This is a genomic window from Flavobacterium sp. NLM (genome assembly GCF_002210235.1).
GTDB classification, from domain to species: Bacteria; Bacteroidota; Bacteroidia; order Flavobacteriales; family Flavobacteriaceae; genus Flavobacterium; species Flavobacterium panici.
Genome location: NZ_LIAC01000005.1, coordinates 288358 through 346028, shown reverse-complemented (window position 1 = coordinate 346028; position 57671 = coordinate 288358). Strand labels below are relative to the sequence as shown.

The window sequence follows — 57671 nt, the reverse complement described above, 5'->3', positions numbered from 1 at the left end:
CGGAGTCGAGAAGCTCGAATTCGTTTTTGCGCATAGCAATTTCTTTGGCCAAAGCCAAAACCATTTCGTCTTTCTTTTTCATCGAAGTCGAAAAATGAAAGTCGCAATAATGGCAAGCTTGTTTGCAAAAAGGAATATGGATGTAGATGCCGCTCATTTTTTAGTGTTCAGTGTTCAGGTTTTCAGTGTTCAGATTTTAGTATTTAGTGATTAGTTTTTTAGTGATCAGCTTTTTTTAGAGACTGACCACTAAAAAACTGACCACTGATTACTCTTTCCTGACTCCAAACTTTTCCGGGTTTAAAAGCATATAATTTAATAATTTACCTATTTCAATACTTTCGGATAAAAGTTCATTATAGGATTCGTTTGAAATATATTTACAAGCTAAAGCAAATTCCAGCCAAACTTGTGTTTCAGAATTTTCACCATCAGAGTCAGTTAATTTACTATAAAAATGTTTTGGGTAAATGCGTTTCCTGTAAGCTTCGGCAATAGTAACCGGAACACTTCTAGATGAACGCCTAATTTGATCGGTTAATGAATAAGTTTCCTCTTTTGGAAATTGCTTTGTAATATTAAATATCTTCATCGCTAAAGAAAAAGACTTTTTGTAAGCTAATAAATCTTGAAATCTCATTATGTTTTTTACTCAAAACGAAATATTTGTAAGAAAATTACAAAAAAATATTTTTTAGACTTAACAACTGAATACTAAAATCCTGTACACTGAATACCAAATCTGATCACTAAAAATCTGACCACTGACCACTATTTTCTAATCTTATCCTCGTTCTGTTTCACAAAAGCATCCCAGCCCGTATAACTTTTTCCAGCCACAATTTTTCCTGAATTAAAGAAATGACAAACCGCAGCCGCCAAACCATCTGTCGAATCAAGGTTTTTAGGTAATTCTTTTAAACCTAAAAGTTGTTGCAGCATTTTGGCAACTTGTTCTTTACTGGCATTTCCGTTTCCGGTAATCGCCATTTTTATCTTTTTTGGTTCGTACTCCGTAATCGGAATATCTCTTGAAAGTCCCGCGGCCATTGCAACGCCTTGTGCACGGCCCAACTTCAACATCGACTGCACGTTTTTACCAAAGAAAGGTGCTTCAATCGCGATTTCATCTGGATGGTGCGTTTCAATTAATTCAATGGTTCTTTCAAAAATGATTTTTAGTTTTTGGTAATGATTGTCGTATTTGGACAATTGCAATTCGTTTAACTGCAAAAATTCCATTTTTTTGTTGATGACCCTAATTAATCCAAAACCCATAATTGTGGTTCCGGGGTCAATTCCTAATATGATGCGTTCTTTTGTCATTTATTGTTGGGTTACACAAAGTCTCGCTAAGTTACCGCAGAGATTCACAAAGTTTTTATATCTATGTGTGTCTTTGTGAATTCTTTGTGAATCTTTGTGAAATAGCATTTTCGCAATACTTTTGCTTACTTTTGCGGCATGATTTCAATTCCTCACAAAGCTAAGCAATTCCTAGTTCTTCTGGTCAAACTTTTGATTGTAGGCGGTGCATTTTATTTTATTTACGATCAGCTGGCAAATAACGACAAACTCGACTGGCAGAAGTTCATTGTTTTGTTTCAAAAAAATCAATCGGTTTTAGGGATTTCGTTTATATTGCTTTTGAGTGTTTTGAATCGTTATTTTGAGATTTTGAAATGGCAGAATCTTGCCAAAGTAATCCATGAGATTTCGGGTTATGAAGCCACAAAGCAGGTTTTAGCTGCCTTAACTGCTGGAATTTTCACGCCAAACGGAGTAGGAGAGTACGCCGGAAAAGCATTGTATTACCCAAAAAGTGAAGTAAAAAAAGTAGTTTTCCTAAACTTAATCTGCAACGGAATCCAGATGATTTTGACGGTTATTTTCGGAATATTTGGATTGATGTATTTCAATGCACAATACAATGTTATTACATCAAAAACGGTTGCTATTTTGTTTGGAGGATTTATTGTGATTTTGATTGTTTTGTTTTCTCTGAAAAAAATCAAAATTAAAGGCTATTCCATTGAAAAACTGATTCATAAAATCAATGAAATTCCGAAATCTGTTCACCAAAAAAATATTCTTTTAGGAGTTTTACGATATTTAGTTTTCTCACATCAATATTACTTTTTATTTCTGGCTTTTGATGTTGATTTGCCTTATCTAACTTTAATGGCAGCAGTTACATCAGTCTATTTTTTAGCTTCCTCTTTACCAACCTTTCAATTTTTAGATTTTGCGGTAAAAGGAAGCGTTGCTATTTATTTCTTCGGAATTCTGGGCGTAAACGAATGGATCGTAGTTTTTATAAGCACCTTAATGTGGTTTTTAAACGTCGTTTTACCAGTAGTTTTGGGAAGTTATTTTGTGCTGAATTTTAAAACCAAAAACGCAGCATGATTTTCGGTTTATTCGAAATATTGACCATTTATATAATAAGTATCGGTTCACTTATTCAGGGCTTTTTTAAAGTGAAAAACTATCAAAATAAAGGTTTAACTCCAATGACGAGTTTTACAATTATAGTTCCATTTCGAAACGAAGCCGAAAATCTTCCCATTCTTTTAAATAGCTTTTCAAACTTAAATTATCCAACAGATTTATTTGAAGTAATTTTAGTTGATGATTCTTCAAATGAGAAATTCCAAATTTTAAATTCCAAATTCCAAATTTCGATAGTTGATAATATTAGGAATTCAAATTCTCCTAAAAAAGATGCCATTACAACTGCAATGCAGCACGTAAAAACCAATTGGGTAATTACAACAGATGCCGATTGTATTGTTCCTAAAAACTGGCTTTTGACTTTCGATAATTATATTCAGGAAAATAAAGTTTCAATGCTTGCCGGTGCGGTTTCGTATGAATGTGAAAATTCATTTCTGCATCATTTTCAGCAGTTAGATTTAACAAGTCTGCAAGGCGCAACAATTGGCAGTTTTGGTTTGGGCAAAGGTTTTATGTGCAACGGAGCAAATTTTGCCTACACAAAATCATTATTTGAAAACTTAAATGGTTTTGATGGAAATGATAAAATTGCCAGCGGAGATGATGTTTTTTTGCTACAAAAAGCAATCGAAAAATTCCCAAATGAAGTTCATTATTTAAAAGCCCAAGAAGCAATCGTAATTACAAAACCAACCGAAAACTGGAAATCTTTATTTTACCAAAGAGTTCGCTGGGCAGCAAAAACAAGTTCTTATAAAAGTACGTTTGGAAAGTTTTTAGGAATAATTGTTTTCTTCGGAAATCTAAGTTTTGTAATCGCATTTTTCTTATTTCTTTTAAGAATTTGGCATTATCCATTCTTCGTTTTATTTGCTTTTTTAAAGTTCACAACGGACTTTATTCTGCTCTATAAAACCAATCAGTTTTTGACCAAAACCAGAATTAAAAGCCTTTTATTAAGTAGTTTATTGTATCCTTTTTTCAGCTCAACAGTAGCTTTGTATAGTTTATTTGGTTCGTACGAATGGAAAGACCGACGCTTTGTAAAATAGGTTAAAAACCATATAAGTTATATAAGAGATTTAAGTAAAACTTCACATCAAGTTTAAATGACCTTAAATCACTTATATGGTGAAAAAAAACTATTCTTTAGCTTTAATAATTACAGGTAAAGTAAATTGTGTTTTTACAGGAAGACCGCGTTTTATAGCCGGATTTACTTTAGGAAAATCAACTAAACGCGCATGCAGAATGCTGTCAATTCTAATAGTGTCATAAGCAACAGAATCTTTTTGAAATTCAGGCTCGAATTTCATTTTTGAATTAGGAAAAACAGTCACTTTTACCTGTATAGTATCAAGATCAGGATATAAAATAGATAAACTGTCAACGTTTAGTTTTTCCTGAATAAGCTGAGACATTACATCAAAAAAGCACTTTTGACGCAGTTTTTTATCATTAATTGTCTCGCATTCAGCAACAGTAGGATATTCGTCGACCTCTTTCCAGTTTATAGATTTTAATTCCTTTTGAAGTAATTCTTTTTCAGAAGGAACCTTCTTCTCAAAATATTGACAAGAATTAAAAAATAGTAAAAAAATAAAAAATGAAAACTGCTTCAAGGCTTTGATGTTGAATTGGATAAATTAAACTGAAGTATAAAAATACAATTATTTTTTTTGAGATTCTTTGTATTCTAAATAATCTTCATACCTTTCTGAAAGCCAATGTTCTTTATTTTGTGCAGCAACTTCCTTTTGATCGGGATATAATTTTGCAAGGCGGTCAGAAAAGGTCGCAATTTGAACCGTATAATTGTAAAATTCGGTTTTTGTTAAAAGAACATCGGGATCATTTTTACGAGTAAAAAATTCAAAGAAAAGAGTATCAAATTCTTTCATAGAAAAGTTTAGTATCTTCTTCTTGTTGCTTTTATAAATACTGTCCTGTAGTAATTGATCGTCGATGGAAAGTTTTTTAGTTTGCGCACATGTAGTATTGATTGAAAAAATCAATGACAACAAAAGGATAAATTGCAAATAAAGGCGCATTTTTAATTTTTATAAAAGTTTGTAAGGGCAAAATTACAAAAATATATGGATTTACTATTATTTACGTTAGGTTTTATATGTATGATTGTGGGTATTTTAGGCAGTTTTTTACCTGTTTTGCCTGGTCTTACAAGCTGCTGGGTAGGCTTACTGCTGTTGAATTTAACAAAAGCAGTCGAAAATAATTACTGGCTTTTAGGAATCACACTTGTACTCACTATAATCATAACCGTTTTAGATTATATAATTCCGGCAAAAGGCACCAAAAAATTTGGGGGAAGTTCTTACGGCGTGTGGGGAACAAACATTGGATTAATTGTTGGAATCCTGGCTCCAATACCTTTTGGAGTTATAATTGGGCCATTTGTAGGAGCATTAGTTGGCGAATTAATTTACGATTCAACAAATCATAAACGTGCCTTTAAAGCCGCCACAGGATCACTTTTGGGTTTCCTTGCGTCGAGTTTTATAAACTTTTTATTCTGTATCATATACTTCGGAATTTTTTTACACACCACATGGGAATATCGAAACATATTGTTTTAATTATGTAACAAATAATTAGCTTTTTTCTTATTTTTCGTTTTTTTTAAGAAAAATTGGAATTTTTTTAAGAAGATATTTCAGTTTGTTTTGATTACGAAAGGGTTATATTTACTGGTATACAGCGTTTTTTCTGTTAAAGGCCTAACAATCTAACGTGTAAATTCTTCACTTATTTTTTGGATATGTTAAAATATTTTATATTTTTATCCTGATAAACGATAAAAAGCCCCACTTTATCGATTATTTTGAATGAGTATAAATTATTATCTAATAAGTTATGAGTATGACCCCAAACCTACAAATTGAGCTTAGACGTTTTATTTCTTCTAACGTTGTTTCAAAACTAAATAAATTTTATTTTGAAAATGATGCACTCCTGATAAAGGGAATTGATGTTTCGATTGGTACAGTTTTAATGGGTCTCTACAATAAGGCTGAAGAATCAGGATTTTATAAAGAAGTTGTCTCACTAATTGAAGATAATTCCGGATTTTACCAGGAAGTCGATTTTACCTCAGGAAGAATTTTATCAGTTGACGACTGTTATCGTTTAGAAGGAAATTCACTGCTAAAAGAAATCTTCGCCAACAAAAAAGGCAGAATTTCTGAAATGATTTCAAACGAAGTCGGCATCAAAAGCGAAACGGCCCGCGAAATACTTAACTTCTCTGCACTACTAGTAGTCTCTTATCTTAAAAATAATATCCAATTACTTGACAGTTTAAAATTACTGTTAGAAGAACAAAAAAGAGACATTTTAAACAGCATTCAGCCAGGAATCAAAATCATCTTAGGATTTTCATGTTACGAATCTGTTGAAGACAAAAATCAAAACATCGGAAGATCAATCTTTACACTTTTCGGACATAACTTTTTTAGTTTCTGAATAAAAAAAATCCCATTTTACAAAGTAAAACAGGATTCAAATGTATTTGATGTTTAATTTGAAAGTTTAGTTTCTTACGAATTTTTCAAATTAATAACTTCTTGATCTGTCAAAAAGCGCCAGTTTCCTCTAGGAAGATTCTTCTTAGTTAAGCCAGCAAAAGCAACGCGGTCAATACGCAAAACATCATAATCAAAGTGTTCGAAAATAGCACGAACCACTTTTACATTAGATGATTTTAGTTTAAGGCCAACTTCACTTTTTGCCTCTTTTTCAATATAGCTAACCTCTTCAACAAACACACGATGTCCGTCAAGAACTAAGCCTTTACTGATTTTTTCTAAATCCTCAAATTTCAAGTTTTTATCTAAAGAAACCTGATAAATTTTAGAAGATTTCTGATTCGGTAAAGTAAACTTACGAATCATGTCAGTATCGTTAGTAAACAATAACAATCCAGTTGTATTTTTGTCCATTCTTCCCACTGCAGCAATTTTTGCATTGGTAGAACCACGTACTAGTTCCAGAACGTTACGATATTCCTGACCTTCATCAAGAGCAGTTGTAAAGTTTTTAGGCTTGTTTAGTAAGATATATTCTTTCTTTTCAGGAGTTAAAACAACGCCGTCAAAATTTACAACATCATTTAATTTTACTAAATACCCCATTTCAGTAACCGGAACACCATTTACTTTCACGTTTCCAGACTGAATATATATATCAGCATCACGACGAGAACAAACCCCAGAATTTGAGATATATTTGTTCAAACGAATTTCGTCAGAAGCCTTTTGTCTCTTAGCCGGCTGATTTTGTTTTCTAATTTTTTCAGCTGCTGCTTCCTGCGCTGCCTTAACTTCAGGTTTCACTTTTTTAGGCCCTTGCGCGCGCTTAGCCATAGGAGGTTTTGGCTTGCTTGAGTTTGATCTTGAGCTATTTGGTCTCGATCCGCCTCTTTTATTATTGCCTTCCTTATTGTTCATAAATTCTGTAATTTGTGCAAAGATAGTTTTTTCCTGCTAATAAATCTTAAGTTCAATGTTCTTAGATTGATAGCATTCAATTTTAAGATGATTTGAAGCATCACAATTGGCTTTTTTTAGACATTAGTTCCCGCTTTCCGTTTCAATCTTTTATGGCGAACCCCGCCATAAAAGGATTTCCACTTCAATCGGGGCTAGAATTCAAACAATAGGCTTCTTTTAAATATTTGGTTATTGCGCAAAGCAACACAAAGAAAAATCGGCAAGAAATAAAATAACCAGCGAAAACCCGTTCAACCCGTAAAATCAGCGGGCCAATCTAAAATGTAGAAATCAATTGACGTCCGTGCCACAAAACGCTCGGATTAATCAAAACAATGCAGAAAACTCCCGAAACAATCAAAAATTTCAATACGTTATGCAGTAATAAAAATTGCTCTTTAGAATTCGATCTCCATAAATAAAGCAGAAAAAAAAGTAAAACTAGAAAGCATACATAAAAGTAAATATCCATATAACCAACATCATAAATATTCACCAAGATATAAACCGGAATTACCGTTAAAAATGTCAAAACCGTAATAATTTGTTTTGAAACCTTTTCGTTATACGTAATTGGAATAGTGTGATAATCATTGGCCAAATCCCCTTTCAAGTTCTCTAAATCCTTTATCATTTCCCGAATCAAAAGCAATAAAAACAAAAACATGGCGTGTGCCGAAATTACTGCAAAATGACTTCTGTGATTCTCAATTTCTTCAAAAGAAATAGAATTATAGAAATACAATAAAATCGCAAAAAATGGAATTACAGCCATAAATGCAGCAGTCAAATTCCCAACTATTGGATATTTCTTTATTTTATGAGAGTAAAACCAAATCAGGAAAATATAAGCCGAAAAGAATAAAAAAGCGCGCCAGGAAACAATTGAAGCCATTAAAACCGCCAGAAAATTCAGGCTGAAATAAACCGTCAGTTTTGTTTTCTGACTCACCAATCGATCCAGCATAGATTTGTTAGGTCGATTGATTAAATCTTTTTGACTGTCGTAAAAATTATTGATAATATAACCCGAAGCAATCGTAACTGCCGAAGCAAATACAATTAAAAATAAATAAAAATCCAGCAGTATATCCAACGCTCTTTTTTCTGGAGCCAAAATAAAAATCGCTGATAAATATTGCGCTAAAACAATAATGGGAATATTGTAGCCGCGTACCACAGAAAACAAACTAACAATTTTCATTACTAAAAGTTTGTGCTGTCTGCTTAACATAAATTATTGTGGTGTTGGATTAGATTAAGGGAAGTTAAAGGATATTTTTGAAACCCGAAATTTAGAGTTTGTTTTTTAACAATTCTTTAGAGCCAAAACCTAGTTTTCGAATGCAGGCCAAGGCTTCTTTTTGTGTCATATCAATTTCTTTAATGTCTTTCTTTTCTACAAAACAAACAGAACCGCTCCAAGGATTTGGTGCATCCGGAATAAAAACAGTAAAGTTGTTTTCATTTATTTGTTCTATCAAAAAGGCAAATTGCCAGCCGGCATCTGTAGGAACTAAAACAACTTTTAAATCCTGTTTCGATTCAAGTCCCATAATATTTTCATTCATGCTTTTCATAAATGAATATCCGGGAACAAAACTTAAAACGCCATTTTCTAATTTATGAATCAGGTTTTTGGCACCGGCAGTTCTGGCCAGTAAACCCGCTGAAAAACAAATAAGAATTAAGATTATGGTTCCAACAAGTTCCTGAAGTGCAATTCCTAAAACGTGTACTCTTGGCAGAAAATTTACAAGCGGAAGTGTGACTTTTTGAATGATGCCATATCCTTTTTCAAGAATAATGAGCAGTACAACTAAAGGTGCTAAAAACAGAATTCCTCCTAAAAAAGTTGCTTTAATTATTTTTAAAATGCTTTTCATAATAAATAACTTTTTAGGATGAATACTTATGAAAATCGACTCAAATAATTTCGGCTTTTAAGAGTTAAAACTGATAAACTACTTCTAGCTTATAATCTTTTAATGAGGCTTTTGCGCGTTCAAGATCTTCAGTGAAGCCAAGAATATAGCCGCCGCCTCCAGAACCGCAAAGTTTTAAGTAATAATCGTTTGTGTCAATTCCATTCTGCCAGATTCCGTGAAATTGTTCCGGAATCATTGGTTTGAAATTGTTTAAAACAACTTTTGAAAGCTTTTTAGTATTGGTAAACAGAGACTTCATGTCGCCATGTAAAAAGTTTTCTACACAAGCGTCAGTGTATTTTACGAATTGGTTTTTAAGCATAGTACGGAAACCTTTATCTTTTAGGTTTTCCATAAAAATATTAACCATTGGAGCTGTTTCTCCAACAATTCCAGAGTCTAATAAAAATACAGCACCTTTTCCGTCAAAACTTTGAGTCGGAATTCCGGTTGCTTCAATATTATCTTTAGAATTAATTAAAATCGGGATACTCAAATAGCTGTTTAACGGATCTAAACCAGAACTTTTTCCGTGGAAAAAACTCTCCATTTGAGAAAATATATTTTTTAACTGTAATAGTTTTTCACGAGTTAAATTCTCTAAAACCGTGATTTTGTTTGTAGCATATTTATCATAAATAGCCGCTACAAGTGCACCGCTGCTTCCAACGCCGTATCCTTGCGGAATACTTGAATCAAAATACATTCCGGTTTCGACATCATTTTTAAGAGCTGCTAAATCGAAAGTAACCAATTCTGGTTGCTGTGTCTGTAAAACTTCAAGATAAGCTGCAAAACTTTGTAAACTTTTATTTGATGCAATTGCTTCTGCCGAAGGTTCTTCAGACTTCTTCAACGCACCATTGTAAAAATTATAAGGAATAGAAAGTCCTTTAGAGTCGCGGATAATTCCGTATTCTCCAAAGAGTAATATTTTTGAGTAAAATAAAGGTCCTTTCATGATTTATTTTATATCTTTTTTTATTTTATTTGGGTCTTGTCTGGTGTCGAAAACAGTATGAATTCTAACTTCATTTGAACCAAAACTATACAAGAGACTTGATTGCTTTGTTATAACACATTTTCGATATTTTTTATTTATTGATGATTTAGGAAAAACTTCAGGATTCATACTAATTATTGAAATTGCTTTTTCAAATTTCACTAAATATATTTCTTTCGATTTTTTCGACCATCTGGCTTCAATAAAATTTAAAACAGCATCTAAATTCTTTTCAGCTGTTTTTGAAAAATGTACTTTAATATCCACTATTTGTACTTTTTCATCACATCTTCAAAGCTTGTAAATTCTCCTCTTTCAAATTCTAATTCACTTTGAGCAACATCTTCTTTTTGCTCCTTGCTTAAATCATCCCACCAATCTTTTTTCATTTCCGTCAGCATTTTTCCAACCGCTTTAATGATTAATGGATCATTTGTTTCTTCCAGTATTTTTATCACTTTAAGCTTTTCTAATTGAATGTCCATATCAAAAAATTTAACTAAAGATACGGAAAATTATAATGCAATTGATCCGCTCCCAATTTTGTCGCAAATATACTGACGATTCTGACAAAACACAACTAATTTGTCCTGAATAAATTGTAATACTTTTTCGCTAACGTTTTCGGGATAAAGAACATGCACATTTGCACCGGCATCAAGCGTAAAACAAACCGGAATCTGGGTTTCTTGTCTAAATTTCCAGATGGCATTTATGATTTCCAGTGTGTTTGGTTTCATTAAAATAAAATACGGCATCGATGTCATCATCATGGCGTGTAAAGTCAATGCTTCACTTTCTACAACTTTAATAAATTCGTCTAAATTTCCGTTTTCAAAAATGGTAATTAATTTATCCAGATTTTCGTGTGCCTGAGCAAAACGTCTTTCAGCATAAGGATGATTGTGCATTAAATCGTGTCCCACGGTACTTGAAACTTGTTTTTCACCTTTATCAACTAATAAAATAGTATCTTGATAATTCTTAAAATTCTCATGAATCGTGTACGGAAATTCAACACCAAATAAATCAGTGCTTTCTTCAATATTTGCCTGATTTCCCCAAACAACAACATTTCCTTTTACACTTCGACAGGCGCTTCCTGAACCTAAACGAGCTAAAAACGAAGCTTTTTGATAAAAGTATTCATCTGTCATTTCCGGATTCAGCAATTTCTCCAAACTCATAAAATTCATTGCCAAAGCAGCCATTCCCGAAGCCGAAGACGCAATTCCTGAACTATGCGGAAATGTATTTTGTGTATCAATTGTAAAATGATAGTCTTTTAAAAAGGGCAGATAAACTTCAACTCGTTCTAAAAACTTCTTAATTTTAGGCTTGAAATCTTCTTTTGGTTTTCCTTCAAAAAGTAAATCAAAAGAAAAACCATCTGTCACGCTGAGCGAAGTCGAAGTATCTCGTTTTTCAAACCCTAATTTCGTAATCGTTTTACAATTATTTAAAGTAAAACTCACCGAAGGATTAGCTGGAATTTGATTGTCTTTTTTTCCCCAATATTTAACTAACGCAATATTGCTGGGAGCGCTCCATTCAAAGTTTCCGTTTTCGATTGTTGAAGTATATAGATTTGGAATAAAATCAGCTGCTGTAAACATGAAATATAAATTTTGGCAAAGATAGTTTTTAAAATATTTCACCATATAAGTTATATAAGAAATTATAAGCAAGCTTTGCTAAATGAACTTATATAACTTATATGGTTTCCAAATATCTTTTGATTATTTTTGGATACAAAATTTGATAAAATGAATAAGACCGTAAAAATTATTATAGCTTTAATTATTTGTTTAGCAGTAGGATATTCTGCAAGTGTAGTAACAAGACCGAGTGTAGAAAGCTGGTATCCAACAATTGCGAAACCAGTTTTTAATCCGCCAAATTGGATTTTTATGCCAGTTTGGACTACACTTTATATTTTTATGGCGATTGCCGCGGCACTTGTTTGGGATAAAATAAAAGAGCAAACCGAAAAAGTGAAAACGGCACTTCTGTTCTTTTTGATTCAATTAACGCTCAATGCGATTTGGTCTTATTTATTCTTCGGATTAAAAAATCCGCTTTTGGCTTTAATTGAAATTGTTCTTTTATGGCTGATGATTTATGAAACGTATTTAAAATTCACCAAAATCAATAAAATCTCAGGTTATTTGTTAATTCCGTATTTAGCGTGGGTTGCATTTGCGACGATTTTGAATGCTAGTATTTGGTGGTTGAATAAGTAAAATTTTGTTTTAGGTTCAAGGTTTCAATTTCTTAAATTCTTCATTTTTGGCATACAAAAAATCCATTGTAGCCAAAACATTAGGATGTTCTAAAAGGGTTTTCGATTTTGGATCGGCATCACAAAACTCAAGAAAAAGTTCTTTTTGATCAGCATTAATTTTTAAATTTTTAGTAAAGAAATCTGGAGGACAATATGCAGTGGCATGTTTTTTAAAACGATCGTCCACTTCATGTTTTTCTTTTGAATATGAACCTCTTAAAGGTATATTCATTTTTGCAGCATATCTTATTCTGCCATCATTTACTCCAGTGTAACGAGTAAGATCGTTTGCAGTTTTGTTATTGTTTATCTCATTTACTTTATCGGTATCAAACTCTACTTTTTGGAATTTTATTGATGTAACTACAACTTCATCAAGCTCTTCGGCTTTAATAATCATATTTACTACAAGATTATTATTCTTTAAATTTTCCGATGTAAGTTTCAATCGTGTAAAGAAATAATCTTTAAAGAAAAAGAGTAAACTGTCTTGTTCCTTTGCCAGAATAGAAAATTCTCCCAGCTCATTTGTTCTTGTACTGGTTTTAGCTGTTTTATTTATAACTTCAACTTTATTAAGAGGAGTTTTATTAGCAAGAACTTTTCCGTGAAGTAATTTTTCTGTTTGAGAAATTGAGAGCTGGTAAGTGAAAAAAGAAATCGTGGTAAGTAATTTTACTTTCATCTAGTGGTATTTAGTGAAAGTAAAATTATTAGAATTGTCTTAATGAAAACTTGTGAAATCTGTAAATTCTTGTTAATAATATCGTTCGATCTTTTTAGTGAAAACTTCAAATTCGCCGTTATTAAATAAAACGGGACCATGTCCAAAACAAAGTATTTTTGGTTTTAATGAAGCCAGTTTTAAAATTGATTTTCTATTAGTTTCTTGATCTGTTGTAAATAAAACTGGTGGTTCATTAAGCCCAATTTTTGTAGTCAATAAATTCATATTGGTTATAACATCACCAACAATTAAAACGCCGTCTTTTTCCCTAAAAAAAGACAAATGTCCGCTGGAATGACCTGGAGTTTCAATAACAATAAATCCGCCAATTTGATCGCCTTCTTTTAATGTTCCAGAAACAGGATGTCCTTTTCCTGCCCAAAATCGTTTTTGAAATCTCGAAATAATATGATTAGGATTTGGATATTCGAAAATCACATTGCCGTTTTCCGCAGCTGTTTTTTCAGGTTCACTGCACAAAAGTGGAATATTCAAAGTTTCACAGATTATTTTGCTGCTTCCCTGATGATCGGCGTGCGCGTGGGTCAGTGCGTGTTTTGTTATTGATTTGTTCTTTAAAGCTTTTAGAATTGTTCTACTTGAACTGCGAATTCCGGCATCGATTAAAACATCTTCAATTACATAACAATTAATAGCGTTTCTTGGAAACAAAGGAATTTGATAAACGTCTTTGGCAATAGATTTCATTTTCTTGAATTTTATATTGACAAAGATTTGAATTCAGTTACTAAATTCACTTGATAAATGTTAAGAAATGCTTTGACGAATTCGGCTTAAAGATTCAGGCGTTATTCCAAGAAATGAAGCAATATAAATTAAAGGTGTTCGCTGAATTATTTTGGCTGGAGCCGATTCCAGAAAAGTGAGGTATTTTTCTTTTGCCGGAATCATCTGCAGTTTCAAAACACGATCTGCCATGCAAAGGTAATTTTGTTCAGCAAGAATTCTTCCAACACGCTCCCAATTTGGAATTTCCGAATATAAATACTGCATCTTTTCAAAACTAATAGAAAGGATTTCGCAGTCTTCTATACACTGAATATTTTCAAAAGAAACCGATTGATTTATAAAACTGGAATAAGAAGCAATAAAACCTTCATCAGAGCTTAAATAAGTGGTGATTTCTTTTCCGTCTTTTAAATAATAAACACGTGCCAAACCTTTAACAATGAAAAAGATTTTATTGCTGATTTTTCCCATTTCGGAAAGAAATTCTTTGGCATTAAATTTTTCATATTCAAAACAAGAATCGATCTTTTCGATTTCATTTTCAGAAAACGAAGCGATTGATTGTATTTGTTTTTGTAATGAAGGATTCATGTTTTTATAAAATCTCGATTAATTCCGAAGCATTGTTAATAACCAGTTTTGCACCGCTGGTTTTCAATTCTTCTTCGGTTCTGTAGCCCCAAGTTACACCAACCGGAAACATATTTGCATTTATTGCTGTCTGCATGTCAATATCAGAATCACCTACAAAAAGAATTTCTTCTGGTTTTAAATTCCAGTTTTTGCTTATTTCTACAGCTTCAAACGGGTTTGGCTTTTTAAGTGTTTCGGTGCTTAAGCCAACTGCAGTATCAAAATAATCAGGAAAAATTTCTGATGCTATTTTTTTAGTCAGTTCATCGGCTTTGTTGGAGAAAACAGCCAGTTTGATATTCTGTGAAGTCAAATTATCTAATAACTCCAGAATTCCTTCGTATGGTTTTGTTTTTAGCGTGCAGATTTTTCGGTATTCATTTACCATGCATTCAAAACATATTTCAATTTGATCGTCTGAATTGTTTGTTATAGGAAGAGCTTTGCTGACCAAATTTCGCAAACCGCTGCCGATAAAATATTGATACGTATCATAAGTATGAGTTGGGTAATTTAGACCTTTAAGAACAATATTCATCGCATCTGAAATGTCTTCTAATGAGTTTACTAACGTTCCGTCTAAATCAAAAATAATTCCTTTAAATTTCATTCTATGTTATATATTATTCGCTAAAATAAATCCACTTGTCCAGGCATTTTGAAAATTAAAACCTCCTGTAATAGCGTCGATATTTACAATTTCGCCGGCAAAATATAGGTTTTCATGAATTTTACTTTCCATGGTTTTAAAGTTGATTTCTTTTAAATCGATTCCTCCTGCTGTAACAAATTCTTCTTTAAAAGTACTTTTTCCGTTGACTTTAAATTCTGCTTTTGTGAGTTGAGAAGCTAAATTCTTCAATTGATTTTTAGATAAATCTGCCCATTTGGTTTCAGTTTCAATTCCTGAAGCAAAAACCAAACTTTCCCATAAACGGTTCGGAAAGTCGAAAGGAGATTTTTTAGAAACGGCTTTTTTTGCGTGTTCTTGTTTTAGGTCTTTTAGAATTTTTTCGGCATCTTCATAATCAACATCATTTAACCAATTGACAAAAATGGTAAACTGATAATTTTTATCGTGTAAAATACGCGCGCCCCAAGCCGAAAGTTTCAATATGGCCGGACCGCTCATTCCCCAATGTGTAATTAACAAAGGTCCTGTCGATTCTAGTTTGGTGTCTTTTACGATTACGGTAACTTGTGCTGCAATGCCGGGTAATTCTTTAATTCTGGAATCTTTGATGTTGAAGGTAAACAGGGAAGGAACGGGGCTTACAATTGCGTGTCCGTGTTGTTGAAGCATTTCCCAGATTTTTGGATTGCTTCCGGTTGCCATTACTAATTTTTCGGCAGCGAAATTGTCACTTTGGGTATCAATTTTCCAGTGATTTTCTTTTTTAAAAATCGATTGTACGCTTTGCCCTGTAAGTACTTTTATGCCTAATTTTTCGGTTGTTTTTAAAAAACAGTCAATTATAGTTTGGGATGAATTCGAAACAGGAAACATTCTTCCGTCTTCTTCAATTTTTAATTCCACGCCATGTTTTTCGAACCATTCAATTGTATCTCCCGAACAAAACTGATGAAACGGACCACGAAGTTCTTTTTCGCCTCGTGGATAAAATTTAACCAATTCGTTGGGTTCAAAACAAGCGTGTGTAACGTTACAGCGTCCGCCACCGGAAACGCGGACTTTAGAAAGGACTTCTTTTCCTCTTTCTAAAATGGCGATTTTTAGTTTCGGATTTTTCTCTACAATATTAATAGCGGTGAAAAAACCTGCAGCGCCTCCGCCAACGATGATTATGTCGAAATTTTTGATCATATTTTTATCTTTTTGCCACGACCCGAGCGATAGCGAACTGGCGTAGCAATTTCACGAATTGGCACTAATTTTTTTATTTGCCACAGATTAAAATGATTTACACAGATTTTTTGCTCGGAATTCACAACTTTAAGCATAAATTAATTCGTGAAAATTCGTGAAATTCGTGGCGAAAGAAAAAATCCTTTTAATCTTAATAATCTGTGGCTAAAAAATTTATACTTTATATTTTGTCTGGATTATCAGAGATAATTCCATCGACTTTATAACTTTTTACTTTTTGAATATCTTCTTTACTATTTACTGTCCATGGGAAAACTAAGAATCCTTTTTCCTGTATTTTGCTTACGTTTTCTGGATTTAATAAATGAAAATCAGGATTAATGGCTTTTGCTTTGATCTTTTCGGCGAAAGCCAAAGCGGTATCAAGATTTTCTTCTGTTAAAACACCAATTGCAATTTTTGGATTTAACTTTGATGTTTCCTCCAGCATATTCCAATCGAAACTTGAAACTATAAAATGATTGTAATTCCAGTCTTTTTCTGAGATATATTCTTTTATAAGAGATACAACTTTACTCGGAGTTCCTAAACCTTTTAATTCGATATTGATCAGACATTTTTTGTCAACCAAATCAAATACCTCGTTTAAAGTTGGGATTTGGTATTTTCCATCAATCAGAACCGATTTTAATTCTGCTAAAGTAAAATTATTTACCAAGCCTTTTCCGTTAGTTGTTCTGTCTATCGTTTCGTCGTGAATTACTATTATATGTCCGTCAGAGCTAAGGTGAACGTCGAGTTCAATTCCGTCTGAATTTAGGTCTAAGGCTTTTTGGAAAGCTTGTAAAGTATTTTCAGGTTCGTAGGCTTTGGCGCCTCGATGTGCAATTTTGAGCATTTTGCAGTGTTTTTTTCTAACCGCAAAGGTCGTAAAGTTTTACGCAAAGGTCGCAGGATTATAAAAAAAGTTAGCCACAGATTATGAGGATTAAAAAGGATTTTTTCTTTTGCCACGAATTTCACGAATTTGCACAAATTTAAAATGATAAATTAATTCGTGAAAATTCGTGAAATTCGTGGCAAACCAATCTGTGTTAATCTTAATAATCTTTGGCTAAAAAAAACTTTGCGGTTAAATTAGTTCCAGTAAAACAATATCAAATTCACTGTCAACAATTACTTTACCGTCAATTACTTCAACATTTTGATTAGAGTAAGTATCTTTTAATTTGGTTCCGTTTGGGAAAATATCGCCAACAGGAAGCTCTTTTCTGCCTTTTGGTAAATCTACTCCCATAACTACTTTGTCTGTAAAGACACCTTTTGTATAGATTCTAGAAAATGTATAAGGATACGGATTAATCAGTTTGTGAACGCCCGCTCCAACGGCTGGATGATTTTTTCTAAACTGTCCTAATTTCTGCCAATGTAAAAGTGTTTTCTGCGTTTCAGAATTGTTCTGAATATCATCCCAATTCATATTCGAACGTAAAGTTGCATCGCCATTTGTACCTTCAACAACTAAAGAACGATTCGATTCATCACCATAATAAACCTGTGACATTCCGGGAGAAAGCAATAGTTTAGTTCCGGCTTCAATACCTTTTATTCGATTGGCATCAAAAGGCTGACCGTCATCATGCGAAGACATATAGTTTAAAACCGAATATCCTTTTAAATCATTGTTCAAAGCATTCGAATATTTCGAAAATAAACCTTCGTAATCGCTTTGAGCAGCATTCCATTTAAATTCAAAATTGATCATGCTATTGAAACCATTTTGAAAATAATTTACTTTTCGATCTCCAAAATCATAATCCTGTCCGCCGCTTATTCCGTAACCGTAAACCTCCGCAATAGTGTAAAAAGGATTCTGATCTAAAACTTCCAGCGGATGATGTTTTTTCCAGGTTTCGAATGCATAATCGCATTGTGTTTTAAAATCGGCCCAAACGCCTTCTTCGGTGTGTTTTACGGTATCGGCACGATAACCGTCAATTCCGAATTCTGTGATATAATCGGTAAGCCATTTTATGATATAATATTTTGGACTTCTTGGATATCCTGTTCTTTTGAAGAATTCATCCAATGAAGCAATTTCTTTTTCGTAACGACCTTCTTTTTTCCATTTTTCGATTAAAAAAGGAGGAAGCTCTACATTTTGAGTACTTTCTGTTTTTACGTCTGGAAGATTTTCTACCAAAGTACACATCGTTGTATTTTCAAATGATTTGTAATCGCAGACAACACCTGTTCTTACCCAGTCAGAAGGCCAAACGGGATCTTCTGGAGTTACCGGTCCGGTATGATTAATTACGCCATCAAGAATAATTCTGATACCTTTTTCGTGAGCTTTTTTTACGAGTTTTGCTAAATCTTCTTTTGTTCCGAAGTTTGGATCGAGAGCCGTCCAGTCTTTTGCCCAATAACCGTGAAAGCCATAACTAAGTCCGGTTCCTTCGTCAACACCGTCGTGAATTTGTTCTACAATCGGCGTAAGCCAAATGGCATTTATTCCTAGTTTTTCAAAATAGCCTGATTCGATTTTTTGGGTAATTCCGATGATGTCACCGCCTTCAAATCCGCGTAATTTTGCGGGAGTTTTGGTTCGGTTGAAGTTGACATCGTTCGAAGTATCTCCATTGTAAAAACGATCTGTAAGTAAAAAATAAACATTTGCCCCTTCCCAAACGAAAGGTATTTTCGAAGTATTTTCTTTATTCATTGAAACTGATTTTGAGCCAGAACAACTCATTATTAAGTATACTAAAGATAGAGAAAGGAAAGTGTATTTTTTCATTATTTTAGAATATTTTAGGATGCATTGTGTTGAAAAAAAATAGCCACAGATTAAAGGATTTAAAAGGATTTTTTTTCGTTTGCCACGAATTGCACAAATTTCCACGAATTATTATATACAAAATAAATTAGTGAAAATTCGGAAAATTCGTGGCGAATAAAATCTGTGTTAATCGTATTAATCTGTGGCTAAAATCCTTTGCGTAGACGCACTGCTGTGCGCCTCTACGTTATATGCTTTGTGTGTAATATTATTCCAATTCTAAAACCAAAGCTGATTTTGGTTCTAAAGTGATTTCAGAAGCTAAATCAAATGTTTTTCCTGTAATTACATCTTTTCCAGATTTAAAGTTTTTGATGCTTTCTTTAAAACGGTTTGTTTTTATAATTTGCTCTTTTGCATTGTTATTGAAAGCAACCATTACAGTTTTACTATCCGTATATCTGAAATATACATAAGTATTGTTTTCAGGAATATAATGTGTCATTTTTCCGAAATGAACCGCTTCGTTTGTTTTTCTCCAGTTGTACAATTTCGAAGAGAAATCAAAGTAAGCTGCTTGTTCTGCTGTTCTTCCTTCTTTTGTAAAAGCATTGTTTTTGTCGCCAGCCCATCCGCCAGGGAAATCCTGACGAATATCGGCATCGCCGCCTTTACCTTTATCACCGCCCATTCCGATTTCTGAACCGTAATACACTTGTGGAATTCCGCGAATTGTAGCCAATAAGGTCATCGCCAGTTTGTATTTTGGTAAATCATATTTGAACTTATCGTTCATACGGTCTGTATCATGATTTTCGGCAAAAACTAGAATGTTATTTGTATTTGGATATAAATAATCCATTGCAAAATTGTTGTAGAATTTGATCAATCCATTGTCCCAGCTTGGTTCATTTTCGTTGAAAGCAGAAGTAATCTGACTTTGAAGCGTAAAATCCATTACACTTGGAAGGTTAGAATTGTAATTTTCGATAGCACCAATTTTACTGTCTTTTTGCCAATACGCTAAATTTGCCTGATTGTGCATCCAGATTTCTCCCACGATATTAAAGTTTGGATATTCATTTGTGATTGATTTTGCCCAATTTGCCATTGCAGTTTGGTCAGAGTAATTATAAGTATCAACTCTAAAGCCATCAAGATTAGCAAATTCGATCCACCAGATTGCGTTTTGAGTTAAGTATTTTGCTACTAGAGGATTTCTTAAATTTAAATCAGGCATTGAAGGTACAAACCAGCCGTCAACACAAACTTCCTGATCTATTTTTGAAGCGTGAATATCTGTAATTACTTCACGACGGTGATGTGTCTGTGTGAAAGTTTCGAATTGATTGAACCATGTTTTGGTTGGAATATCTTTCATCATCCAGTGTGTAATTCCCCAGTGATTTGTTACATAATCCATAACCAGTTTTAGGTTCTTTTTGTGCATTTCTGCAGATAAACGAGCGTAGTCATCATTTGTTCCATAACGCGGATCTATTTTGTAAACGTCCGATTGTCCGTAAGTATGATACGAATGTTGTTTGTCGTTGTCTTCGCATAAAGGTGTACTCCAGATTGTAGTCGCGCCAAGAGACGAAATATAATCTAAGTTTTTGATGATTCCTTCAATATCGCCGCCGTGACGTCCGCTTGGATCCTGACGATTTCCTTTTTCAGTTAAAGAAGCATTACTATCGTTTTTTGGATTTCCATTTGCAAAACGATCTGGCATGATTAAATAAATCAAATCCGATGCATCGTAACTTTTTCGGTCTGCTGAATTTGCTCTTCTTTCTTTAAGCGAATATTTCTGCGTAAACGCCACTTTATTTTTGGTTTTGAAAGAAAAAACCAATTCAGAAGCTTTTAGGTTTTGAGTATCAATTGTAACGAAAAGGTAGTTTGGATTTTCTGTTTTTTCTACATTTTTAATCGTCACATTATTTGAAACTGAAGCTTCATATTGTGCAATGTCTTTTCCGTAGAACATAATCTGGAGTTCCGGATTTTTCATTCCGGCATACCAAAATGGTGGTTCTACTTTTTGAATTTGCGCTTTCGCGGAAGCGGAAAATAGTAGAACAAACAGAATTATTTTATAAATCGAATGGTTGTTTTTTAGGTTATTCATAGTTTTTCTTTTTAGTTCGATTTCCTGCAAGGTTTTGAAAACCTTGTAGGTATGAATGGAGTAAAGTAAAGCTTTTAGAAGACCTACAAGGTTTTCAAAACCTTGCAGGACAACTATAAAAGATTAAAAAAAAGACAAGCAATTTTGGGGAGAATTACTTGTCTTTTTAGGGTGTTATTTGGTTTCAATAACGCTTATTGCATATCCTCCGCCTGGAGCAGAAAGCTGCGATAATTTTGATTTGCTTGTTACAGCAATTTTCTTAATTGTATAAGCTTGCGGATTAGTTTTGTAATGCGCATCTTTTGCATCAGCATAAATGGTTGCTGTGTATTTTTTTCCTTTTTCAAGGAAGCTGAAATCGATGTTTGATGTACGCGGCGTTTCTCCGTTTACGTTTCCAATAAACCAGTTGTTTGTTCCTTTTGCTTTACGTGCAACAGTAATAAAATCTCCCGGCTCAGCTTCAATATATTTACTTTCTGACCAATCTACAGCCACATCTTTAATGAACTGGAATGCATCTGGAAAACGGTTGTAGTTTTCCGGTGTATCTGCCGCCATTTGTAATGGGCTGTACATCGTAACGTATAAAGCCAATTGATTTGCTAATGTACTGTTTACATGTGATTTGTTGTCAGGATTCATTTTGCTGATATCCATTTCGAAGATTCCCGGAGTGTAATCCATTGGACCACCAATTAAACGTGTAAAAGGCAATACTGTAACGTGATTTGGTTTTGAACCTCCAAAAGCTTGGTATTCTGTTCCTCTTGCTGCTTCATTTCCAATTAAGTTAGGATACGTTCTGCAAATTCCTGTTGGGCGAACTGCTTCGTGAGCGTTTACCATAATTTTATAATCTGCAGCTTTTTCGATTGCATATTGATAATGGTTTACAATCCATTGATCGTAATGGTTTTCACCGCGAGGTAAAATATCTCCAACGTAACCGCTTTTTACAGCGTCGTACCCGTTGTCTTTCATGAATTGATATGCTTTGTCTATATGACGCTCGTAATTACGAACTGAACCTGAAGTTTCATGGTGCATAATAATTTTGATTCCTTTAGATTTTGCGTATTCGTGCAAACCTTTTACATCAAAATCAGGATAAGGGGTTACGAAATCAAAAACATAATCTTTTGAATGTCCAAACCAGTCTTCCCAGCCTTCGTTCCAACCTTCAACTAAAACAGCGTCAAAACCATTTGCAGCAGCAAAATCAATGTATTTTTTTACGTTAGCATTGTTTGCTCCGTGCGTTCCGCTTGGTTTTGCTTTTGAGAAATCAGAAACTCCTAATTGAACTGTTGGAAAATCATTCGTGTATGACCAAGAGCTTTTTCCTGTAATCATTTCCCACCAAACACCAACATATTTTACTGGTTTAATCCAAGAAGTATCATCAATTTTTGATGGATCGTTTAAGTTTAAAGTCATTTTTGATGCTAAGATTTCTCTAGCATCATCACTTACCATAATCGTTCTCCAAGGCGAGTGACTTGGCGCTTGCATGTAGCCTTTATCTCCTTTTGCATCTGGCGTTAACCAAGATTCGAAAACTAAGTTTTTATCATCTAAATTCAAGTGCATACAAGAATAGTTGATCAAAGCCGCTTCGTGTAAGTTGATATAGATTCCGTCGTTTGTTTTTAACATCAAAGAAGTCTGAACTCCTGTTGGTGAAAAAGATTTTTGAGAAACGTTTGCTGTATATGCTTTTTCAGATAAACCTCTAATTTCAGATAATTTCGATTTTGTATAATCATATTCCTGAGTATCATAATCTCCCGGAATCCAGAAAGCAGTATGATCTCCAGTCATGGCAAATTGTGATCTTTCTTCTTTAATTACGAAATAAGTAAGATTCTTTTGTGCCGGAAATTCATATCTAAATCCTAAACCGTCATCAAATAAACGGAAACGAATTACGATTTGTCTGTCTGTTCCTTTTTGGTTTAAAGTTACAGCCAATTCATTATAATGATTTCTGATGTTATCTACTTCTCCCCAAACCGGTTTCCAGGTCTCATCAAAAGTTGAAGTTTTGGTATCAACAACTGTAAAGTCATTTAGTAAAGATTTTTTGTCATCTTTAAGTTCTAGACCTAATTTACTGGTTTTTACAACTTCTTTGTTTTTGTATTTTAAATTGTACGTTGGAGTTCCGTCGTTTTGAAGAGAAAATTCCATTACGAACTTGCCTTCGGGTGATTTTAATTGCTGCGCTTTTGCAACGGTGCTAAACGCAAACAAAATTAAACTTGCGAAAAATAAGTTTTTCATGTTTTTTAGTTTTTAAGTGTATTGTAATTTAATTTATTTGTACAAATTTACTTGCAATCACAGGATTTCCGTTAACTACAATTGTTAAATCTTGATCGCCGTCTACAGTAAATGTTGTTTCGTTATGATTTACAGCTACTTTTAAAATTTGGTTTCTGAAATTAATTTTAAAAGAGTAACCTTTCCATTCTTTTGGAATTTTTGGAGAGAAATGCAATTGACCATTTTTCACTCTCATTCCGCCAAAACCTTCTACAATACTCATCCAGGTTCCGGCCATTGACGTGATGTGACAGCCTTCTTCCACTTCTTTATTATAATCGTCCAAATCCAGACGAGAAGTTCTTAAATAGAAAGTATAAGCCATATCCATTTTGTCTAAAACAGCAGCCTGAATCGAGTGTACGCAAGGCGAAAGGGAACTTTCATGAACGGTAAATGATTCATAAAATTCGAAATTACGTTGTAATTCTTCTCTTGAAAAATGATCTTCGAAGAAATAGAAACATTGCAAAACATCGGCTTGTTTGATATAAGGCGAACGTAAAACGCGATCCCAAGACCATTTTTGGTTGATCGGACGTTGTGAACGATCTAAATCTTTTACCGGAACTAAATCTTTGTCTAAGAAACCGTCTTGCTGCAAATAGATTCCTAACTCTTGAGAAGTTGGGAAATACATATCATTAGCTACTTTTTTCCATTCGTGAATTTCATTCGAAGTAAGGTTTACTTTTTCTAAAACACGTTTGTGATCTGCCGGATATTCTAAAGCTACTTTATTGATTTGATCTGCAGCAAAATCAATACACCATTTTGCAATATAATTGGTGTAGAAATTATTGTTGATGTTGTTTTCGTATTCGTTTGGTCCTGTAACTCCAAGAATTACATACTGATTTTTCTCTTTTGAAAAAGATGCTCTTTGGTGCCAGAAACGTGCGATACCAATTAAAACTTCTAAACCTTTTTCTGGTATATAAGAGTAATCTCCGGTGTAACGGTAATAGTTGTAAATCGCAAAAGCAATCGCTCCATTTCTGTGGATTTCTTCGTGCGTGATTTCCCATTCGTTGTGGCATTCTTCACCATTCATGGTAACCATCGGGTACAATGCAGCTCCGTTTTTGAAACCTAAATTATCTTTCGCATTTTCAATCGCTTTATCCAATTGATTGAAACGGTAAGTCAATAAGTTTCTTGCAACTTGCTGATCTTTTGTCGCCATGTAAAACGGAATACAGTATGCCTCAGTGTCCCAATAAGTTGATCCTCCGTATTTTTCTCCGGTGAAACCTTTTGGGCCAATGTTTAATCGGCTGTCTTTCCCTGAATAGGTTTGGTTTAATTGGAAGATGTTGAAACGAATTCCCTGTTGTGCTTTTACATCGCCATCAATTGTAATATCTGACATTTCCCAGATTTTTGCCCAAGCTTCAATTTGATTTTGAAGTAAAGCATCATATCCTGAATTTACTGCCGATTTAATTACTTTTTCGGCTGCAGCCAAAGTATTTTCGTGGTTTAAAGAAACCGTATATCCACCAATTTTTTGGATTGATGAGGTTTGTCCTTTTGCAATAATAGTACCGTAAGTGTACTGAACTTTATCTGTTGTTGAATCGATTGTCGATGGAGAAACATGAATGTCTTCACCATTTGCCAAAATCGTATTGTGCATGAAAGTCGTAACTTTAAAATGCGTTTTAAACGTTTGAGCAGTTACAAAAGCCTCGTTTGTTCCTTTTTTTACTTCAAGCGGTTCCCAGAATTTTTCTTCCCAGTTGGCATCTTCATTGGTTACACCAGCGTCAACATAAGGTTTGTAAACGATTTTTGCATCTTTGTTTAAAGGTGTAATATCGTATTTAATGATTCCCGCTTCGTCTAAATCTAACGAAAGAAAGCGACGAACGTTAACGGCAATTTCAGTTCCGTTTTTTAGAACAGCTTCAAAAGAACGATTGTACCATCCTTCTTTCATATTCAATTCTCTGCGGAAGTTTCTAACTTCGGCACAATTATTTAAATCAAGATTTTCTTCGTTGATTTCAATGTCAATTCCTATCCAGTTTGGAGCATTAAGTACTTTGGCAAAATATTTCGGATAACCGTTTTTCCACCATCCCACTTTTGTTTTGTCCGGATAATAAATTCCAGCGATGTAACTTCCCTGAAAAGTTTCTGCTGAATATGTTTCTTCAAAATTGGCACGTTGTCCCATAGCACCGTTCCCGATACTAAAAAGACTTTCAGACGATTTTACTCTCTCGGCATCAAATCCTTCTTCTATAATTGACCAATTGTCTGGTTTTATATAATCTTGGTTCATTTGTTTTTAAAGTGTTTTTCGTGATTGATTGATTTATGATTGATTATTTTGTGATTAATGATTCGATAAAGTTTTCATCCATTACAGTGAAATCTTTAAAAATGAAATCAGCCTCATGCAAAATTGTTTCCTCACCAATTCCCACACTTACCATTTCTGCAATATTTGCTGCCTGAATTCCGGCAACAGAATCTTCAAATACAATTGAATTTTTTGGATCAATATTTAATAATTGAGCCGCTTTTAAGAAAACTTCAGGATCTGGTTTTGCATTGGTAACGTCATTTCCGTCCACAATAACATCGAAGTAAGAGATGATCCCTGTTTTTTCTAGAATTGGTCTTGCATTTTTACTGGCAGAGCCCAATGCAATTCCTTGGTTTTTATCTTTTAATAATTGCAGTGTTTTAAAAACACCAGGAAGAATCTCGTTTTCGTCCATGTCAACTAAATAAGATAAGTAATCTTCGTTTTTTTGAATTAACCATTTGTCTTTGTCTTCCTGAGAAGCCTGAACATTTCCTAATCCAAGTATAATATCCAACGAACGAACCCGGCTCACGCCTTTTAACAGTTCGTTGTCTTCATGCGTAAAATTTATGTTTAGAGATTGTGCAATTTTTTGCCAGGCTAAAAAGTGGTATTTAGCGGTATCAACGATCACTCCGTCAAGATCGAAGATGAATGCTTTTTTATTATTCATGAATTTCAATTTTAGTTCTGCTATTTACTCTAAGTGTAAGTAATCCGGCAAATATCATCGATACACCTCCAATTATTAAGGCGTAAATAGGTTCGTTGTGAAAGAATTGTTTAATTACAAATCCTAAGATTGTAGCGGCTACAATTTGCGGAATTACTACGAAAAAGTTAAAAACCCCCATGTAATAACCCATTTTTGCGGCTGGTAAAGCGCCAGATAACATAGCATAAGGCATTGATAAAATACTTGCCCATGCAATACCAACTCCTAACATTGGCAGGATAAGCATTTGTTTATCGCCAATAAAATAAATTGAAATTAAACCAACACCTCCAGCGCATAAGGCCAATAAATGTGTTGCTCTAACGCCTACTTTTTTTGCAATAACCGGTAATAAAAAAGCTACGGTCGCAGCGACTCCGTTATAAACCGTAAATAAAACAGAAACCCAGTCAGCAGCATCATTGTATACTTTTGAAGTGGTGTCTGTTGTACCAAATATATGCTGTGTAACGGCTTGTGTGGTGTAAATCCACATGGAGAAAAGCGCAAACCAAGAAAAAAATTGAACCCAGGCTAATTTTTGCATTGTTCTTGGCATATTCAATAAATCGGTCATGATTATGGTAAATCCATTCTGAACTTTTTTAGTTCGTAATTGTGATGCAATTACAAATAAAACGCCCATGAAAATCAGTCCGATGAATAAAATATATAATTCTTTTGCCAGGTTATTTTCAAAAATTAGAAATGAAATTAATCCTCCAATAGCAGAAAAGACTAATCCTAAAAACAATTGTTTTTTAATTGTAACACCTAATTCTGTTTCTGAATTTAGAGCATCCTTATCTAAATCTTTTTTGCTGTTAGCTTCAAATGCATGAAGTTCCTCTGGAGTATATTCGGTTGTTTTAAAAACAGTCCATAAAACAGAAAGGAGGAAAACAATTCCGCCAATGTAGAAAGACCATTTTACGGCATCCGGAATAATTCCTTTTGGAGCAACGTTGCTTACATCAAAGACATTTGTGAAAAGATAAGGCAAAACTGAACCAACAACGGCTCCGGTACCAATAAAGAAACTCTGCATTACAAAACCTAATGCACGCTGATGGTCTGGTAAATTATCGCCAACAAAAGCGCGAAATGGTTCCATTGAAACGTTTATCGAAGCATCCATGATCCATAAAGTTCCTGCCGCAATCCACAAAGTAGGAGAGTTTGGCATAACAAATAATGCGATCGAAGACAAAATAGCTCCAATTAAAAAATAGGGGCGGCGTCTGCCTAAACGAGTCCAGGTTCTGTCACTGAAATAACCAATAACGGGCTGAATAATTAAACCAGAAACAGGTGCAGCAATCCACAAAATTGGGATTTCATCTATTTTAGCACCAAGGGTTTCAAAAATTCTTGAAGTATTTGCGTTTTGCAGTGCAAAACCAAACTGTATTCCTAAGAAACCGAAACTCATATTCCAAATTTCCCAGAAACTTAATTTACGCTTTTCCATTATCGTAATTTGTGAAAAATTATACGATAAGCGCTTTGCTTATCAAAACTTACTGTTTTTTCGAAGTAAAAGTAAAAGCTTTGACGGCCGTAAAAGTATAAATTATTTTTAGATATATGCTAACAAAAAAGCCATAAATATTTTTTATGGCTTTAGAAAGTATTGATTTTAAGAATTTTAGTCAGTAGATTCTCTTTTTATTAAATGTGTTTCTATAACTTCTGTTGTGTAGTTTTCGTTTTCTTCTTCGTCATCATCGTGTTCAGCTTCCAGTCTTTCAATAAGCATTTTAGCCGCTTTATTTCCCATTTTTTCTCCACTTTGACTTACGGTTGTGATACTTGGAGTGGAGTATTTTGAGATAATTCCGTCAGTAAAAGCAATTACGGCTAAATCTTCTGGAACTTTTAATCCCATTTTTGAAGCTGTTTTAATAATTGTTACGGCAAAAAGCTCATTAACAGCAAAAACAGCATCGAAAGCACGATCATGCAAAAGCTGACTGATGGTAATTTCGCAGGTATCGACGTCTTCGATTTTTATGATTAAATCTTCATTGAAGGGAATTCCGTTGTCTAAAAGCGCTTTTTCGTAACCGTCTGTTCTCAGTTTTCCAACACTTACATAATCGACTGTAGTTACTAAAGCTATCTTTTTTCGCCCGTTGTCAATCAAACTCTGAACGGCTTCATAAGCCGCAGCTTTATCATCGATAATAACCTTATCGCATAAAATATCGTTGGTCACGCGGTCGAACATGACAACCGGCATTCCCTGATTTATAACTTCGGTAATGTGGTGAAAATCACCTTTAAACTGGGTTTCTTTAGAGAGAGACATGATAAAACCATCGATACTTCCGTTGGCTAACATTTCCATATTCAGGACTTCTTTATCAAAAGAATCATCAGATAAACAAATCACAACGCTGTATCCATTTTCGTTAGCAACCTGCTCAATTCCGTTGATTACGGTAGAGAAAAAATAATGTACAATTTCCGGAATGATAATACCAATACTTTTGGTTTTTCGATTTTTTAAACTAAGGGCAATATTGTTCGGTTTATAGTTGTAAAACTTTGCAAAAGCCTGCACTTTTAATCGTGTTTCTTCTCCAATTTCAAGGCTGTTTCTGAGTGATTTTGAGACAGTTGAAATAGAGACATCGAGTTCCTTTGCAATCTGTTTTAAGGTTATTTTGCGTTTCATGGCGTGAATTGAAAAAAATCTAATTAATAATAAAGGTATCTGAAATTTTTATAATTGGCAATTTTTGACTTAAAAGATTACAAAAAATAGAAAGTTTTCAACACTACCACGTTTTCGTAAACCAATTAAAAATGCCTCTCGTCGACCGTGTTAATAAATTCCTAATTTTGAAATTCGAAGTAAAATTAAAAACTTAACTAACAATCACAAACTCAAACTAATTTAAACAAAAAGTATGAAAACAATTTACAAAAAGTTGTTATTTTTATTCCTATTGTTGCCGTTTACAGTGTTAGCTCAAAACACTTTAAGCGGGACTGTTGTCGATAAAGCAACAGGTCAGCCAATACCAGGGGTAAATGTAAATGTACAAGGTGCTCCAAGCGGTGCATCAACAGGATTTGACGGTAATTACCAGCTGTCGAATGTTAAAAGCGGAAACAAAATTGTAGTTTCTTTTATTGGTTACAAAACGCAAACGATTGAGTATGCCGGACAAAAAACTATAAACGTTTCTTTAGAAGAAGATACGAACCAACTTAAAGAAGTTGTAGTACAAGTAGGTTACGGAACTGTTAAGAAAAAAGACGCAACAGGATCAGTATCTCAAATTTCTGCTAAAGAATTTAACAAAGGTATTAACGTAACTCCAGAAAGTTTAATCAGCGGACGTATTTCGGGCGTTAATGTAACAGGAGGGGGTGCACCAGGTGCAAAAGCAGATATCAGAATTCGTGGAGGGTCTTCTTTAAATGCATCAAATGAGCCATTAATTGTATTAGACGGACTTCCGTTAAGTAATGCAGTTCCTAGTGGTGCAACAAGTATTTTATCTACTATTGATCCTAATGATATTGAGTCTTTTACAGTGCTTAAAGATGCTTCAGCTGCTGCGATCTACGGATCTCGTGCTGCAAATGGTGTAATCGTTATTACAACTAAAAAAGGAACAAAAGGTGGTGTTAAAGTAAACTTTAGCTCTCAGGTTGGTATCAATACAGTTGCTAATACTGTTGATGTGATGAGTGCAGATCAATTCCGTGAATTGGTTAATACAAAAGGTACTCCTGCTCAACAAGCTTTATTAGGTAACGCAAACACAAACTGGCAAGATGAAATCTTTCATACAGCTTTAACAACAAACAATAATATCTCTGTAAGTGGTGCTTTATTTAATAAATTACCAGTACGTTTATCTGTTGGAAATGTTGATAATCCTGGAATCCTAAGAAACACTTCTTTTGAAAGAACTACGACATCGTTATCGTTAAATCCAGTTTTATTTGACAATCATTTAAAAATTGATATTAGCGGAAACTTATCTTTTGGAAAAAATCAATTTCAGGATGAAGGAGCAGTAATTGGAAGTGCAATTGGATTTGATCCAACGCAGCCAGTATATCAGGCAGGATCTCGTTATGGAGGATATTTTGAATGGTTAGAGCCTACTGGAAACTTGCCTTTATTGCCTGCAAGAAACCCTGTAGCAAGATTGAATCAAGATGAAAGAAGAGCAACTTCTACAAGAAAATGGGGAAATGTTAGATTGGATTATAAATTCCATTTCTTCGAAGATTTGAGAGCTGTTGTTGAAGCTGGTATCGATAGATTTGATAGTAGCGGTTACACAGAAGTAAGTACTCAAAGTGCTTTAGGATATCAGCCAAAACCTTTCACTGATCCAGGTTATGTGAACTTAGGAAACTATAATCATTATACTGATGCACTTCAAAACAAAAACTTAAATGCGTATTTTAATTATACTAAAGATTTAGGAAAGTTTAAAATTGATGCAACAGCAGGTTATAACTATCAGTTATTCCAAAAAGAGAAATATTCATCAGGAGAAGTTAGACAGCCAAATCCTAATGCGGATGTTGCTACAGATCCAGATGTTAATTTACAATCTTATTTCGGTCGTTTAAACTTAGGTTATGACAGCAGATATTTATTGACACTTAACTACAGAAGAGACGGAACTTCTCGCTTCTCTGAAGATAACAGATGGGGTAATTTTGGAGGAGCTGCTTTTGCATGGAATCTGTCTGAAGAAGCTTTCTTAAAAGATAATACAACTGTATCAACTTTAAAATTAAGAGTAGGTTACGGTACAACTGGACAGCAGGATATTTCTGCACAGTATGATTATTTACGCAGAGTAACTCTTGGAACAATTAATACACAATACATTTTTGGAAATACTGTTTATTCAACAGCAAGACCAGAAGGTTATAATGAAGATATTAAATGGGAAGAGCTGGCAGAGACAAACGTTGGTATTGATTACGGTTTCTTCAATGATAGAATAACTGGATCTATCAATTATTTTAATAAAAAATCAACAGATTTATTAGCTGATATCGCAGTTCCTGATGGAGCTAATCTTAGAAATCAAGGTTTCTTTAATATTGGTAGTGTAGATACAAAAGGGGTTGAGTTCAGTATTCAGTCGGATATTGTTAAAACAGATGATCTGAATTGGAATGTTGCTTTTAATGCTACTTATATCGATCAGAAAATTGCTGATTTAGGAATTACTGTTCCAGGTTTTCAAGGCTACCTAGCTGGTGATAATATTGCTGGAGGAAGTGGAAATAAAATTCAGATAAACTCTGTTGGATATGCTCCAAACTCATTCTTTGTTTACGAACAATTATATGATGCAAACAAACGACCAATTGCTGGTGCTTATGTGGATAGAAATGGAGATGGAAAAATAGATACTGGAGATCGTTACAGATTTCATAAAACAGCTCCAGATTATACTTTCGGATTGTTTTCTACTTTAAACTATAAAAAGTTTGATTTTACAATGAACTGGAGAGCGAGTTTAGGAAATCGAATTTTTGATAACGTAAGTTCTAACTTAGGATATTCTGATGCAGGTCTAAGAAGACAAACAGATTTATCTAATGTAAGTTCAGATTACTACAATACTGGTTTTACATTTGAAGACAATGGTACACAGCGTTATTTATCAGATTATTTTGTTAAAGATGCCTCTTTTATAAAACTGGATAATGTAACTCTTGGATATACTTTTGATAAAACAATAATTAAAGGGGCTTCTCTAAGATTTACTGCTGGTGTACAGAATGTATTTATTCTAACCAAATATGATGGTTTAGATCCGGAAAAATTCAATGGAATTGATAACAATGTTTATCCAAGAGCAAGAACATACTTGTTTGGTGTTAATGTGAATTTCTAATAGGAGCTGAAATCAAAATTTAAAAAATAAACAAAATGAAAATATCATTTAAATATATAAGTTATTTTTTCCTATTCGTTTTAGGATTAAGTATGACGCTTACTTCGTGTACGGACGACTTAAACGTGACGCCAAAGGATGATGATGAATTTTTATCTGAAACCTTTTTTCAAGATCCGGCATCATACAAACAAGTACTTGCAAAATTATATGCAGGACTATATGTAGGAGGTAACGATGGAGATGGAGATGCAGCGGTTCCAACAAAAAGCCCTGATATTGCAGGACTTGGAGGAGATTTTAGTAGTTACTTAAGGTTACTTTTTGTAACTCAGGAATTTACAACAGATGAAGCAATTATTGCATGGGCAGATGGTACTTTACCAACATTAAATAGTCAAACCTGGTCTCCGGCAAATGAATTTTTGGCAGGAACTTTCTCTAGAGCATTTTATCACATTAGTGTTGCTAATGAATTTTTAAGACAAACTACAGATGAAAAACTAACTGCAAGAGGAGTTGATGCTAATCTAAAAACGCAAATCGCTGCTTTTAGAGCAGAAGCTCGTTTCTTGAGAGCTTTTTCATATTATAATTTAATGGATTTGTTCGGTAATGTGCCAATTACAACAGAAAATGATCCTGTTGGATTCTTTTATCCGGTACAAAAATCAAGAGCAGAAGTTTTTGCTTTTGTAGAATCAGAATTAAAAGACTTGGATAATAGTTTAGTTGCTTCAAAAGCAAATGAATATGGAAGAGTTGACAAAACTGCTGCTAAGTTCTTATTAGCTCAGCTTTATTTAAATGCTAAAGTATATACTGGGACTGCAAGAAATGATGAAGCAGCGACATTATGTAATGAAATAATTACTAGTTCGGGTTATACTTTTGCAAATGTTCCTTACGGATACTTATTTTCTGCGGATAACAACAGAAATGGTGCTCAAAGCGAAGTTATCTTCCCTATTGTTGGTGATGGTAATGCAATTAGAGCTACTGGTGGAGGAATGAGTTTTATTATGCATGCTTCAATTGGAGGAAGTATGAGCGCTGCGTCCAGAGGTATGGACGGTGGATGGCAGGGAATTAGAACTCGTAGAGAGTTTGTAAATCTTTTTCCTGATGAAACTGCAACTGGTGATAAGAGAGGTACATTTTATACAAACGGACAATCAAAAGACATCAAAAATGTTGGAACTTTTACAGATGGTTATGCTGTAACTAAATACATCAATGTTAATTCTGATGGATCTGCAGCACAAAGAAATGATATCCCGGATATCGATTTTCCAATGTTCAGATTAACAGATGCTTATTTAATGTATGCTGAGGCAACGCTTAGAGGTGCATCAACAGGAAATATGGGTACAGCTTTAGGGTACATCAATCAAATTAGAACAAGAGCCGGAGCTCAGACTATAACAACGCCTCAACTAACCCTTGATTTTATTTTAGATGAAAGAGGAAGAGAGTTGTTTTGGGAATGTCACAGAAGAACTGATTTAATCCGTTTTGGGAAATTTACTGGTGGATCAAAAATCTGGCAATGGAAAGGTGGTTCTATAAATGGAAGCGCAACTGAATCATACAGAGATTTAATGCCTATTCCTGCAAGAAATATACAAGCAAATCCAACATTAAAACAAAATCCAGGATACTAAACTAACCTATAACTAAAAATAAAACAAAATGAAAAATATATATAAAGTATTAATCGCATTCATTGGTGTATTAGCTGTGTCTTGTAATGCTGACGATGTAGAAAACAGACCAGTAATCGAGGCAGCAACTGCTCCAGTATTATTAAATCCTAAATCTGATTTTAGTATCGTTCTATCGAAAGAAACTGAAAACAATGTGGCAACAATTGTAGTATGGAATGATGCAAAATATGAAGGATCCCAAACAGTTGTTAATTACACAATCGAAGTAGCAAAAGCAGGAACAAATTTTGCTGTTCCTGTAGTTGTGTCAAATACTACTGAAAGAGTTAAAAGTTTAACGGTTGCTGAATTAAACTCAGCTTTAGTAAATGGTGGTTTTGTTGAAAAAGAAGAAAACAAAGTTGATATTCGTATCAAATCTGTTGTAGGTGCTTCAGGTTTGCCTCAATATTCTAATGTTTTCACTATTACAGCTACTCCATACCACGTACCATTAGCAAGTTCTCACTGGTTAGTAGGTGCTGCAACTCCAGGAGGTTGGACATGGGCTGGTGATGCTGAAACTGAATTCCCATTAGTAATTGGAAAAACAGATGTTTATCAAGTAACAATTGTTCTTAAAAGCGGAGAAGCATTTAGAGAATTCTTAGGAAATAACTTTACAAGTGATGGTAACTGGGATTCTAGTCATAACTACACTTACTATTCAGGCCAAGGATTTACTATTGATCCAGAATTAGTAAATGCAAACGACGGAGACAGTAACTTTAAATATACTGGACCAACTGGACCAAGAGTTCTAACAATTGACAATAGTGCAAAAACTATAACATTAGACTAGTTTCTAATGTATTATACAAAAGGGCTATCTCCAGATAGCCCTTTTTTAATAATTAACTAACCGAATTATTATGAAAAAAACTTTACTCTTATTTTTCCTTTTATTGTCTGTGTTTTCTTTTGCACAGCAACAAACGGTTACCTATTCTGTTAGTCCTGCAGCTTTTGAAGAAACTACTTCTATAACTATTACAGTTAATGGAAACAGTATTAATGAGGCTACATGGGGAGTTGCAGATCATTCTCTTTACATGTGGGCATGGGCTTTTGACACAAACGATACTACACAAAAAGGTACTCCAAACAATGGTTCTTGGGAAGCTTCAAGTGATGCCAGTAAGTTTACTTATAATGCAGGCACAGATACTTATACAAAAACAATTGTTCCAACAACATATTACAACACCACAGGAATTGGAAAAATTGGTTTTTTAATTAAAGCTAAAAACGGAACAGGCGATAAAAAGTCTCAGGATATTTTAGTTGAGGTAGGATCTTTTCAGGTAAATCTATCTGCACCAGTTGAAAATAGCGCAACAATTATAGCTTCTGGTTCTAATTTTACTATTACAGCGACAAATACAAACGGAAACGCAAGCTATTCTTTAAAAGCAAATGGAACGGTTATCAATACAAATACAAACACAGCAAGTTACTCGTATTCGCATACTAATATTACAGGTAATCAAAGTTATGAATTAAGCGCAACTCAAGGAGCAGTTACTATAGTAAAAAAGTTCTCGGTTGTAGTAAATCCTAATACTGTTTCAGCAGCGATGCCAACAGGCTTGGTTGACGGAATTAATTATAATAGTGCAGATGCTTCAAAAGCAACTTTAGTTTTAGACGCACCTTTAAAAGATTTTGTTTATGTAGCCGGAAGTTTCAATAACTGGCAGCCAACTTCGGCGTATGCCATGAAAAAAGATCCGACTTCTGGTAAATTTTGGTTAGAATTGACGGGTTTAGTTTCGGGAGTAAATAATACGTACCAATATTGGGTTGTAGATGCGACGCCGCTTGCAAATTCTCCTGCAATGGTAAAAACTGCCGATCCGTATTCGACTTTGGTTTTATCTCCTTATGATGATCCTGGAATTCCTGCAGCTTCTTACCCAAATATTCCTGCTTACCCAGCAGGACAGCAATTTGAAGTTACAGTTCTTAAAACAGGACAAACGCCTTATAATTGGCAAGTAACAAACTTTACAAAACCAGCAAAAGAAAAATTGGTTGTTTATGAAGTTTTGGTTCGTGATTTTGATGCTGCTAAAAATTATCAAAGTTTAATAGATAAGATAGATTATTTTAAAAACCTTAAAATAAATGCAATCGAATTAATGCCGGTAATGGAATTTGAAGGCAATGAAAGCTGGGGTTATAATACTTCATTTCATATGGCTTTGGATAAATTTTACGGATCATCTGATAAACTAAAAGAGTTGATCGATGTATTCCACCAAAACGGAATTGCTGTTATTCTTGATGTGGCTTTAAATCATGCTTTTGGAAGAAATCCAATGGTGAGAATGTGGATGAACGATCCTGATGGAGACGGTTTTGGATCTCCAACGGCCGAAAATCCATATTTTAATATGGTTGCGAAACATACTTATAGTGTTGGAGAAGATTTTAATCATCAATCACTTAAAACACAGTATTATGTTAATCGTGTTATCAAACAATGGATTGAAGAATATAAAATCGATGGTTTCCGTTGGGATTTAACAAAAGGATTTACACAGGCTTGTACAGCTTCAGATGAATCTTGTACGAATGGATATCAGCAGGATAGAGTTGATATTCTAAAAAAATATGCTGATTATTCATGGAGTTTAGATCCAACACATTACACCATTTTTGAGCATTTAGGAACTGATACAGAGGAGCAGCAATGGGCAAATTACAGAATTGCCGAAACGCCAAGCAAAGGGATTATGATGTGGGGAAAAATGACAGATCAGTACAATGAATTGTCAATGGGATACACAAGTAATATTACAAGAATGTCAAGTGCAAGTCGTGGTTTTACAGCAAACCGTTTAATGGGTTATGCGGAAAGTCATGATGAAGAAAGACTGATGTATAAAAATATACAATACGGAGCTTCAAATGGTTCATACAATGTAAAAACATTAAATACAGCTTTATCAAGAATGTCTGCAATTGGAGCAGTTTCTTTACTGGTTCCGGGGCCAAAAATGATTTGGCATTTTGGAGAATTAGGATGGGAGAAATCTATTTATACCTGTAATGATGGAACTGTAAACGATGCTTCAGCAACAATAGCAGGAGATTGTAAATTAGATACAAAACCACAGCCGCAATGGGTAAACAATTGGTTGGGAGATTCAAATCGTAGTAAAATCTACAACGATTGGGCAAAAATGATTACGTTAAAAACGGTAGAGCCGGTATTTTTAGGAACTTCTACAATTACAAATGCTAATTCATCAACAGTAAACATCAAAATTACAAATGCAAGTTTAGCTTCAACACAATTAAAAGATGTTGTGATTTTAGCCAATTTTGGTACTTCTGCACAAAATGTTGCAACAGGCTTTCCTTACACAGGAACTTGGTACAATTTAATGGATAATACAACAATAAATGTTACGGATGTAAATGCTGCAATAAATTTACCAGCAGGAGAATACAGAATTTATGGTAATAAAACAGCAAATCTTGCCATTGAAGATTTTGAAAAAGGAAATTCAGTGAGTTTGTATCCAAATCCGGTTTCAAATTACTTTACCTTAAATACTCCTTTTACAAAAGTTCAGGTTTATTCAATTTCCGGACAATTAGTAAAAAGTTTTACTTCAAATGGTAATGCTGATTTTCAATTTGGCGTAAGCGAATTACAGACAGGATTGTATGTCGTAAAAGCTTCAGATGAAAATAACAAAGTTCAGGTAATGAAGTTTATCAAAAAATAAACGCTGAAAAAAATATATCTCTAACAGATTAAAAATTTGGTTTGGTTAGTAATGAGAAAGGGCTGTTCTATTGAAAAATAGACAGCCCTTTTCTGGTTTAGTTGTTTATTGTTTTCGTTTATTTCTTTTTATCGTTGTATTCCCCAATTACGGCAAAATAACCAAAAGTCCCTAAGCCCAAAACAATAAGAGGCGTTAGAATAAAAAGAATAATGATGCCAAAAACTAAATCATCTTGCTGGTCTGATAATAATTTAGGTAAGCCAAATTCAAACACGCAGAAATAAGCGGCTGCAACTGCCAAAATAACCCATAAAACGCCTAAAGTTTGTTTGATTTTGTCCATGTTCATAAAATGTTAAAGATGATTAATTTTGTTTTTGTTGTCTATGTAAATCATTCCAATCACAAAGCAGATTGAAGCTATAATAATAGGATACCAAAGTCCGTCAAGATAAAAATCACTTTTTCCGGCCGCTTTTGCATGCGTTACAAAATAAGTCGAAATTGCCGGCAGTAAACCTCCAAAAATCCCATTCCCTACATGATAAGGAAGTGACATTGAAGTATACCTGATTTTAGCTGGAAACATCTCAACCAAAAATGCCGCAATTGGCCCATAAACCATTGTAACAAATATAACCTGAATGAAAACTAAAAAAATTAAGGTCCATTCATCGCCAGAATTGATATTAATAATAACACTGCTTTGAGATTTCTTCTTATTAGCAAAATCTGTCTTCTTTTCAATATACGTAGTTCCGTCAGTATAGATTTTTGAAACTGTGGTAATTACATCATTATTTTTTGCTGTTTCTGTATTTTGGGTTGTTCTTTCTACGATTTCGGTTTTGTAATTAACATCAGTAGTGTTGTACATCATCTTATATATAGGTCTGTAGAACAAAATAGCAAGCAGCATTCCAGACATCATAATATATTTTCGGCCTACTTTATCACTCAGCCATCCAAAAACAATAAAAAACGGAGTACCTAATAATAATGCAATTCCCAGTAAGCTATCAACCTGAGAAGATTCTACATTCATAACCGTTTTCATAAAACTCATAGCATAGAATTGACCGGTATACCAAACAACACCTTGCCCCATTGTGGCTCCAAATAAAGCCAGCAAAACAAATTTTAAATTATATCTATTACCGAAACTTTCCTTTAACGGATTTGTACTTGTAGTACCTTCTTTTTTCGCTTTTGCAAAAACAGGCGATTCATCCATATTTTTCCGAATCAAATAAGAAACCCCAACCATAACAATAGAAACCCAAAAAGGAACGCGCCATCCCCAGGAATCAAAAGCCTCGCTTGAAAGTATATTTTTAGTAGCCAGAATTACCATTAAAGAAATAAACAACCCAACAGTTGCTGTGGTTTGAATCCACGAAGTCCAATATCCTTTTTGACCAACAGGAGCATGCTCTGCAACATAAGTAGCCGCGCCGCCATATTCTCCGCCAAGGGCTAAACCTTGTAATAAACGTAAAATCAAAACTAATAATGGAGCAAGAAAACCAATCGTTTCATAACTCGGAATACATCCTATTAAAAAGGTAGAACCTCCCATTAATAATAACGTAGCCATGAAAGTATATTTTCTGCCAATAATATCGCCTAATCTTCCAAAGAACAAAGCTCCAAAAGGTCTAACAACAAATCCGGCAGCAAAAGTGGCTAAAGTCGATAAAAACGCAGCGGTGGGATTATCACTCGGGAAAAATTTGGTTGAAATTACAACGGCCAAACTTCCAAAAATATAGAAATCATACCATTCAATCATTGTTCCCATAGAAGAGGCAGAAATTACTTTCCAAATGCCTTTAGTAGAAGTTTTACCCATAAAAAACGCTCTGTGTTTTTAATAATAAATAAAAAGCTATAATACGATTTCACGAATATAACGGATATTTTTTTATTTAGTTAATACTTTTTTAACAAAAACAACTTAAAATTTGACTTATAAGATTTAACTGTTTAATTTACATTTGAAATTAATTAAATGAGAGTAAAAGTTTAAAATTATTATGAAAAAGAAAATAGGGCTGTTAATCGTTTTTTTAATTTTAAGTGCATGTACAACTCGAAAAGAAGCGGTGTATAAAAAAAATGAATGCAGTATTTTAATTGTTCCTCCAGAAGATTTGGCTTCAAATTACAAAGCATTTTATTCTTCTTCATATTTCAACATCAATCAGTTTGAAGATTTTGATAAAATAAAAAATGGAATTCTTATGTGTCGTTGGAATGAAGGTTTTAAGAATTCTACTTTTTTGATAGTTGACTTTGATAAAGAATTCAATGCTATCAAAAAAAGAGAAAATTCAACGGAGGCGGTAATTCTTTCTTTAGAAGAAAAAATGCGCCTAAAAAATATCTTAGAAATTTTGAAGAAAGAGAGCTACTATCAAAATTGTGCACATGATCATGGACATGCATCATTATATATATTAGAAATAAGACATAATGATGAAAAGATAGTTCAGTATTATTCACCTATGAATCATCCCTATGAAATAGTAACATCAAATGCTAACATTAAATTAGTCCAAGACGTATTTGGTATAATGGATCGTTGCTATTATAGAAAATGATTGATGTTTTTCAGGAAAATATGTAAAAACAAAAACCCACTCGGTTGAGTGGGTTTTGGTGGTACCTCCAGGGATCGAACCAGGGACACATGGATTTTCAGTCCATTGCTCTACCATCTGAGCTAAGGTACCGTGTGGTGCTTATTGCGGGTGCAAAGATAGAATCATTTTTCGTTTATCCAAAACATTTTTTTAAAAAAATCAATTCGTATCTTCGCAAGGGTAAAAAAATAAATATGACTTTAGCGGTTGACGTTGGAAACACTCGAATTAAAGCAGCTGTCTTTGAGGGAAGTACTGTTGTTGAGAATTTTGTTTTTGAGAAAAAGGAACTCGAAAAAAAAATTACAAAAATTTTAGAAAAATTTCAAAACTGCTCAGATTTGGTCGTTGCTTCAGTTGGAAATGTCGAAAAACAATCATTTTTGACTTTCGAAAATCAGCTCAACATTCATTTTTTTACCCATGAAGATATTTTTCCCTTCATAAATAAATATGCAACACCAAAAACTTTAGGAATAGACAGAATGATTTTGGCCGCCGGAGCAACTTTACAATTTCCCAAGCAAAATAGATTAGTAATTGATGCCGGAACCTGCATAACCTACGATTTTATCGACGAAAATGATAATTATCTCGGTGGCGCGATTTCTCCGGGACTTCGTTTACGCTACGAATCTTTACACAATTTCACAGCCAGACTGCCGTTACTGACCTTAGAAGCACCAGATTCCTATATAGGAAACTCGACTGCGCAGGCCATTCATTCTGGAGTTGTCAATGGTTTCGTCTATGAAATTGATGGTTTTATCGATGAATATAGGTCGAACTTTTCAAATTTTATAATAATTTTAACGGGAGGTGATGCAGAATTTTTGGCTAAACGATTAAAAAATACCATATTTGCCAATTCAAATTTCCTTCTGGAAAGTTTGAACCAAACATTTCAATATAAAATCGACAATGATTAAAAAAATTATAATAAGCGCTTGTCTGCTTATCTCGTTCGTTTCATTTGCTCAGCAAGGTACTTCGTCGCCATATTCTTTCTACGGAATTGGAGATACAAGATTTAAAGGAACTCTTGAAAACAGAAGCATGGCAGGAGTTGCGGTTGAACAGGATAGTATTCACCTGAATATTGAAAATCCGGCAAGTTATGCCAGTCTGGGTCAAACTACTTTTTCAGTTGGAGGAACTTTTGGAACTAATACTATCAAAAGCAGCACAGAATCCTCAAAAGCACAAAGATCAACTTTTGATTATTTGGCATTAGGAATTCCTATGGGCAAATTTGGAGCTGGTTTTGGTTTGATTCCATTATCATCAGTTGGTTATAAAATTACAGATTTTAATAGCGGAGCAAATGCAGTTAGCAGTCAACTTGAAGGAAAAGGTGGTGTTAATAAAGTATTCTTTGGTTTAGGATATAAAATTACACCAAAGTGGAACATTGGAGCAGATTTGCAATACAACTTCGGTAAGATCACAACAACGACAATTGAAGCTGTGACTGATGTGCAAAATGCAACCAGAGAAACAAACTCATCTGAATTATCGGGTGTGAATTTTAATATTGGTACAATGTATCAAACTAAAATTACAAAAAAGCTAAACGTTTACACGAGTTTAAACTATACTTTCGGAAGTACATTAAATTCAGTTAGTACAAGAGTAATTGAAGTTGATGGAGATCCGGATGCAGTAACTGCAGATCCGGTTGACACAAAATTAAAACTTCCAAATAAATTGACTTTCGGAGCAGGTATCGGAGAGGCAAGAAAATGGTTAGTAGGTACTACACTTGCTTTTCAGGGAACAGGACAACTTGCTAACTATTATAACGCAAGCCCAAATGTTAGATATGAAAAGTATACTAAATATGCAGTAGGAGGTTATTATATTCCAAACTATAGTTCATTTGCTAGTTACTTTAGCAGAATTACCTATAGAGCTGGTTTGAAATATGAAAAACTGGGTTTAATAGTGAACAACGAATCAATCAACGATGTTGGAATGTCATTAGGAGCAGGATTCCCGATAACAGGAACTTTTTCAAATGTAAACTTCGGAATCGAATTTGGAAAAAGAGGAACAACTTCTGCAGGATTGGTTCAGGAAAATTATATGAACTTCAGCGTAGGCTTCTCATTTAACGACAGATGGTTTGTGAAGAGTAAATTTAACTAAACCTAAATTTACGTGGTTTTTTAACCTCGTCACAATTTATTACATTTGGCAGATGAATTTACCAAAGAGATATATCATAAATGTTGTCACAGTTTTTACTGTGACACTGTTTTTTGGATGCGAAAGTAATTTTAAAGACGTCCAGAAAATTAACTTCTCAGAGTTCGTTCCAGGAAGTGATGCAGATACCGTAAACATTAAATATACAGATTCGGGAAGAATAACAGGCGTTTTGATAAGTCCAAAAATGCTGGATTATTCTAATCTTGACTTTCCTTTTACTGAATTTCCTAAAGGACTCGATGTTACTTTATACGATAAAAAACAAAAGCGTACTTTTATACGATCAAATTATGCAGTTTCATACAAAACGACCGGTATAATTGATTTGCAGGGAAAAGTTAAAATTACATCAGAAGCAGGTCAGGTTCTGGAAACAGAACAATTGTATTTTGACCAGAAAAATGAATGGTTTTATACCGAAAGAAAATTTAAGCTTACAGATGCAAAAGGAGTTTCTTACGGACAGGGAATTGATTTTAGCAAAGATTTTAAAGTGATCAATTCACAGCGAATAAGCGGTGAAATTGAATCAAATGATGATAAATTATAAATTATGGGTTACTTAAAATATACACAATACGTTTACATAGCATTTGCGGTTTTCTTTATTTACGACGGTGTAATAAAACTAAACGAAGGAAATGTAAATTATCCGTTAAGCTTTCTAATTGCCGGAATGGCGATTTTTATGTTTTTCTTTAGAAGAAGGTTTACCAAGAGGTTTGATGATCGTAATAAAAAACAGTAAACATGGAGATTAGTATTATAATATTATGTTTAATACTATCAGCTTTTTTCTCAGGAATGGAAATAGCTTTTATTTCCTCAAACAAAATTTATCTTGAAATTGAAAAAAAACAAGATAATTTTCTGTCTCAAATTTTAACCAAACTTACCCAAAACCCTTCAAAATTTATTGCGTCAATGCTTATTGGAAACAATGTAGCACTTGTAGTTTATGGGTTTTATATGGGAGATGTTGTGCTTCAATGGATAATTGGTTTTGGATTTCAATTCTCTTATTTAACAACAATTCTGGTTCAGACTTTAATTTCAACTTTTATAGTTTTAATTACGGCTGAATTTTTTCCGAAGGTATTTTTTCAAATTTATGCCAATTCATTAATTAAGGTTTTTGCAGTTCCGGCTTATCTTTTCTACCGACTCTTTTATTATATCTCAACCTTTTTTATCTGGATTTCAGATTTTGTTTTGAAGAAATTTTTCAAGACAGAAGGCGATCAGGTGCAATTGTATTTCAGTAAAATAGAACTGGGTAATTATATTACAGAACAAATGAATTCTGTTGAAGATGATGAAGAAGTCGATTCAGAAATACAGATTTTTCAGAACGCATTAGAATTTTCCGGGGTAAAAGCTCGCGATATTATGACCCCGCGCACAGAGATTGTTTCGATAGATTTGTTTGAAACAGTTTCAGATTTAAAAGAACTTTTTATTGAAACAGGATATTCTAAGATTGTTGTAAGTCAAAACTCCCTTGACGATATTGTGGGATATGTACATTCATTTGATTTGTTTAAAAAGCCAAAAACTATAAAATCGGTTTTAATGACCGTTGAATTTGTGCCGCAAACCATTTTAATTAAAGATGCTTTGGATCTTTTGATTAAAAAACGAAAAAATGTTGCTGTAGTTTTAGATGAATACGGAGGAACTTCGGGAATTATAACCATAGAAGATATAGTTGAAGAACTTTTTGGCGAAATCGAAGACGAACATGATTTAGACGAAGAATTGATTGAACAGGAATTAGGAGAAGGTAAGTATTTGTTTTCGACAAGATTAGATGTAGAGTATTTAAACGAAACCTACAAATTGATGATTCCAGAGGAAGATTCTTACGGGACATTAGGAGGTTTTATCGTAAATTCGACTAAAGAAATTCCACAAAAGGGCGAAAAGATTGTCATTGACAGGTATCATTTCGTTATAGAACAGGCGTCAAACAACAAAATTGAATTGGTCAGATTGACAATAAAAGAGTAAATTTTTAAAGAATTAAAAAAAATTGTGTAAAATAAAACGCTAGTTGTATTGTTATTAACTAGATAATTGTATTTTCGCAAACTGAATATAAAATTAACGATAATTAAAATGGCAGTTTTAGCAAAAATTAGACAGCGTTCAGCTCTATTGATAGGTGTTATTGCACTTGCATTATTTGCATTTATAATACAAGATTTATTTACTAGAGGAACATTTGGTCAAAGTTCAAAAGATGTAGGAAGCATCGATGGAAAAGATATTTCATTTGAAGACTTTAGAGTTAAAGTTAGTAATCTTGAAAAAAGTGGTCAAGGAATTACTTCCACTGAAGCTGCAAACAGAGTTTGGGATCAAGAAGTTTCAATCGCATTATTATCAACTCAGTTTGATAAATTAGGATTGAGAGTTGGTGAAAAACACTTAATTGAAGTTTTAAAAGCAGATCCGAACATTGGAAAAGCTCCTATGTTTTTAAATGCAGCAGGAATGTTTGATGTTACAAAATTTAAAGACTACATCAAAACAAATCCTGAAGCAGCTCAATTTATTACTGCAAAAGAAAAAGATGCTGAATTAAACGCAAAATTTCAAATTTACAATACTTTAATAAAATCTGGACTTTATACAACTGCTAGTGAAGGAAAGTTGAAGTATGAAATGGAAGCTAACAAAGTAAACTTTGCTTATGCCGGAGCTTTATATTCTTCTATTAAAGATAGTGAAGTAAAAATTTCTGATTCAGATATCGTAGATTATATGAAGAAAAACGAGAAAAAATTCAAAGCGGATGCAACTCGTGAAATTCAATACGTTTTAGTTGAAGATAAAGCTTCTAAACAAGATGAAGCTGATATTAAAGCTAAGATTACTGCTTTATTAAATGGTAGAGTAGAATACAATGCAAAAACTGGTAAAAACGATACATTGCCAGGTTTTAAAAATGCAACTAATATTGCTGAATTCGTAAACGCAAATTCTGACGTTCCTTACGATTCTACATATGTTCCTAAAAATGCTTTACCAGCAGTTGATGCTGATAAATTATTCAGCTTACCAGCCGGAGCAATTTACGGACCGTATGTTTACGGAAAATATTATGCTATTTCTAAATCTTTAGGATTTAAAGCTGGAGTTAACGCAAAAGCAAGTCATATCTTAATTGCTTATGAAGGTTCTCAAACTCCATCTCCAAAAGAAAAAAGAACTAAAGAAGAAGCTAAAGCTAAAGCTGAAGAAATTTTAGCACAAGTTCAGGCTAATCCAGATAGTTTCATGATGCTTGCTTTTACAGCTTCTGATGATTCATCTGCACAGCAAGGTGGTGATTTAGGATACTTTGGTCAAGGTCAAATGGTAAAACCATTCAATGATTTTGTATTCAATAATGGTATTGGAAAAATTGGTTTAGTAGAAACTCCATTTGGTTTCCACATTATCAAAGTTACTGACAAACAAGACGGAATTCGTTTAGCTACAATCGCTCAAAAAATTGAGCCTTCTGAAGCTACTTCTGATAAAGTATTTACATTAGCTACTAAATTCGAAATGGAAGCTGCAGACAAAGATTTTGCTGCTACTGCAAAAGAATTAGGTTTAAAAGTTGCAGCGCCAATTTCTGCAAAAGCTATGGATGAACAATTTGGACCATTAGGAAACCAAAGAAACATCATTAGATGGGCATTTGATAAAGAAACAAGTACTGGAGACGTAAAACGTTTTGAAATCGCTAACGTTGGACACGTAATTGCTCAATACAAAAGCGAAAACAAATCAGGATTAGTTTCTGTTACTATGGCAAGACCTTACGTTGAGCCAATCTTGAAAAACAAGAAAAAAGCTGAAATCTTAAAAGCTAAATTGACAGGTTCAACTATCGAAGCTATTGCAAAAAGCGCTGGTGTAGCAGTACAACAAGCGACAAACGTAACTCTTGAAAATCCGGTTTTACCTGGTGGAGTTGGACAAGAGCCAAAAGTAGTAGGAAATGCATTTGCTTTAGCTGCAAACAAAATTTCTGCTCCAATTGAAGGAAACACTGGAGTTTATGTAGTGAAAAACATTAGCACAGTAAAAGCTCCTGCAATTGCAAATCACGCTGAATATGTTGCTAAAGTAAAAGCTCAAGGCGCATCAGATACAAGCAGAATTTTACCAGCGTTGAAAAACAATGCTAAAATTGAAGACAACAGATTACAATTCAATTACTAGTTTCTAGTAAAACAATTCATACAAGAAAACCCGAAACATTCAATCGAATGTTTCGGGTTTTCTTTTTTTAATATTTTTCATAACTGTTTTGTAGTAAATACTTTATATGTTTTTCTTAACTATATGGGAATAATCGAAATATAACTTAAAAAATTTGTGATATTCAAAATATTACAGTTAATTTGTCGGAATTTTTATTGTAACGAGGTATACTTTATTTGCCAAATTGTAAATAAAAACTGAAAGAGAATGATAAACAAATACTTTAAAAATTGGGGCGTTTAATGTTTATGTTTAATCTACTGAGAAGAAAACCTAAAGTTTATTCCAAAATCGAGAATCATATTTTTGGAATAATTACGGAACTTCTAAAGGTGAGCAGTACTGACATCAATGTTGATGAATTAGGAGGCAAGTATTATTTGAGCAATGAAGAACAGCATTTTAAAGTTACTATATTAAGTAACGACTATGTGATCAGGCTTACTAATACTCGCGATTCTGTGGCTGAAAAGTACGATAAGGTTTTTGTTGAAGATGTTTTAAAAGCTGTAAAAGAAGAAAAACATCGCAGAATGGAATTGGTTTATGATTCTATCACGAATAGTATAGAAAAAATGGCCGAACGTCTGCACAACACACTTATCGAATCAAACGAACAGGAAAACGAAAAAGTTCGTCGTCTGGAAGCAGAACACGTTAGTGATCAGAAAGTAAATTTTTAATTTACTTCTTTGATCAAACCATTACTCCTGTAAAATCATTTCGTCATACGTTAGTATTGTGTCATAGCCTTTTGATGCAAAGTATTCTCTTGGATTTTCTTTAGAAATTACCATTACAAAATCGCCGCCCCAAGCACCAAGACTCTTAACGGTACCATTAAAATCAGGAAAAGCAATTTCTTTAATTGTTTTTATCTCCATGATATTACTTAAATGGATTTCATGTTTTTCGACTGCATTTGCAAACTCTTTTAGAGATTTGGCATTTAAAATAGCATGCGTTATTTTATTGTTTTCAATAACACTTTTAGCTAAATTTTGCTGTTTATGTTTATTGTAAGCATGTATTGCAGTTTTGCTATTTTGTTTTTTATTCAGGTAAACAAAGAAAATGTTCGTTGTAAAGTCTGGATTGAAAATAACAGGCTCAACAAAATTATTTTCTATTCTGTATAAAATAGGAGTGTTATTTTGGGCGCAGGCAATATCATAGCCGCTTCCGCCAAAACTGTTTCTAAGAAGCGTAAAAGCATTAATATTCGTCCACTGAGCAATATTGTTAATTAAAGTAGATGACGTTCCTAAACCCCAATTTCTTGGAAAAGTAAGATTCGTTGTTACCTTATATCCTTTTGACTGTTGAATAAATTCTGGATTTAAAAGGTATGCTTCGTGAAGTATGTTAATTAAGGTTGTTTTTACAGTTTCAATTTCAGAAACAATATTGTTTATGACTTCTTCAAATGAAATCGTAGTTTCAAACCAAAGCTTGTTGTCGTAGTCGTAACTTTTCCATTCTATTATTTGGTTTTCGCCATCTTCTACAACTAAATTTTGACCAAATTTTGTTGGTAATGCAAAGGCATCTGCGCCGTCTAAAACTAAATATTCTCCAGAGATGAATAGTTTTCCGTTACTATAAAAGGTTGTTTTCATACTTTAGTTCTAAAAATCCAATCCCGAAGTTTCGGGATAAATTTCAAATTCCAAAGATAATTGGAATTTGGAATTTTATTTTGAGACTATAAATTTTTGGAATTTTTATTTATTCTATTTTCTTAAACTTTCAATAAACTCAACTACAGCACTGTGTGAAACTGTGTTTTTCTTAAAATGTACTTTAATTAAATGACGTTCTGCATCAGTAGCTTCAAATTGATTGATGATATTATTTAGGTGCATTTTCATGTGTCCTTCCTGAATTCCGGTTGTAGTTAAAGAACGAAGTGCAGCAAAGTTTTGTGCTAAACCGGCAACCGCAGTAATTTCCATTAATTCTCTTGCAGAAGGTTTTTCAAGTATGTCTAAACATAATTTTACCAGAGGATGTAATGAAGTCAATCCGCCTACTGTTCCTAAAGCCAAAGGAATTTCAAGCCAAAAAGTAAAAATTCCGTTTTCGATTTTAGCATGAGATAAACTTGCATATTGACCGTTTTTTGAAGCATAAGCATGAACTCCGGCTTCTACAGCTCTAAAATCATTTCCTGTTGCTAAAACCACCGCGTCAATACCATTCATGATCCCTTTATTGTGTGTTACGGCTCTAAAAGGTTCCACTTCGGCAATTTGAACAGCCTGAACAAAACGTTCTGCAAATTCCTGCGGATTTGTAATATGTTTTTCGGCTAATTCTTCAATAGGACATGAAACTTCGGCTCTTACAAGACAATTCGGAACATAATTAGACAAAATACTCATAATTACAGTCAGCGTATCTTCTTCAGAAAACAAATCAGAATTTTGAAATTCCTCTTTTAAAGTCGTTGCAAATTGCTCTAAACACGAATTGATAAAATTCGCGCCCATGCTGTCTTTAGTTTCAAAAGTGGCATGAAGCTGATAGTAATTCTCCAGTAAATTTCGTTTATCCTTTAAGTGAATATCTAAAATTCCGCCGCCGCGTTCCTGCATATTTTTGGTAATGCTTTGCGTTTCAGAAAAGAATTTAGGTTTTATCTGCTCAAAAAAGGATTGCAGTTTTTCGGCATCACCATTAAAAGTAAAATGAACCTGGCCAATTTTTTCAGTATCAATTATCGTAGTTTTAAATCCTCCGCGTGTAGCCCAGAATTTTGCGGCTTTTGATGCTGCGGCAACAACAGAACTTTCTTCAATTGCCATTGGAATTGTTTTGTACTTTCCGTTGATTAAAAAATTGGGAGCAACTCCAAGCGGAATATATAAATTGGTGATTGTATTTTCAATAAATTCATCATGAAGCTGTTGGAGCTTTTCATCTGAATTCCAGTAATTTCTTATAATACTCAAGGCTTCATCAGGAGCCGAAAAATATTCATTGGCAATCCAGTTAATTTTTTCTTTTTTGGATAATTTCGAAAATCCGGCAACAGCGTTGTTCATTCTCAATATATTAAATAATAATGTTGCCGCAAAGATACTATTTTAAGAGTTTTGATTGTAATCTATTTCAAACATGGAAGTACGCAATCGTTATTTTTTTTAACATTTAACACTTAAAATGTGTATTATGTTTATTTTTTTCACTAAAATTGGGCTCTTTTTATATTTAAAATAATTCTAATGAATACAAGTAAAATTACTGTAGTACTTTTATTTATAGTTGCATCGGTTTTTGGGCAGCAAAAAATAACGGTCGAAAATATTTATGGTGGTGCATTTCGGGCAAAAGGAATGGACGAATTGCAATCTTTAAAGAATACAAATCAATATACGGTTCTAAATGTTGATCAGGCAAGCCGGACAATGCAGATTGATTTATATGATTTTGCAACACTAAAAAAAGTATCGAACCTTATTGATACTAAAAACCACAAAGAACTTCAGGACGGAATTGACAGCTACACCTTCGATGCCTCAGAAAAAAAGATTTTAATTGCTTGTAATTCAAATCAAATCTTCCGTCACTCTTTTACAGCAGATTATTTTTTATACGATATCGCTTCAAAATCTCTAACGAAACTTGTTGATTTTCAAATTCAGGAGCCAACTTTTTCTCCGGATGGAACTAAGATTGCTTATGCTAGAGAAAACAATTTATATGTTTACGATGTAGCTTCAAAAAAATCAACAGCTGTTACTACTGACGGAAAGAAAAATGCAGTCATTAATGGTATTACGGATTGGGTTTATGAAGAAGAATTTGCTTTTGTTCGTGCATTTGACTGGAGTAAAGACAGTAAAAAATTAGCTTATATTCGTTTTGACGAAAGTCAGGTTCCTGAGTTTTCAATGTCAATCTTCAAAAAAGATTTATATCCAACAATCGAAACGTTTAAATATCCTAAAGCGGGAGAAAAAAATTCTGTAGTTTCATTACACATTTATGATGCAGCAGGAAACGCTTCTAAAAAAGTAGATTTAGGAAATTATAATGATTTCTACATTGCAAGAATGCAATGGACAAACGATAACAATACATTGTCTGCACAGGTTTTAAACCGTCACCAGGATAATCTTGATTTATTATTTATTGACGGAACAACAGCTGCAGCAAAAGTGGTTTTGAATGAAAAAGACAAAGCTTACGTAGATGTTACAGATAATTTGACTTTTTTAAAAGATAACAGTTTTATCTGGACAAGCGAAAAAGACGGTTTCAATCATATTTATGTGTTTGATAAAACCGGAAAACTTAAAAATCAGGTTACAAAAGGAAACTGGGAAGTGGTGTCTTACTACGGTTTCGACGAAAAAACAAAAACTATTTTCTACCAGTCTACAGAAAATGGTTCTATCAATAGAGATATTTACAGAATTAGTTTAGACGGAAAAAACAAAACCCGTTTAACTACAAAAGTGGGAACAAGCGCGGCAACTTTCAGTCCGAATTTCCAATATTTTATTACTACTTTCTCAAGTAATTTAGTGCCTACAACGTATACTTTAAACGAGGCAAAAACAGGAAAAGAAATTCAGGTAATCGAAAACAATCAGGCTCTTGCTGATAAACTAAAAGCGTATAACCTTCCTGCAAAAGAATTCTTTGTTTTAAAAACAGCAAAAGGAAACGAATTAAACGCATGGATTTTAAAACCAAAAGATTTCGATCCTTCAAAAAAATATCCTGTTTTCATGTACCAATATTCTGGTCCGGGATCACAACAGGTAAACAACGATTGGAATAACAGCGATGATTACTGGTTTTTATCTCTTACACAGCAAGGTTATATTGTAGCTTGTGTTGACGGAAGAGGAACTGGTTTTAAAGGTGCTGATTTCAAAAAAGTAACACAAAAAGAATTAGGGAAATACGAAGTTGAAGATCAAATTGATGCTGCAAAAGTAATTGGCGCGTATCCTTATGTTGATGCTTCAAGAATTGGGATTTTCGGATGGAGTTATGGAGGTTTTATGTCTTCTAACTGTATTTTTCAAGGAAATGATGTATTTAAAATGGCAATCGCTGTTGCGCCGGTTACAAACTGGAGATTTTATGACAGCGTTTATACAGAAAGATACATGCAGACGCCAGAGGAAAATGCAAGCGGATACGATCAAAACTCTCCTATAAACCATGTTGATAAATTAAAAGGTAAGTTTTTATTGATTCACGGTTCTGGTGATGATAACGTTCATGTGCAAAATTCAATGCAAATGATGGAAGCATTAATTCAGGCTAATAAGCAATTTGAATCTCAAATCTATCCTGATAAAAACCACGGTATTTATGGCGGAAAAACGAGAATTCAGCTTTACAATAAGATGACTAATTTCATCAAAGAAAATTTATAATTTAAAAAATATTAACCTTAAATATAGTGAATAATATGGGAGAAACTCAAGTAAAAACTGCGCATCCAAAAGGACTTTGGGTATTGTTTGGGACGGAGATGTGGGAGAGATTCAATTTTTATGGAATGCGAGCTTTATTAACTTTATTTCTTGTAAATTCATTATTAATGAAGGAAGAAGAAGCGGCCTTAATTTATGGGGGGTTCCTTGGACTTTGTTATTTAACGCCAATGTTGGGCGGATTTATTGCGGATCGTTTTTTTGGAAACAGAAATTGTATCCTATTAGGAGGATTAATGATGGCTACAGGACAACTATGTTTGTTTACTAGTGGAAGCATTTTTAGTGAAGATATGGGTACGGCAAACATATTTATGTGGGCTGGATTAGGAGTGATTATTTTTGGAAATGGTTTTTTTAAGCCAAATATTTCCAGTATGGTAGGAAGTTTATATCCAAAACAAGAAAAAACAAAATTAGACACTGCTTTCACTATTTTCTACATGGGGATTAACTTAGGTGCATTCTTTGGGCAATCAATTTGTCCATTTTTAGGAGATAGAGTGGTTAACGGAGTTCAAAATGTTCATGCTTTTAAGTGGGGGTTTTTAGCAGCAGCAGTAGCAATGCTTTTAGGAACTATTGTTTTTTACTTTTTAAAAGATAAATATGTTGTTGGCCCAGATGGAAGACCATTAGGAGGTTTACCGTCTAAAAATATAGCATCAGATTTTGAAGAAGGAGAAGCGCAAAAAGCTGTGTTTTCTTCTAAAGCTTTGGTAATTGCGGTAGTAGCATTTATTGCATTGTTTTTTCTATTTAGATTTTTATTACATGGAGAAAATTTTATACAGACTTTAATTTTTCCTGTAATTTATTCCAGTGGTTTGACTTTAGCAGGATTGATTATTTCCGATTCTTCTTTGACGAAAATTGAAAGAGACCGAATTCTTGTGGTCTATATTGTATCGTTTTTTATTATTTTCTTTTGGGCCACGTTTGAACAAGCAGGTTCTTCTCTGACATTTATTGCCGCAAATCAAACAGATAGAACATTTATGTTTGGTTGGGAGATGCCAGCATCAATGGTGCAGGTTTTTAATGGAATATTTGTTTTTGGTTTTGCATTGCCATTTAGTATATTGTGGGATTACCTAAGAGCTAAAGGTAAAGAGCCAATTTCTCCTGTGAAGTTAGCGGTTGGATTAGCAATAATTACGATTAGTTTCTTTATGTTAGCTTATCAATTTAAATCTTTAGGAACTTCAGGGTTATTAAGTGTAAAATGGTTGATTTTATTGTATTTGCTTAATACTTTTGCAGAATTGTGTTTGTCTCCTATTGGATTATCATTAGTGGGTAAATTATCTCCAAAACGTTTTGCGTCACTATTATTTGGTGTTTTCTTCTTGTCAAATGCAGCAGGTTATGCTTTGTCAGGAACGCTGGGTTCAATATTACCTGCAACTAGTGATAAATTTATAAAAGCTAAAAAATTAGGTATTGATTTACAACCTATTTTAGATAAAACAGTTACACCAACTGCAGATCAATTAAAAATATTAGCGGATAATCATATTAGCGATCATAATCCGGATTTTGCAGGTTTTGAAATTCATAATTTATTTGAATTCTTTATGGTTTTTGTTGGATTGACTGGTATCGCTGCAATTATATTATTTGCTTTGACTCCATTGTTGAAAAAAATGATGCACGGAGTAAGATAATATGGAACATAATATAGCTTTAGAGGAAATTCAAAATTTTAAAGGCAAGTACCCAAAACAATTGTGGTACTTGTTTTTAGTTGAAATGTGGGAACGTTTTTGTTTCTACGGAATGAGAGGGGTATTGGCTTTTTTTATGGTAGACCAATTAGGTTTACTTGAAGGAAAAGCAAATTTACAATACGGAGCAATTCAGGCTTTTGTTTATGCATTTACTTTTATTGGAGGTATTTTTGCAGATAAAATTCTAGGATTTAAAAAATCACTTCTTTTTGGAGGAATCGTAATGATTTTGGGGAATTTGCTGATCGCAGCTTCTCCACATGATTTCTTTTATTACGGAATAACACTTTCTATTATCGGAACAGGTTTTTTTAAGCCAAACGTTTCTTCAATGGTTGGGGAGTTGTACCATGAAAATGACGGACGTCGTGACGCAGGTTACGGATTGTTTTATGCAGGAATTAATATTGGCGGAATGCTTGGTGGTGCTATTCCTATTTATTTAGGGAAAAACTATTCATGGAGCCTTTGTTTTCTTTCGGCAGCAATCGTTATGATTATTGGTGTAATTACTTTTCTTTTAACAAAAAAGCATTTAGCACCAATTGGAAATTCTCCATTAGAAAATCAACCGCAAAAAAAACGTAATTTATATGAAATTGCAGTTTATGTAGGTTCTTTTGTTGTTATTCCATTAGTATATATAATGGTTATCAACTCTGACTTTACAGAGTATTTTATGTATACTATGGGAATAGTTGCATTAGGATATTTTGCATATGAGCTGATAATGTTAAAGGATGGAAAGCAGCAGCGAAAACTTTTGGCTGCATTTGTATTTATTTTTGGATATTTTATGTTTATGGCAATTTCTGAGCAATCTGGAGGCTCATTGTCTTTGTTTGCAAAGGATAATCTATCTAACAAGATGTTGTTTTTTCATATTGATCCAAATGTGGTAAATAACAGTATCAACTCATTGTATGTTGTTATTTTTAGTCCATTAGTAGGATTGTTATGGATATTTATGGCCAAGCGAAAAATTGAACCCAATACTGTTATTAAGTTTGGTTTATCATTTGTTTTGCTTGCTGCAGGGTTCTTTATTTTTTACACTGCCAGATTTTTTGTAAATCAAGATGGATTAAGTTCTTTAGACGTTTTTGCCTTAGGATACCTTGTGTATACGCTTGGAGAATTGTGTATTGGCCCGATCGGAATGTCGGTAATTACAAAATTATCGCCTAAACGTTTGTTTGGAATGATGATGGGATTATGGTTCCTTTCTAGTGCTTTCGGACAATTTGCTGCCGGAAAATTAGGGGCCGAAATATCTGATGCCAATACAGGAACAACCTTAATGTCTAAACTTATCGCTTATACAGATGGATATTATCAATTAGCATTATATTCGTTAATTGCGGGTATTGCATTAATTGTTTTGACTCCGTTAATTAGAAGGTTAATGCAAGAAGTAAAATAAATAGATTTTTGAATTCATTTTTTATTTAAATTTGCAAAAAAATCACATGTTATGAAAAGAATATTACTAATAGCCTTTTTTATAGTTGGAGCATTTGCAACTCAGGCTCAGGAACTAAAATGGTATACTGATGTAAAAGAAGCAATCACAGTAAGTAATAAAGAACAAAAACCTATGTTGTTGTTCTTTACAGGAAGCGACTGGTGCGGATGGTGTATTCGTTTGCAAAACGAAGTTTTAAAAACTCCGGAATTTAAAAAATGGGCTGCTGATAATGTTGTTTTAGTAGAATTGGATTATCCAAGAGCTGTACCTCAAACGCCAGAGCTTAAAAGCCAAAATAATGAGCTGCAACAGGCTTTTGGAATCCAGGGATTTCCAACTGTATTTTTTACAAGCGCACAAACAAAAGATGGAAAAGTTAATTTTACAGGCCTTGGCAGAACAGGATATGTTGCCGGAGGCCCATCGGCTTGGTTAACAGTTGCAGATGGAATTGTTCATCCTAAGAAATCGTAAAAAATTTAATTTTTAAATCAAGATTATATATAAAACTCCTTACAGTAATGTAAGGAGTTTTTTTGTTTAGTAGGAAAAGATTTTCATTTGTTAAGCCTAAATTATTATTTCAATATTTATTTATAAATAAAAAAACATATAATGTAATTTTTGATGCAATTAAATTTGGATAATTAAAATATTGTGTTAATTTCGTCATGCTATACTAACCAAAACCAATATATAATATGACTAAAAAATTACTTATCCTACTGTTTTTTTTAGGTTCATTTTTCATGCACGCACAAACGCTTGCATGGCGAACAAACATGACTGATGCAATTGCAATTAGTAATGAAGAAAGAAAACCCATGTTAATTTTATTCACTGCCTCAGGTGTACCAGAAAATCTTCAGAACGAAGTATTTAAAACCCCAGACTTTGCAGTCTGGTCGCGTGATAATGTAATTCTTGTAAAATTAGATTTATCAGACGCTACAGCTTCAGATGGAGATAAAGAACAAAACATTAAATTAAAAAATGCTTTTGGAGTTGATGATCTGCCGCAAGTATGTTATGCGATGGCTTCGATAAGAAAAAACAAAACAACTTTTAGCGCTCTTGGTAAAATTGCATACAAACCAGGAGGTGCAAAAGCATGGATTGCAGAATCAAATAATATTCTGCATCCGAGTGAGTAATAATTTAAATTAAGTTTCTTAGTTTAATTTGTAGAATCCCTTTTCAATTATGTTGAAAAGGGATATTTTTTTTAAACAAGCTAAAATGTAAATTGTACATTTAATATTTTAAGACCGTAAATTTTTCGTTTTTTTCAAATAAAGAATCTTAAATAATTAAATTCATTTTAATGCGTTTTTTTTGTAACTATTTGTTTTAATGGAGATTGTTGGCAACAGGTTTTGTGTTAATTTAGTTTTATTAACCAGCCAAAAACCAATAAACTATGACCCGAAAACTACTTATCCTGCTATTCTTTTTAGTAACATGTTTTGCCGAATCGCAAAATTTAGAATGGAAAACGAGTGTGGTTGATGCCATTACCTTAAGTAATGAAGAAAGAAAACCACTATTGATTTTTTTTACCGCTGCTAATGCCCCGGAAAATTTACAAAATGAAGTTTTTAAAACACTAGAATTTGAAAAATGGTCCCGCAGAAACGTTATTTTATTAAAACTCGATTTGTCTGATGCCGCAGTGTCGAGTGAAATCAAAGAGCAGAACATTAAATTAAAAAATGCATTTGGCGTTGCCAATCTTCCGGAGGTTTGTTATACAACCGGTTCCATTAGAAATGGCAAAACTGCTTTTAATTTATTAGGGAGACTTCCGTATAATTCAAATGGAGTAAAAGCTTTTATTTCTGATTCCAATTTGATTTTAAACCCAGAATAAAAAGGATTAATTTAATCTATAAAATCCCTTTTCGGCCGTGGCATGAAAAGGGATATTTTTTTTCTCGCAGCTCAATTTCCATATTTTTTGAATTGCATACGCATTCGTTCCATCTGCAATAATAATTTTAGGATGTAATTCGGTTAAAACTCTATCAATATTTATTTTAGGAGACTGTGTCAAAATCACAATATCAGGTTTGTTTTTATTTTCATAAATTCCGGTGCTGTCAATTATGGAGATTTTCTTCCCATTAAAAAACAAGACATTCCCGATTCGCTGTGATTT

The 57671-nt window shown here is 33.5% G+C and carries 53 protein-coding genes and 1 tRNA gene (2 of these 54 only partly in view); 23 read left to right on the top strand and 31 right to left on the bottom strand.

Annotated elements, in window-relative coordinates:
* The 3 genes from hemW to ruvC form a co-directional block, all read right to left on the bottom strand.
* Positions 1 to 157, bottom strand: partial view of a radical SAM family heme chaperone HemW gene (hemW, locus tag APR43_RS08585; protein ID WP_053469967.1) — the 5' end (the start) only. 1001 nt of this gene lie to the left of the window's left edge; only the first 157 of its 1158 coding nucleotides appear in the window; the start codon lies at positions 155 to 157; its stop codon lies off the left edge, out of view.
* 111 nt (positions 158 to 268) lie between these two features.
* Positions 269 to 640 (bottom strand): four helix bundle protein, encoded by a 372-nt coding sequence (locus APR43_RS08580; RefSeq protein ID WP_053469968.1) that lies wholly within the window; start codon positions 638 to 640, stop codon positions 269 to 271.
* Between the two features lie 131 nt (positions 641 to 771).
* Entirely contained in the window at positions 772 to 1326 is a 555-nt protein-coding gene (ruvC, locus tag APR43_RS08575; RefSeq protein WP_053469969.1) for a crossover junction endodeoxyribonuclease RuvC, read from the bottom strand.
* Positions 1327 to 1464: 138 nt separating this feature from the next.
* Between ruvC and APR43_RS08570 the strand changes: the two genes are divergently transcribed.
* Both APR43_RS08570 and APR43_RS08565 read left to right on the top strand, forming a co-directional pair.
* Positions 1465 to 2409 (top strand): lysylphosphatidylglycerol synthase domain-containing protein, encoded by a 945-nt coding sequence (locus tag APR43_RS08570; protein WP_053469970.1) that lies wholly within the window; start codon positions 1465 to 1467, stop codon positions 2407 to 2409.
* Positions 2406 to 3509, top strand: coding sequence for a glycosyltransferase family 2 protein (locus tag APR43_RS08565; protein ID WP_053469971.1), 1104 nt, complete (start codon positions 2406 to 2408; stop codon positions 3507 to 3509). The genes APR43_RS08570 and APR43_RS08565 overlap by 4 nt, the downstream gene beginning before the upstream one ends.
* Before the next feature lie 90 nt (positions 3510 to 3599).
* Here APR43_RS08565 and APR43_RS08560 read toward each other — a convergent pair whose 3' ends face one another.
* Positions 3600 to 4079 (bottom strand): hypothetical protein, encoded by a 480-nt coding sequence (locus APR43_RS08560; protein WP_053469972.1) that lies wholly within the window; start codon positions 4077 to 4079, stop codon positions 3600 to 3602.
* A gap of 48 nt (positions 4080 to 4127) precedes the next feature.
* Positions 4128 to 4358: a hypothetical protein gene (locus tag APR43_RS08555; RefSeq protein ID WP_053469973.1), complete on the bottom strand. Its 231-nt coding sequence runs from the start codon at positions 4356 to 4358 to the stop codon at positions 4128 to 4130.
* A 195-nt stretch (positions 4359 to 4553) separates the two neighbouring features.
* Between APR43_RS08555 and APR43_RS08550 the strand changes: the two genes are divergently transcribed.
* Entirely contained in the window at positions 4554 to 5054 is a 501-nt protein-coding gene (locus tag APR43_RS08550; RefSeq protein WP_053469974.1) for a DUF456 domain-containing protein, read from the top strand.
* A gap of 283 nt (positions 5055 to 5337) precedes the next feature.
* Positions 5338 to 5940 (top strand): DUF937 domain-containing protein, encoded by a 603-nt coding sequence (locus APR43_RS08545; RefSeq protein WP_053469975.1) that lies wholly within the window; start codon positions 5338 to 5340, stop codon positions 5938 to 5940.
* A gap of 74 nt (positions 5941 to 6014) precedes the next feature.
* Here APR43_RS08545 and APR43_RS08540 read toward each other — a convergent pair whose 3' ends face one another.
* From APR43_RS08540 to APR43_RS08510, 7 genes are all read right to left on the bottom strand, one after another.
* Positions 6015 to 6923 carry a pseudouridine synthase gene (locus tag APR43_RS08540; RefSeq protein ID WP_053469976.1) on the bottom strand — a complete coding sequence of 303 codons (909 nt, stop codon included), beginning with the start codon at positions 6921 to 6923 and terminating at the stop codon, positions 6015 to 6017.
* Positions 6924 to 7242: 319 nt separating this feature from the next.
* A complete protein-coding gene (locus tag APR43_RS08535) occupies positions 7243 to 8199 on the bottom strand; it encodes a geranylgeranylglycerol-phosphate geranylgeranyltransferase (RefSeq protein ID WP_053469977.1) in 957 nt (318 codons plus the stop codon).
* 61 nt (positions 8200 to 8260) lie between these two features.
* Positions 8261 to 8851, bottom strand: coding sequence for a DUF502 domain-containing protein (locus APR43_RS08530; RefSeq protein WP_053469978.1), 591 nt, complete (start codon positions 8849 to 8851; stop codon positions 8261 to 8263).
* A 64-nt stretch (positions 8852 to 8915) separates the two neighbouring features.
* Positions 8916 to 9854: a mevalonate kinase gene (locus APR43_RS08525; protein ID WP_053469979.1), complete on the bottom strand. Its 939-nt coding sequence runs from the start codon at positions 9852 to 9854 to the stop codon at positions 8916 to 8918.
* Positions 9855 to 9857: 3 nt separating this feature from the next.
* Positions 9858 to 10163, bottom strand: coding sequence for a type II toxin-antitoxin system RelE/ParE family toxin (locus APR43_RS08520; protein WP_053469980.1), 306 nt, complete (start codon positions 10161 to 10163; stop codon positions 9858 to 9860).
* The gene (locus APR43_RS08515) at positions 10163 to 10381 is read right to left on the bottom strand and encodes a hypothetical protein (protein WP_053469981.1); all 219 of its coding nucleotides are present in this window, start codon (positions 10379 to 10381) and stop codon (positions 10163 to 10165) included. Before APR43_RS08515 ends, APR43_RS08520 begins: the two co-directional genes overlap by 1 nt.
* A 30-nt stretch (positions 10382 to 10411) precedes the next feature.
* A complete protein-coding gene (locus APR43_RS08510; RefSeq protein WP_053469982.1) occupies positions 10412 to 11512 on the bottom strand; it encodes a diphosphomevalonate/mevalonate 3,5-bisphosphate decarboxylase family protein in 1101 nt (366 codons plus the stop codon).
* 150 nt (positions 11513 to 11662) lie between these two features.
* Between APR43_RS08510 and APR43_RS08505 the strand changes: the two genes are divergently transcribed.
* Positions 11663 to 12139: a TspO/MBR family protein gene (locus APR43_RS08505; protein WP_053469983.1), complete on the top strand. Its 477-nt coding sequence runs from the start codon at positions 11663 to 11665 to the stop codon at positions 12137 to 12139.
* 15 nt (positions 12140 to 12154) lie between these two features.
* On the opposite strand, the gene APR43_RS08500 is transcribed toward APR43_RS08505, so the two are convergent.
* The 13 genes from APR43_RS08500 to APR43_RS08440 form a co-directional block, all read right to left on the bottom strand.
* On the bottom strand, positions 12155 to 12865 hold the full coding sequence (locus APR43_RS08500; protein WP_053469984.1) for a hypothetical protein: 711 nt from the start codon (positions 12863 to 12865) through the stop codon (positions 12155 to 12157).
* Positions 12866 to 12937: 72 nt separating this feature from the next.
* Positions 12938 to 13615, bottom strand: coding sequence for an MBL fold metallo-hydrolase (locus APR43_RS08495; protein WP_053469985.1), 678 nt, complete (start codon positions 13613 to 13615; stop codon positions 12938 to 12940).
* A gap of 60 nt (positions 13616 to 13675) precedes the next feature.
* Positions 13676 to 14248 (bottom strand): Crp/Fnr family transcriptional regulator, encoded by a 573-nt coding sequence (locus APR43_RS08490; protein WP_053469986.1) that lies wholly within the window; start codon positions 14246 to 14248, stop codon positions 13676 to 13678.
* Between the two features lie 4 nt (positions 14249 to 14252).
* Positions 14253 to 14900: an HAD family hydrolase gene (locus APR43_RS08485; RefSeq protein WP_053469987.1), complete on the bottom strand. Its 648-nt coding sequence runs from the start codon at positions 14898 to 14900 to the stop codon at positions 14253 to 14255.
* 6 nt (positions 14901 to 14906) lie between these two features.
* On the bottom strand, positions 14907 to 16115 hold the full coding sequence (locus APR43_RS08480; RefSeq protein ID WP_053469988.1) for an NAD(P)/FAD-dependent oxidoreductase: 1209 nt from the start codon (positions 16113 to 16115) through the stop codon (positions 14907 to 14909).
* Positions 16116 to 16338: 223 nt separating this feature from the next.
* Complete coding sequence (locus APR43_RS08475) at positions 16339 to 17016, bottom strand: glycerophosphodiester phosphodiesterase (RefSeq protein WP_053469989.1); 678 nt, start codon at positions 17014 to 17016, stop codon at positions 16339 to 16341.
* Positions 17017 to 17250: 234 nt separating this feature from the next.
* Positions 17251 to 18918, bottom strand: a complete 1668-nt coding sequence (locus APR43_RS08470) for an alpha-amylase family glycosyl hydrolase (protein ID WP_053470137.1) — start codon at positions 18916 to 18918, stop codon at positions 17251 to 17253.
* Between the two features lie 250 nt (positions 18919 to 19168).
* Positions 19169 to 21034, bottom strand: coding sequence for a glycoside hydrolase family 13 protein (locus tag APR43_RS08465; RefSeq protein WP_053469990.1), 1866 nt, complete (start codon positions 21032 to 21034; stop codon positions 19169 to 19171).
* Between the two features lie 174 nt (positions 21035 to 21208).
* The gene (locus tag APR43_RS08460; protein ID WP_053469991.1) at positions 21209 to 23323 is read right to left on the bottom strand and encodes a glycoside hydrolase family 97 protein; all 2115 of its coding nucleotides are present in this window, start codon (positions 23321 to 23323) and stop codon (positions 21209 to 21211) included.
* A gap of 28 nt (positions 23324 to 23351) precedes the next feature.
* Entirely contained in the window at positions 23352 to 25655 is a 2304-nt protein-coding gene (locus tag APR43_RS08455) for a glycoside hydrolase family 65 protein (RefSeq protein WP_053469992.1), read from the bottom strand.
* A gap of 43 nt (positions 25656 to 25698) precedes the next feature.
* Positions 25699 to 26358 carry a beta-phosphoglucomutase gene (pgmB, locus tag APR43_RS08450; RefSeq protein ID WP_053469993.1) on the bottom strand — a complete coding sequence of 220 codons (660 nt, stop codon included), beginning with the start codon at positions 26356 to 26358 and terminating at the stop codon, positions 25699 to 25701.
* Entirely contained in the window at positions 26351 to 27871 is a 1521-nt protein-coding gene (locus APR43_RS08445) for an MFS transporter (RefSeq protein WP_053469994.1), read from the bottom strand. Before APR43_RS08445 ends, pgmB begins: the two co-directional genes overlap by 8 nt.
* Before the next feature lie 177 nt (positions 27872 to 28048).
* Complete coding sequence (locus APR43_RS08440; RefSeq protein ID WP_053469995.1) at positions 28049 to 29080, bottom strand: LacI family DNA-binding transcriptional regulator; 1032 nt, start codon at positions 29078 to 29080, stop codon at positions 28049 to 28051.
* A 235-nt stretch (positions 29081 to 29315) separates the two neighbouring features.
* Between APR43_RS08440 and APR43_RS08435 the strand changes: the two genes are divergently transcribed.
* From APR43_RS08435 to APR43_RS08420, 4 genes are all read left to right on the top strand, one after another.
* Positions 29316 to 32291, top strand: coding sequence for a SusC/RagA family TonB-linked outer membrane protein (locus APR43_RS08435; protein ID WP_053469996.1), 2976 nt, complete (start codon positions 29316 to 29318; stop codon positions 32289 to 32291).
* Positions 32292 to 32326: 35 nt separating this feature from the next.
* On the top strand, positions 32327 to 33955 hold the full coding sequence (locus APR43_RS08430) for a RagB/SusD family nutrient uptake outer membrane protein (protein WP_053469997.1): 1629 nt from the start codon (positions 32327 to 32329) through the stop codon (positions 33953 to 33955).
* Positions 33956 to 33983: 28 nt separating this feature from the next.
* Positions 33984 to 34799, top strand: coding sequence for a SusE domain-containing protein (locus APR43_RS08425; protein WP_053469998.1), 816 nt, complete (start codon positions 33984 to 33986; stop codon positions 34797 to 34799).
* Between the two features lie 70 nt (positions 34800 to 34869).
* A complete protein-coding gene (locus tag APR43_RS08420; protein WP_053469999.1) occupies positions 34870 to 37737 on the top strand; it encodes an alpha-amylase family glycosyl hydrolase in 2868 nt (955 codons plus the stop codon).
* A 118-nt stretch (positions 37738 to 37855) separates the two neighbouring features.
* Here the strand turns inward: APR43_RS08420 and APR43_RS08415 are convergent, their stop codons facing one another.
* Positions 37856 to 38083, bottom strand: coding sequence for a DUF6814 family protein (locus APR43_RS08415; RefSeq protein ID WP_053470000.1), 228 nt, complete (start codon positions 38081 to 38083; stop codon positions 37856 to 37858).
* A gap of 12 nt (positions 38084 to 38095) precedes the next feature.
* The gene (locus APR43_RS08410) at positions 38096 to 39592 is read right to left on the bottom strand and encodes an MFS transporter (RefSeq protein WP_053470001.1); all 1497 of its coding nucleotides are present in this window, start codon (positions 39590 to 39592) and stop codon (positions 38096 to 38098) included.
* Between the two features lie 184 nt (positions 39593 to 39776).
* On the opposite strand from APR43_RS08410, the gene APR43_RS08405 reads away from it, so the two are divergent.
* Positions 39777 to 40343 carry a hypothetical protein gene (locus APR43_RS08405; RefSeq protein WP_053470002.1) on the top strand — a complete coding sequence of 189 codons (567 nt, stop codon included), beginning with the start codon at positions 39777 to 39779 and terminating at the stop codon, positions 40341 to 40343.
* 56 nt (positions 40344 to 40399) lie between these two features.
* Here APR43_RS08405 and APR43_RS08400 read toward each other — a convergent pair.
* A tRNA-Phe gene (locus tag APR43_RS08400) sits at positions 40400 to 40475 on the bottom strand.
* 104 nt (positions 40476 to 40579) lie between these two features.
* Between APR43_RS08400 and APR43_RS08395 the strand changes: the two genes are divergently transcribed.
* The 7 genes from APR43_RS08395 (at position 40580) to APR43_RS08365 (ending at position 47539) form a co-directional block, all read left to right on the top strand.
* On the top strand, positions 40580 to 41314 hold the full coding sequence (locus tag APR43_RS08395; RefSeq protein ID WP_053470138.1) for a type III pantothenate kinase: 735 nt from the start codon (positions 40580 to 40582) through the stop codon (positions 41312 to 41314).
* On the top strand, positions 41307 to 42533 hold the full coding sequence (locus APR43_RS08390) for a hypothetical protein (RefSeq protein ID WP_053470003.1): 1227 nt from the start codon (positions 41307 to 41309) through the stop codon (positions 42531 to 42533). Before APR43_RS08395 ends, APR43_RS08390 begins: the two co-directional genes overlap by 8 nt.
* 52 nt (positions 42534 to 42585) lie before the next feature.
* Positions 42586 to 43146: an LPS export ABC transporter periplasmic protein LptC gene (gene lptC / locus APR43_RS08385; protein ID WP_053470004.1), complete on the top strand. Its 561-nt coding sequence runs from the start codon at positions 42586 to 42588 to the stop codon at positions 43144 to 43146.
* 3 nt (positions 43147 to 43149) lie between these two features.
* Positions 43150 to 43344, top strand: coding sequence for a hypothetical protein (locus tag APR43_RS08380; protein ID WP_053470005.1), 195 nt, complete (start codon positions 43150 to 43152; stop codon positions 43342 to 43344).
* A 2-nt stretch (positions 43345 to 43346) separates the two neighbouring features.
* Positions 43347 to 44606, top strand: a complete 1260-nt coding sequence (locus tag APR43_RS08375; RefSeq protein WP_053470006.1) for a hemolysin family protein — start codon at positions 43347 to 43349, stop codon at positions 44604 to 44606.
* Positions 44607 to 44714: 108 nt separating this feature from the next.
* Positions 44715 to 46814, top strand: a complete 2100-nt coding sequence (locus tag APR43_RS08370; protein ID WP_053470007.1) for a peptidylprolyl isomerase — start codon at positions 44715 to 44717, stop codon at positions 46812 to 46814.
* Positions 46815 to 47104: 290 nt separating this feature from the next.
* The gene (locus APR43_RS08365; RefSeq protein ID WP_053470008.1) at positions 47105 to 47539 is read left to right on the top strand and encodes a hypothetical protein; all 435 of its coding nucleotides are present in this window, start codon (positions 47105 to 47107) and stop codon (positions 47537 to 47539) included.
* Between the two features lie 21 nt (positions 47540 to 47560).
* On the opposite strand, the gene APR43_RS08360 is transcribed toward APR43_RS08365, so the two are convergent.
* Entirely contained in the window at positions 47561 to 48475 is a 915-nt protein-coding gene (locus APR43_RS08360) for a GYDIA family GHMP kinase (protein WP_053470009.1), read from the bottom strand.
* Between the two features lie 114 nt (positions 48476 to 48589).
* Positions 48590 to 49903 carry a hydroxymethylglutaryl-CoA reductase, degradative gene (locus tag APR43_RS08355; protein WP_053470010.1) on the bottom strand — a complete coding sequence of 438 codons (1314 nt, stop codon included), beginning with the start codon at positions 49901 to 49903 and terminating at the stop codon, positions 48590 to 48592.
* A 180-nt stretch (positions 49904 to 50083) separates the two neighbouring features.
* On the opposite strand from APR43_RS08355, the gene APR43_RS08350 reads away from it, so the two are divergent.
* The 6 genes from APR43_RS08350 (at position 50084) to APR43_RS08325 (ending at position 57383) form a co-directional block, all read left to right on the top strand.
* Entirely contained in the window at positions 50084 to 52255 is a 2172-nt protein-coding gene (locus APR43_RS08350) for a S9 family peptidase (RefSeq protein WP_053470011.1), read from the top strand.
* A gap of 35 nt (positions 52256 to 52290) precedes the next feature.
* Complete coding sequence (locus tag APR43_RS08345) at positions 52291 to 53982, top strand: peptide MFS transporter (protein ID WP_053470012.1); 1692 nt, start codon at positions 52291 to 52293, stop codon at positions 53980 to 53982.
* Between the two features lies 1 nt (position 53983).
* Positions 53984 to 55468 carry a peptide MFS transporter gene (locus APR43_RS08340; protein WP_053470013.1) on the top strand — a complete coding sequence of 495 codons (1485 nt, stop codon included), beginning with the start codon at positions 53984 to 53986 and terminating at the stop codon, positions 55466 to 55468.
* A 51-nt stretch (positions 55469 to 55519) separates the two neighbouring features.
* The gene (locus APR43_RS08335) at positions 55520 to 55987 is read left to right on the top strand and encodes a thioredoxin family protein (protein WP_053470014.1); all 468 of its coding nucleotides are present in this window, start codon (positions 55520 to 55522) and stop codon (positions 55985 to 55987) included.
* A 227-nt stretch (positions 55988 to 56214) separates the two neighbouring features.
* Positions 56215 to 56667, top strand: coding sequence for a hypothetical protein (locus APR43_RS08330; RefSeq protein WP_053470015.1), 453 nt, complete (start codon positions 56215 to 56217; stop codon positions 56665 to 56667).
* A 266-nt stretch (positions 56668 to 56933) separates the two neighbouring features.
* Complete coding sequence (locus APR43_RS08325; protein WP_053470016.1) at positions 56934 to 57383, top strand: hypothetical protein; 450 nt, start codon at positions 56934 to 56936, stop codon at positions 57381 to 57383.
* 6 nt (positions 57384 to 57389) lie between these two features.
* Here APR43_RS08325 and APR43_RS08320 read toward each other — a convergent pair whose 3' ends face one another.
* Positions 57390 to 57671: the 3' end of a ComEC/Rec2 family competence protein gene (locus tag APR43_RS08320; protein WP_053470017.1), read on the bottom strand. The gene runs 1755 nt beyond the window's last position; only the last 282 of its 2037 coding nucleotides appear in the window; the start codon falls outside the window, past its right edge; the stop codon is at positions 57390 to 57392.

What these genes read in the sequence shown, in the direction of transcription:
- APR43_RS08535 (WP_053469977.1), bottom strand. Translation starts at nt 8,199, where the DNA reads ATGTTAAGCAGACAGCACAAACTTTTAGTAATGAAAATTGTTAGTTTG.
- APR43_RS08515 (WP_053469981.1), bottom strand. Translation starts at nt 10,381, where the DNA reads ATGGACATTCAATTAGAAAAGCTTAAAGTGATAAAAATACTGGAAGAA.
- APR43_RS08330 (WP_053470015.1), top strand. Translation starts at nt 56,215, where the DNA reads ATGACTAAAAAATTACTTATCCTACTGTTTTTTTTAGGTTCATTTTTC.
- APR43_RS08525 (WP_053469979.1), bottom strand. Translation starts at nt 9,854, where the DNA reads ATGAAAGGACCTTTATTTTACTCAAAAATATTACTCTTTGGAGAATAC.
- APR43_RS08565 (WP_053469971.1), top strand. Translation starts at nt 2,406, where the DNA reads ATGATTTTCGGTTTATTCGAAATATTGACCATTTATATAATAAGTATC.
- APR43_RS08380 (WP_053470005.1), top strand. Translation starts at nt 43,150, where the DNA reads ATGGGTTACTTAAAATATACACAATACGTTTACATAGCATTTGCGGTT.
- APR43_RS08405 (WP_053470002.1), top strand. Translation starts at nt 39,777, where the DNA reads ATGAAAAAGAAAATAGGGCTGTTAATCGTTTTTTTAATTTTAAGTGCA.
- APR43_RS08340 (WP_053470013.1), top strand. Translation starts at nt 53,984, where the DNA reads ATGGAACATAATATAGCTTTAGAGGAAATTCAAAATTTTAAAGGCAAG.
- APR43_RS08460 (WP_053469991.1), bottom strand. Translation starts at nt 23,323, where the DNA reads ATGAAAAACTTATTTTTCGCAAGTTTAATTTTGTTTGCGTTTAGCACC.
- APR43_RS08325 (WP_053470016.1), top strand. Translation starts at nt 56,934, where the DNA reads ATGACCCGAAAACTACTTATCCTGCTATTCTTTTTAGTAACATGTTTT.
- APR43_RS08555 (WP_053469973.1), bottom strand. Translation starts at nt 4,358, where the DNA reads ATGAAAGAATTTGATACTCTTTTCTTTGAATTTTTTACTCGTAAAAAT.
- APR43_RS08395 (WP_053470138.1), top strand. Translation starts at nt 40,580, where the DNA reads ATGACTTTAGCGGTTGACGTTGGAAACACTCGAATTAAAGCAGCTGTC.
- lptC (WP_053470004.1), top strand. Translation starts at nt 42,586, where the DNA reads ATGAATTTACCAAAGAGATATATCATAAATGTTGTCACAGTTTTTACT.
- APR43_RS08510 (WP_053469982.1), bottom strand. Translation starts at nt 11,512, where the DNA reads ATGTTTACAGCAGCTGATTTTATTCCAAATCTATATACTTCAACAATC.
- APR43_RS08430 (WP_053469997.1), top strand. Translation starts at nt 32,327, where the DNA reads ATGAAAATATCATTTAAATATATAAGTTATTTTTTCCTATTCGTTTTA.
- APR43_RS08365 (WP_053470008.1), top strand. Translation starts at nt 47,105, where the DNA reads ATGTTTAATCTACTGAGAAGAAAACCTAAAGTTTATTCCAAAATCGAG.
- APR43_RS08445 (WP_053469994.1), bottom strand. Translation starts at nt 27,871, where the DNA reads ATGGAAAAGCGTAAATTAAGTTTCTGGGAAATTTGGAATATGAGTTTC.
- APR43_RS08475 (WP_053469989.1), bottom strand. Translation starts at nt 17,016, where the DNA reads ATGCTCAAAATTGCACATCGAGGCGCCAAAGCCTACGAACCTGAAAAT.
- APR43_RS08490 (WP_053469986.1), bottom strand. Translation starts at nt 14,248, where the DNA reads ATGAATCCTTCATTACAAAAACAAATACAATCAATCGCTTCGTTTTCT.
- APR43_RS08530 (WP_053469978.1), bottom strand. Translation starts at nt 8,851, where the DNA reads ATGAAAAGCATTTTAAAAATAATTAAAGCAACTTTTTTAGGAGGAATT.
- APR43_RS08420 (WP_053469999.1), top strand. Translation starts at nt 34,870, where the DNA reads ATGAAAAAAACTTTACTCTTATTTTTCCTTTTATTGTCTGTGTTTTCT.
- APR43_RS08355 (WP_053470010.1), bottom strand. Translation starts at nt 49,903, where the DNA reads ATGAACAACGCTGTTGCCGGATTTTCGAAATTATCCAAAAAAGAAAAA.
- APR43_RS08440 (WP_053469995.1), bottom strand. Translation starts at nt 29,080, where the DNA reads ATGAAACGCAAAATAACCTTAAAACAGATTGCAAAGGAACTCGATGTC.
- APR43_RS08495 (WP_053469985.1), bottom strand. Translation starts at nt 13,615, where the DNA reads ATGAAATCTATTGCCAAAGACGTTTATCAAATTCCTTTGTTTCCAAGA.
- APR43_RS08345 (WP_053470012.1), top strand. Translation starts at nt 52,291, where the DNA reads ATGGGAGAAACTCAAGTAAAAACTGCGCATCCAAAAGGACTTTGGGTA.
- APR43_RS08335 (WP_053470014.1), top strand. Translation starts at nt 55,520, where the DNA reads ATGAAAAGAATATTACTAATAGCCTTTTTTATAGTTGGAGCATTTGCA.
- APR43_RS08480 (WP_053469988.1), bottom strand. Translation starts at nt 16,115, where the DNA reads ATGATCAAAAATTTCGACATAATCATCGTTGGCGGAGGCGCTGCAGGT.
- APR43_RS08505 (WP_053469983.1), top strand. Translation starts at nt 11,663, where the DNA reads ATGAATAAGACCGTAAAAATTATTATAGCTTTAATTATTTGTTTAGCA.
- APR43_RS08545 (WP_053469975.1), top strand. Translation starts at nt 5,338, where the DNA reads ATGACCCCAAACCTACAAATTGAGCTTAGACGTTTTATTTCTTCTAAC.
- APR43_RS08410 (WP_053470001.1), bottom strand. Translation starts at nt 39,592, where the DNA reads ATGGGTAAAACTTCTACTAAAGGCATTTGGAAAGTAATTTCTGCCTCT.
- APR43_RS08570 (WP_053469970.1), top strand. Translation starts at nt 1,465, where the DNA reads ATGATTTCAATTCCTCACAAAGCTAAGCAATTCCTAGTTCTTCTGGTC.
- APR43_RS08435 (WP_053469996.1), top strand. Translation starts at nt 29,316, where the DNA reads ATGAAAACAATTTACAAAAAGTTGTTATTTTTATTCCTATTGTTGCCG.
- APR43_RS08470 (WP_053470137.1), bottom strand. Translation starts at nt 18,918, where the DNA reads ATGAAAAAATACACTTTCCTTTCTCTATCTTTAGTATACTTAATAATG.
- APR43_RS08350 (WP_053470011.1), top strand. Translation starts at nt 50,084, where the DNA reads ATGAATACAAGTAAAATTACTGTAGTACTTTTATTTATAGTTGCATCG.
- APR43_RS08485 (WP_053469987.1), bottom strand. Translation starts at nt 14,900, where the DNA reads ATGAAATTTAAAGGAATTATTTTTGATTTAGACGGAACGTTAGTAAAC.
- APR43_RS08500 (WP_053469984.1), bottom strand. Translation starts at nt 12,865, where the DNA reads ATGAAAGTAAAATTACTTACCACGATTTCTTTTTTCACTTACCAGCTC.
- APR43_RS08375 (WP_053470006.1), top strand. Translation starts at nt 43,347, where the DNA reads ATGGAGATTAGTATTATAATATTATGTTTAATACTATCAGCTTTTTTC.
- APR43_RS08390 (WP_053470003.1), top strand. Translation starts at nt 41,307, where the DNA reads ATGATTAAAAAAATTATAATAAGCGCTTGTCTGCTTATCTCGTTCGTT.
- APR43_RS08465 (WP_053469990.1), bottom strand. Translation starts at nt 21,034, where the DNA reads ATGAATAACCTAAAAAACAACCATTCGATTTATAAAATAATTCTGTTT.
- APR43_RS08360 (WP_053470009.1), bottom strand. Translation starts at nt 48,475, where the DNA reads ATGAAAACAACCTTTTATAGTAACGGAAAACTATTCATCTCTGGAGAA.
- ruvC (WP_053469969.1), bottom strand. Translation starts at nt 1,326, where the DNA reads ATGACAAAAGAACGCATCATATTAGGAATTGACCCCGGAACCACAATT.
- APR43_RS08425 (WP_053469998.1), top strand. Translation starts at nt 33,984, where the DNA reads ATGAAAAATATATATAAAGTATTAATCGCATTCATTGGTGTATTAGCT.
- APR43_RS08550 (WP_053469974.1), top strand. Translation starts at nt 4,554, where the DNA reads ATGGATTTACTATTATTTACGTTAGGTTTTATATGTATGATTGTGGGT.
- APR43_RS08415 (WP_053470000.1), bottom strand. Translation starts at nt 38,083, where the DNA reads ATGGACAAAATCAAACAAACTTTAGGCGTTTTATGGGTTATTTTGGCA.
- APR43_RS08370 (WP_053470007.1), top strand. Translation starts at nt 44,715, where the DNA reads ATGGCAGTTTTAGCAAAAATTAGACAGCGTTCAGCTCTATTGATAGGT.
- APR43_RS08580 (WP_053469968.1), bottom strand. Translation starts at nt 640, where the DNA reads ATGAGATTTCAAGATTTATTAGCTTACAAAAAGTCTTTTTCTTTAGCG.
- APR43_RS08455 (WP_053469992.1), bottom strand. Translation starts at nt 25,655, where the DNA reads ATGAACCAAGATTATATAAAACCAGACAATTGGTCAATTATAGAAGAA.
- pgmB (WP_053469993.1), bottom strand. Translation starts at nt 26,358, where the DNA reads ATGAATAATAAAAAAGCATTCATCTTCGATCTTGACGGAGTGATCGTT.
- APR43_RS08540 (WP_053469976.1), bottom strand. Translation starts at nt 6,923, where the DNA reads ATGAACAATAAGGAAGGCAATAATAAAAGAGGCGGATCGAGACCAAAT.